At 62.7% G+C, this 52211-nt stretch carries 50 protein-coding genes; 18 read left to right on the top strand and 32 right to left on the bottom strand.

Annotation, left to right across the window (positions count from 1 at the left end; genetic code table 11):
- Positions 1-120: 120 nt before the first annotated feature.
- Positions 121-1755, top strand: a complete 1635-nt coding sequence (locus PQR08_RS34565) for an NAD(P)/FAD-dependent oxidoreductase (RefSeq protein WP_408163868.1) — start codon at positions 121-123, stop codon at positions 1753-1755.
- Between the two features lie 56 nt (positions 1756-1811).
- Here PQR08_RS34565 and PQR08_RS34560 read toward each other — a convergent pair whose 3' ends face one another.
- The 3 genes from PQR08_RS34560 to PQR08_RS34550 all read right to left on the bottom strand — a co-directional run bounded on the left by PQR08_RS34560 (position 1812) and on the right by PQR08_RS34550 (position 5869).
- Positions 1812-3353 (bottom strand): UxaA family hydrolase, encoded by a 1542-nt coding sequence (locus tag PQR08_RS34560; RefSeq protein ID WP_408163867.1) that lies wholly within the window; start codon positions 3351-3353, stop codon positions 1812-1814.
- Between the two features lie 10 nt (positions 3354-3363).
- Positions 3364-4650, bottom strand: a complete 1287-nt coding sequence (locus tag PQR08_RS34555; RefSeq protein ID WP_035509880.1) for an MFS transporter — start codon at positions 4648-4650, stop codon at positions 3364-3366.
- A gap of 94 nt (positions 4651-4744) precedes the next feature.
- Positions 4745-5869, bottom strand: a complete 1125-nt coding sequence (locus PQR08_RS34550) for a mannitol dehydrogenase family protein (protein ID WP_408163866.1) — start codon at positions 5867-5869, stop codon at positions 4745-4747.
- Between the two features lie 220 nt (positions 5870-6089).
- On the opposite strand from PQR08_RS34550, the gene PQR08_RS34545 reads away from it, so the two are divergent.
- Positions 6090-6788, top strand: coding sequence for a FadR/GntR family transcriptional regulator (locus PQR08_RS34545; protein ID WP_408163864.1), 699 nt, complete (start codon positions 6090-6092; stop codon positions 6786-6788).
- Between the two features lie 48 nt (positions 6789-6836).
- On the opposite strand, the gene PQR08_RS34540 is transcribed toward PQR08_RS34545, so the two are convergent.
- Positions 6837-7157 carry a hypothetical protein gene (locus tag PQR08_RS34540; protein WP_035509889.1) on the bottom strand — a complete coding sequence of 107 codons (321 nt, stop codon included), beginning with the start codon at positions 7155-7157 and terminating at the stop codon, positions 6837-6839.
- Positions 7158-7535: 378 nt separating this feature from the next.
- Between PQR08_RS34540 and PQR08_RS34535 the strand changes: the two genes are divergently transcribed.
- Positions 7536-8411 carry a class I SAM-dependent methyltransferase gene (locus PQR08_RS34535; protein ID WP_051627222.1) on the top strand — a complete coding sequence of 292 codons (876 nt, stop codon included), beginning with the start codon at positions 7536-7538 and terminating at the stop codon, positions 8409-8411.
- On the opposite strand, the gene PQR08_RS34530 is transcribed toward PQR08_RS34535, so the two are convergent.
- Both PQR08_RS34530 and PQR08_RS34525 read right to left on the bottom strand, forming a co-directional pair.
- On the bottom strand, positions 8412-8969 hold the full coding sequence (locus tag PQR08_RS34530) for a DUF1415 domain-containing protein (RefSeq protein ID WP_408163863.1): 558 nt from the start codon (positions 8967-8969) through the stop codon (positions 8412-8414).
- A complete protein-coding gene (locus PQR08_RS34525; protein ID WP_238295604.1) occupies positions 8962-9612 on the bottom strand; it encodes a TetR/AcrR family transcriptional regulator in 651 nt (216 codons plus the stop codon). Before PQR08_RS34525 ends, PQR08_RS34530 begins: the two co-directional genes overlap by 8 nt.
- A gap of 122 nt (positions 9613-9734) precedes the next feature.
- Between PQR08_RS34525 and PQR08_RS34520 the strand changes: the two genes are divergently transcribed.
- Complete coding sequence (locus PQR08_RS34520; RefSeq protein WP_187609494.1) at positions 9735-11018, top strand: MFS transporter; 1284 nt, start codon at positions 9735-9737, stop codon at positions 11016-11018.
- A gap of 103 nt (positions 11019-11121) precedes the next feature.
- A complete protein-coding gene (locus tag PQR08_RS34515; protein WP_250484197.1) occupies positions 11122-11718 on the top strand; it encodes a nitroreductase family protein in 597 nt (198 codons plus the stop codon).
- Between the two features lie 6 nt (positions 11719-11724).
- On the opposite strand, the gene PQR08_RS34510 is transcribed toward PQR08_RS34515, so the two are convergent.
- Entirely contained in the window at positions 11725-13212 is a 1488-nt protein-coding gene (locus PQR08_RS34510; RefSeq protein ID WP_408163860.1) for an MFS transporter, read from the bottom strand.
- A 204-nt stretch (positions 13213-13416) separates the two neighbouring features.
- On the opposite strand from PQR08_RS34510, the gene PQR08_RS34505 reads away from it, so the two are divergent.
- A complete protein-coding gene (locus PQR08_RS34505) occupies positions 13417-14667 on the top strand; it encodes an Hsp70 family protein (protein ID WP_408163874.1) in 1251 nt (416 codons plus the stop codon).
- A gap of 74 nt (positions 14668-14741) precedes the next feature.
- Here the strand turns inward: PQR08_RS34505 and PQR08_RS34500 are convergent, their stop codons facing one another.
- Positions 14742-14945 (bottom strand): cold-shock protein, encoded by a 204-nt coding sequence (locus PQR08_RS34500; RefSeq protein WP_007000074.1) that lies wholly within the window; start codon positions 14943-14945, stop codon positions 14742-14744.
- 403 nt (positions 14946-15348) lie between these two features.
- Here PQR08_RS34500 and PQR08_RS34495 point away from each other — a divergent pair, with 403 nt between their 5' ends.
- Positions 15349-16941, top strand: a complete 1593-nt coding sequence (locus PQR08_RS34495) for an APC family permease (protein WP_408163858.1) — start codon at positions 15349-15351, stop codon at positions 16939-16941.
- 72 nt (positions 16942-17013) lie between these two features.
- Here PQR08_RS34495 and PQR08_RS34490 read toward each other — a convergent pair whose 3' ends face one another.
- The 7 genes from PQR08_RS34490 to PQR08_RS34460 all read right to left on the bottom strand — a co-directional run bounded on the left by PQR08_RS34490 (position 17014) and on the right by PQR08_RS34460 (position 23224).
- Positions 17014-17799 (bottom strand): DODA-type extradiol aromatic ring-opening family dioxygenase, encoded by a 786-nt coding sequence (locus PQR08_RS34490; RefSeq protein ID WP_408163856.1) that lies wholly within the window; start codon positions 17797-17799, stop codon positions 17014-17016.
- A 95-nt stretch (positions 17800-17894) separates the two neighbouring features.
- On the bottom strand, positions 17895-18497 hold the full coding sequence (locus tag PQR08_RS34485) for a UbiX family flavin prenyltransferase (RefSeq protein ID WP_408163854.1): 603 nt from the start codon (positions 18495-18497) through the stop codon (positions 17895-17897).
- Positions 18498-18507: 10 nt separating this feature from the next.
- The gene (gene grxD, locus PQR08_RS34480; protein WP_035509911.1) at positions 18508-18819 is read right to left on the bottom strand and encodes a Grx4 family monothiol glutaredoxin; all 312 of its coding nucleotides are present in this window, start codon (positions 18817-18819) and stop codon (positions 18508-18510) included.
- Between the two features lie 84 nt (positions 18820-18903).
- On the bottom strand, positions 18904-19740 hold the full coding sequence (gene prmC / locus PQR08_RS34475) for a peptide chain release factor N(5)-glutamine methyltransferase (protein ID WP_408163852.1): 837 nt from the start codon (positions 19738-19740) through the stop codon (positions 18904-18906).
- Entirely contained in the window at positions 19737-20819 is a 1083-nt protein-coding gene (prfA, locus tag PQR08_RS34470; RefSeq protein WP_408163850.1) for a peptide chain release factor 1, read from the bottom strand. Before prfA ends, prmC begins: the two co-directional genes overlap by 4 nt.
- A gap of 100 nt (positions 20820-20919) precedes the next feature.
- On the bottom strand, positions 20920-22215 hold the full coding sequence (gene hemA, locus PQR08_RS34465; RefSeq protein ID WP_187609502.1) for a glutamyl-tRNA reductase: 1296 nt from the start codon (positions 22213-22215) through the stop codon (positions 20920-20922).
- A 190-nt stretch (positions 22216-22405) separates the two neighbouring features.
- Positions 22406-23224: a galactosyltransferase-related protein gene (locus PQR08_RS34460; protein ID WP_408163848.1), complete on the bottom strand. Its 819-nt coding sequence runs from the start codon at positions 23222-23224 to the stop codon at positions 22406-22408.
- A 407-nt stretch (positions 23225-23631) separates the two neighbouring features.
- On the opposite strand from PQR08_RS34460, the gene PQR08_RS34455 reads away from it, so the two are divergent.
- From PQR08_RS34455 to PQR08_RS34445, 3 genes are all read left to right on the top strand, one after another.
- Positions 23632-23904 (top strand): hypothetical protein, encoded by a 273-nt coding sequence (locus tag PQR08_RS34455; protein WP_408163847.1) that lies wholly within the window; start codon positions 23632-23634, stop codon positions 23902-23904.
- A gap of 127 nt (positions 23905-24031) precedes the next feature.
- Positions 24032-25819 (top strand): aminopeptidase P family protein, encoded by a 1788-nt coding sequence (locus PQR08_RS34450; RefSeq protein ID WP_408163872.1) that lies wholly within the window; start codon positions 24032-24034, stop codon positions 25817-25819.
- A gap of 24 nt (positions 25820-25843) precedes the next feature.
- Positions 25844-26467 (top strand): HAD family hydrolase, encoded by a 624-nt coding sequence (locus tag PQR08_RS34445; protein ID WP_408163845.1) that lies wholly within the window; start codon positions 25844-25846, stop codon positions 26465-26467.
- Between the two features lie 18 nt (positions 26468-26485).
- Here PQR08_RS34445 and PQR08_RS34440 read toward each other — a convergent pair whose 3' ends face one another.
- The 4 genes from PQR08_RS34440 to ychF all read right to left on the bottom strand — a co-directional run bounded on the left by PQR08_RS34440 (position 26486) and on the right by ychF (position 31122).
- Positions 26486-27613 carry a DUF748 domain-containing protein gene (locus PQR08_RS34440; protein ID WP_187609506.1) on the bottom strand — a complete coding sequence of 376 codons (1128 nt, stop codon included), beginning with the start codon at positions 27611-27613 and terminating at the stop codon, positions 26486-26488.
- A 148-nt stretch (positions 27614-27761) separates the two neighbouring features.
- A complete protein-coding gene (gene ettA / locus PQR08_RS34435; RefSeq protein ID WP_187609507.1) occupies positions 27762-29429 on the bottom strand; it encodes an energy-dependent translational throttle protein EttA in 1668 nt (555 codons plus the stop codon).
- A gap of 144 nt (positions 29430-29573) precedes the next feature.
- Complete coding sequence (locus PQR08_RS34430) at positions 29574-29894, bottom strand: DUF3761 domain-containing protein (RefSeq protein WP_408163843.1); 321 nt, start codon at positions 29892-29894, stop codon at positions 29574-29576.
- Positions 29895-30027: 133 nt separating this feature from the next.
- A complete protein-coding gene (gene ychF / locus PQR08_RS34425; RefSeq protein WP_187609508.1) occupies positions 30028-31122 on the bottom strand; it encodes a redox-regulated ATPase YchF in 1095 nt (364 codons plus the stop codon).
- Positions 31123-31322: 200 nt separating this feature from the next.
- On the opposite strand from ychF, the gene PQR08_RS34420 reads away from it, so the two are divergent.
- From PQR08_RS34420 to PQR08_RS34400, 5 genes are all read left to right on the top strand, one after another.
- On the top strand, positions 31323-32495 hold the full coding sequence (locus tag PQR08_RS34420; RefSeq protein WP_408163841.1) for a UbiH/UbiF family hydroxylase: 1173 nt from the start codon (positions 31323-31325) through the stop codon (positions 32493-32495).
- Positions 32496-32551: 56 nt separating this feature from the next.
- Entirely contained in the window at positions 32552-33283 is a 732-nt protein-coding gene (locus PQR08_RS34415; RefSeq protein WP_408163840.1) for a DsbC family protein, read from the top strand.
- Between the two features lie 159 nt (positions 33284-33442).
- A complete protein-coding gene (locus PQR08_RS34410; protein ID WP_408163870.1) occupies positions 33443-35242 on the top strand; it encodes a M61 family metallopeptidase in 1800 nt (599 codons plus the stop codon).
- A gap of 145 nt (positions 35243-35387) precedes the next feature.
- The gene (locus tag PQR08_RS34405) at positions 35388-35984 is read left to right on the top strand and encodes an FMN-dependent NADH-azoreductase (RefSeq protein ID WP_371880552.1); all 597 of its coding nucleotides are present in this window, start codon (positions 35388-35390) and stop codon (positions 35982-35984) included.
- Positions 35985-36113: 129 nt separating this feature from the next.
- A complete protein-coding gene (locus tag PQR08_RS34400; protein WP_239294545.1) occupies positions 36114-37442 on the top strand; it encodes an IS4 family transposase in 1329 nt (442 codons plus the stop codon).
- Between the two features lie 31 nt (positions 37443-37473).
- Here the strand turns inward: PQR08_RS34400 and PQR08_RS34395 are convergent, their stop codons facing one another.
- The 8 genes from PQR08_RS34395 to rpe form a co-directional block, all read right to left on the bottom strand.
- Positions 37474-38253 carry a uracil-DNA glycosylase gene (locus tag PQR08_RS34395; protein WP_408163838.1) on the bottom strand — a complete coding sequence of 260 codons (780 nt, stop codon included), beginning with the start codon at positions 38251-38253 and terminating at the stop codon, positions 37474-37476.
- Positions 38250-38897 (bottom strand): CYTH domain-containing protein, encoded by a 648-nt coding sequence (locus PQR08_RS34390; RefSeq protein WP_035510933.1) that lies wholly within the window; start codon positions 38895-38897, stop codon positions 38250-38252. Before PQR08_RS34390 ends, PQR08_RS34395 begins: the two co-directional genes overlap by 4 nt.
- 19 nt (positions 38898-38916) lie before the next feature.
- Positions 38917-39702: an indole-3-glycerol phosphate synthase TrpC gene (gene trpC, locus PQR08_RS34385; RefSeq protein ID WP_408163836.1), complete on the bottom strand. Its 786-nt coding sequence runs from the start codon at positions 39700-39702 to the stop codon at positions 38917-38919.
- Positions 39703-39713: 11 nt separating this feature from the next.
- Positions 39714-40748, bottom strand: a complete 1035-nt coding sequence (gene trpD, locus PQR08_RS34380) for an anthranilate phosphoribosyltransferase (protein ID WP_187609514.1) — start codon at positions 40746-40748, stop codon at positions 39714-39716.
- 4 nt (positions 40749-40752) lie between these two features.
- Positions 40753-41337, bottom strand: coding sequence for an aminodeoxychorismate/anthranilate synthase component II (locus PQR08_RS34375; protein ID WP_187609515.1), 585 nt, complete (start codon positions 41335-41337; stop codon positions 40753-40755).
- 12 nt (positions 41338-41349) lie between these two features.
- Complete coding sequence (gene trpE / locus PQR08_RS34370; protein ID WP_187609516.1) at positions 41350-42846, bottom strand: anthranilate synthase component I; 1497 nt, start codon at positions 42844-42846, stop codon at positions 41350-41352.
- 371 nt (positions 42847-43217) lie between these two features.
- Positions 43218-43958, bottom strand: coding sequence for a phosphoglycolate phosphatase (locus PQR08_RS34365; protein WP_250484184.1), 741 nt, complete (start codon positions 43956-43958; stop codon positions 43218-43220).
- Positions 43955-44650 (bottom strand): ribulose-phosphate 3-epimerase, encoded by a 696-nt coding sequence (gene rpe, locus PQR08_RS34360; RefSeq protein ID WP_187609518.1) that lies wholly within the window; start codon positions 44648-44650, stop codon positions 43955-43957. The genes PQR08_RS34365 and rpe overlap by 4 nt, the downstream gene beginning before the upstream one ends.
- A 231-nt stretch (positions 44651-44881) precedes the next feature.
- On the opposite strand from rpe, the gene apaG reads away from it, so the two are divergent.
- Entirely contained in the window at positions 44882-45256 is a 375-nt protein-coding gene (gene apaG / locus PQR08_RS34355; RefSeq protein WP_035510926.1) for a Co2+/Mg2+ efflux facilitator ApaG/CorD, read from the top strand.
- A gap of 24 nt (positions 45257-45280) precedes the next feature.
- Here apaG and PQR08_RS34350 read toward each other — a convergent pair whose 3' ends face one another.
- The gene (locus tag PQR08_RS34350) at positions 45281-45403 is read right to left on the bottom strand and encodes a hypothetical protein (protein WP_008344434.1); all 123 of its coding nucleotides are present in this window, start codon (positions 45401-45403) and stop codon (positions 45281-45283) included.
- Between the two features lie 25 nt (positions 45404-45428).
- On the opposite strand from PQR08_RS34350, the gene mltA reads away from it, so the two are divergent.
- On the top strand, positions 45429-46592 hold the full coding sequence (mltA, locus tag PQR08_RS34345) for an MltA domain-containing protein (protein WP_494410647.1): 1164 nt from the start codon (positions 45429-45431) through the stop codon (positions 46590-46592).
- 65 nt (positions 46593-46657) lie between these two features.
- Here the strand turns inward: mltA and paaK are convergent, their stop codons facing one another.
- The 4 genes from paaK to paaN form a co-directional block, all read right to left on the bottom strand.
- A complete protein-coding gene (paaK, locus tag PQR08_RS34340) occupies positions 46658-47962 on the bottom strand; it encodes a phenylacetate--CoA ligase PaaK (protein WP_408163830.1) in 1305 nt (434 codons plus the stop codon).
- Between the two features lie 69 nt (positions 47963-48031).
- Entirely contained in the window at positions 48032-48418 is a 387-nt protein-coding gene (gene paaI, locus PQR08_RS34335) for a hydroxyphenylacetyl-CoA thioesterase PaaI (RefSeq protein WP_408163869.1), read from the bottom strand.
- A gap of 64 nt (positions 48419-48482) precedes the next feature.
- The gene (paaG, locus tag PQR08_RS34330) at positions 48483-49274 is read right to left on the bottom strand and encodes a 2-(1,2-epoxy-1,2-dihydrophenyl)acetyl-CoA isomerase PaaG (protein ID WP_250484181.1); all 792 of its coding nucleotides are present in this window, start codon (positions 49272-49274) and stop codon (positions 48483-48485) included.
- Positions 49275-49428: 154 nt separating this feature from the next.
- Entirely contained in the window at positions 49429-51138 is a 1710-nt protein-coding gene (gene paaN / locus PQR08_RS34325; RefSeq protein WP_408163828.1) for a phenylacetic acid degradation protein PaaN, read from the bottom strand.
- 138 nt (positions 51139-51276) lie between these two features.
- On the opposite strand from paaN, the gene PQR08_RS34320 reads away from it, so the two are divergent.
- Positions 51277-52053 (top strand): enoyl-CoA hydratase, encoded by a 777-nt coding sequence (locus PQR08_RS34320; protein ID WP_408163826.1) that lies wholly within the window; start codon positions 51277-51279, stop codon positions 52051-52053.
- Positions 52054-52211 lie beyond the last annotated feature (158 nt).

The raw sequence follows: 52211 nt of genomic DNA, 5'->3' as shown, positions 1-52211 counted from the left end.
ATAAAGGTGGGGTTTTTGCGTTGGGCAACGCGCCGCGGAGAAAAGCAAAAGTCGCATCCCCAAGCGCTAAAATCCTTCTACGTATTTTCGAAAGGCACGGCCAGCGCCGTCGATGTCCCCATGCTACGTCTAAGCGAAATCAAGCTCCCGCTCGATCATCCCGAATCGGCTATCGAATCGGCGGTTCTCGCACGTCTTGCGGAAATCGGGGTGACGGCGAACGAGCTCATTCACTACCACGTATTTCGCCGTGCGCACGACGCCCGCAAGCGCTCCGACATCAAGCTCACCTACATCATCGATGTCGAACTGCAAGACGAAGCATCGGTATTGAAGCGTCTCGACGCGCATCCCCATCCGCATTGCAACGTTACGCCCGACATGGCGTATCGCTTCGTGGCGAAAGCGCCGGCGCATTCGACGTTGCCGCGTCCGGTCGTCATCGGCATGGGGCCTTGCGGGCTGTTTGCAGGCTTGGTCCTCGCGCAGATGGGCTTCCGCCCGATCATCCTCGAACGCGGCAAGGCCGTGCGCGAACGCACGAAAGACACGTGGGGCCTCTGGCGACGCAACGAGCTCAACCCGGAGTCGAATGTGCAGTTCGGGGAAGGCGGTGCCGGCACGTTTTCCGACGGCAAGCTCTACAGCCAGATCAAGGATCCCAAGCACTATGGTCGCAAAGTACTCGATGAATTCGTCAAAGCTGGCGCGCCGGAAGACATCCTGTACTTGAGCCGCCCGCACATCGGCACGTTCCGGCTCGTGAGCATGGTCGAGAAGATGCGCGCACAGATCCACCAGCTCGGCGGTGAAGTGCGATTCCAGCAGCGGGTCGAGGACATCGACATCGATAACGGAAAGGTGCGCGGCCTCAAGCTTTCGACCGGCGAAACGCTCCGCTGCGATCATGTCGTGCTCGCCGTGGGGCACAGCGCGCGCGACACCTTCGAGATGCTGCACGATCGCGGCGTGTACATGGAAGCCAAGCCATTCTCGCTGGGTTTTCGCATCGAACATCCGCAAGGCGTGATCGATAGAAGTCGCTTCGGCAAATTCGCCGGTCACGAAAAGCTGGGCGCGGCCGACTACAAAGTGGTCCACCATTGCAGCAACGGCCGCGCGGTGTACAGCTTCTGCATGTGCCCGGGCGGCACGGTCGTCGCGGCAGCGTCGGAGCCCGGGCGCGTCGTGACGAACGGCATGAGTCAGTATTCACGCAATGAGCGCAACGCGAATGCGGGCATCGTCGTGGGCATTACGCCGGATGACTTTCCGGGTGGTCCGCTTGCCGGCATCGCTTTTCAACGCAAGTGGGAAGAGCGGGCGTTCGAACTGGGCGGCGGCGACTATTCCGCGCCGGGGCAACTCGTCGGCGACTTCATCGCGGGGCGCGCGTCGACTTCGCTTGGTTCGGTCAATCCATCGTACAAGCCGGGCGTGAAGCCCACCGACCTGAGCACCGCGCTGCCCGATTACGTGATCGAAGCGATCCGCGAAGCCTTGCCCGAACTCGACAAAAAGATCAAAGGGTTCGCGATGCACGACGCCGTTTTGACCGGCGTCGAGACGCGTACGTCTTCGCCGATTCGCGTGCGTCGCAAGGACGATTATCAGAGCGTCAACGTCGACGGTCTGTACCCGGCGGGAGAGGGCGCAGGCTACGCTGGCGGTATTTACTCGGCGGCGATCGACGGCATCGAAGTCGCGGAAGCCGTCGCGTTGCAGATGATGGCGCAGCACGCGGCCGCGGTATAAAAAAAGAGCGCATCGGTCGATCCGCTGCGCTCTTCATAACTAAAACTGCGGCAAGCTCAGGTCACCACGCCCACTTGCCAGGGCACGAATTCACTCTGCCCATATCCGTGCAGTTCGCTCTTCGACGCCACGCCTGACGCGCAGTCGAGCATCATCTGGAAGATCTGTTCGCCGAGTTGCTCGATGGTCGCCGAACCGTCGATCACGCCGCCGCAGTTGATATCCATGTCCTCTTCCTGCCGCTCCCACAACGCCGTGTTCGTCGCGAGCTTCAGCGAAGGCGAGGGCGCGCATCCATAAGCAGAACCACGACCCGTCGTGAAGCAGATCAGATTCGCGCCCGACGCAACCTGCCCCGTCGCGGACATCGGATCGTATCCGGGCGAATCCATGAAGACGAAGCCCTTCGCATCGATACGCTGCGCGTATTCATATACTTCGACCAGGTTCGTCGTCCCGCCCTTCGCGACCGCGCCGAGCGACTTTTCGAGGATCGTCGTGAGACCGCCGACCTTGTTGCCGGCCGACGGATTGTTGTCCATCGCCGCGCCGTTGCGCGCGCAGTACTCTTCCCACCACTTGATGCGCGCGAGCAGCTTTTCGCCGACTTCGCGGCTCACCGCGCGGCGCGTTAGCAGATGCTCCGCGCCGTAGACTTCGGGCGTCTCGGAGAGAATCGCGGTGCCGCCGTGCGCGACGAGTTTGTCGACCGCGGCGCCCAATGCAGGGTTCGCCGAAATGCCTGAATAACCATCCGATCCACCGCACTGCAATCCGACGACCAAATTCGCTGCCGGAACCGGCTCGCGCTGCACGCGATTCGCATCGACGAGCATTTCCTCGATCATCGCGATACCGCGCTCGATCGTCTTTCGCGTGCCGCCGCTGTCCTGAATCGTGAAACTGCGCAGCTTGGCGCCGTCCTTCAGGCCACTCGATTCGAGCACGCCCGAAATCTGGTTCGTCTCGCAGCCCAATCCGACGAACAGCACGGAATGAAAATTCGGATGGATCGCGTAACCCGCAAGCGTGCGGCGCAGAATGCCGAGGCCTTCGCCCTGCATGTCGATGCCGCAACCGAGTCCGTGAGTGAGCGCGATCACGCCATCGACGTTCGGATAATCCGCGAGCGCTTCCGGATGCACATCGCGCCGGAAGTGATCGGCGATGGCGCGCGCGACCGTCGCCGAGCAGTTCACGCTCGTCAGCACGCCGACGAAATTGCGCGTCGCCACGCGGCCGTCCTCGCGGCGGATGCCCATGAATGTCGCGGGCTTGTCGACGAACGGCGTCGGATGCTGATCGACGCCGAACTCGTGCTCGCGCGCGAAATCGGCCATCGACAGATTATGCGTGTGCACGTGCTGTCCGCGCGAAATCGCCTCGCGCGCCACGCCGATGGTCTGGTTGTAGCGCTTCACGGGCGCGCCCGCGGCGATGTCGCGGGTCGCGATCTTGTGTCCCGGCGGAATCAGCCCCGCGACGACGAGATCCTCCGACGCGATGCGCGCGCCGGAGAGCAGCTGACGCGTCGCGATCACGACGTCGTCGTTCGGATGCAGCCGGATGACCGCATGGTCGGTGGATGTGGTGGACATGGTTTTGTTCTCAGACCGTGGAAGGTGCGCGGTTGTCGAGCCGCGCTTGCTCTTCTTCGGCGCGATTGAGCGGTTCGATCTTGCCGACGATTACAAGATAGCTGAATGCGCCGAGGAAGCAGAAGCCGCCCGCGACGCACAGCGGAATCACGAACGAACCCTTGGTGATCGCGAGCATCACGCCGGTGAAAGTCGTGATGACGATGCCAGCGAGGTTCGACGCGAAGTTCTGGATGCCGCCGATCGATGCGACGTGATCCGGCGTCGGCGCGACGTCGCTCGGCAGCGACCAGATGCTGGCGGCCGCGAAGGCGAGACTGGCGTAAGCGATGCCGAAGAACGCGAGCATCAGATAAATGTTGGTCACGAACGCGCACAGCGTAATGACCGACGAAAGCAGCATGCCGCCGACCATGCAGGTCTTGCGCGCGGCGGTGAGGCTCCAGCCGCGTTTGAAGAGCGCGTCCGACACCCAGCCGCCGAACCAGCCGCCCGGAATCGACATCAGCGCGGGAATCGTGCCGAGCGTGCCGAGCGATTTCAGCGAGAAGCCGTGCGCCTGCACGAGATAGCTCGGGAACCAGGTGATGAAGAAGTAGATGACGAAGTTCAGGCAGAAGAAGCCGAGCATCATGCCCCACAGCGTGCGGTACTTGAACAGCGACGCCCACGACACCTTGGTCTTCGGCGCGACCGGTTGCACCGGCGCGGCGTCCACCTCGCCCGTCAGGTCGCCCGTGGACTTGTTACGGTAGATCAGGAACCAGCCGAGAATCCACACGAAGCCGATCACGCCGGTGATAACGAACGACGCTTCCCAGCCGAACGAGCTGATGATGAGCGCGACCACGGGAATCGAGAGCGCCGAACCCACGCGCGAGCCGCTATCGAAGATGCTGGTCGCGAACGCGCGCTGCTCCTTCTTGAACCATTGCGACACGAGCTTCGCGCAGGACGGATACGCGCCCGCTTCGCCGATGCCCAGCATCAGACGGCAGCCGAACATGCCGACGACGCTCGTCGCGACGGCGGTAAGCGCCGTGAACACGGACCACCAGCCCACGGCGAGCGGCAACGCGATACGTGCGCCGACGCGATCGACGAACCAGCCGAAGGGCATCTGCATGAGCGCGTAGCTCCAGAAGAAGCCGCTCAGGATGAAGCCCATTTCAGCGGGGCCGATGCCGAGCGCTTTTTCGATCTGCGGCGCGGCGACCGCGAGGTTCGCGCGATCGATGTAATTGATGGCGATTGCCAGAAAAGCCAGAAATATCACTACCCAACGCATTTTGCGCATCGTTTGTCTCCTCAATGGGCGGCACTTCATGTGTTCCGGCCCGATCCGCGATGCCGGCGCGGTGAGCCGTAATTCGAAAGCTGGGTATCGGTCTTCAGGCGGATTCGAGCGCGTCGTGCAGACGCTTCTGATCGACGTCGAGATTCAATTCGCGCGCGAGCTCGATGACGGGCCGGAAGCGCCGGACTTTCTTCTCGTCGTGATTGCGCGCGATATCCGCGAGCCGATGCACGAGAAACGGATTCTCGAAGCGGTCGCGCACGCTCGACAAATATTCCGCCGCGACATCGAGCTTGCCGAGCGCCGCGAACACGGGCAGCACTTCGTCGCGCCACGTCGCTTCGAGCGGCTCGCGATATGCGGGATCGCGCATCGCGTCGAGCACGGTCATGTCGGGTGAGCCTTCGCGGGTGCGCCAGATTTCGGCGAGCATCGTGTGGCCGAGGTTCAGCATCAGCAGCTTCAGGCGTTCGTAGTGCGCGAGATCGTCGGTCACGACGATGTCCTCGTGCTCGCACGGCAGCACCATGCCGGCCTGCCGCTCGATCGCCCACAGCGCATACGGCTCCGCGATCGCGCCGACCGGCTGAATCGGCTCCGACACGATACGGTCCACGAGCGAATTCACCCACACGCAGTCTTTCGTGAGATAGCCGATGAACGCCTCGTCGACGTTCCAGCCGCGCGCGATTCCGATCACCAGATCGCGCAGCGTGTCGCCGTTGCGCGAAACCAGTTCGCAGGGCAAGAGCGTGATCGCTGCGGCGCCGGCCTGGTATCGCGCGTGGAGCAGCACCGCGAGCTTGGCTGCGAAGCCGCGCGGCGTGCGCTGGCCGTCGAGCAGATCGGCGGTGTCTTCGTCGAAGAGTGCGTAGCCGGCGTCCGCCGTGTTCGAGACGATCACTTTCACGTCGCGCTTCACGCGCTCGATCAGCAAAGGCCAGTCGTCGTTCGCGTGCAGCGCTTCGGTGATCGAATCGCATTCGACGGTCGAATCGATGGTCTCGTCGCTTCGACGGCCGCGAATGCGGACCGGATAACGGCCGGCCGCGCGCAACGCCTCGACGCGCGCGCGGCTGTCGGCGCTGGACGTAGTCTGAACGACGGTGATCTTGCCGAGCGCTTTCGCCGGATCGCGGCGCGCCGCCTCGCTGACGAAAAAGTCGACGTGCGCCTGCAGGAAACGGCTCGTGCCGAATTGAAGAATCGGATTGCTCATCGTCGGGAGCTGGGGAATTAGTCGAGTGGGAACGGTTCCAGATCGCCTTAAAAAAATTGGCCACCTGGCCTTACCGGATTGCATACTAGTGTCTTGAAACAGAATTGGTCAAGCCACTTGTAAGCGGTCTGAGAACGGCGAATGCCCGCCACGCGGTGCGTCGGCCCTTCCGCTGATTACAATCCACGTTTTCCCCGAGACGAAAAGCAGGAGCCAGCACGTGAGCGTGAAACCAGCCGAGACGCGACGCCTGTATCTACAGATCGCCGACAAGCTGCGCGGACTGATCGAGCAGCAGGATTTCGCCCCGAATGGCCGTCTGCCGTCGGAGCGCGAACTGGCGCTGACGCTCGGCGTATCGCGGCCATCCGTGCGCGAGGCGCTCGTCGCGCTCGAACTGGAAGGGCGCGTCGAGATACGCATGGGATCGGGCGTCTATATCGTCGCGACGCCCGCGAACAAGCCGTCGACGACCGAAGCGGAACTGGGCGAAAGCCCGATCGAGATCATGACCGCGCGCAGCGTGATCGAAGGCGCGATCGCGGCGAGCGTCGCGCCGTTCGCGAAACCAAAGGAGCTGAAGGCGCTGCGCACCGTGTACGAGACGATGGCCCGCGAAGTCGGGAACGGGCAAGTGCCGATGGCCGCCGATCGCGCGTTTCACATCGCGATCGCGCAGATGACGGGCAACGATGTGCTCGTGCGAACGGTCGGCAGTCTCTACGACGAACGGCACAGTCCGTTATCGTCGACGCTGCGTGGGCACTTCGAAGGGGAAGAAACGTGGGCGGCCGCGCTGGGCGAGCATCGGGAAATTCTGGAAGCGCTGGAGGCGCGCGACGCAATACAGGCGCAGGCCGCGATGCAGCGGCACATGCGTCAGTCAGCGGCGCGTCTGATGACTAAACGCAAAAGCTGACGCCGGCGCGCGCGGGAAGCGCGCACCGATGGCGAAAACGTGACCGCGTCAGCCAGGATAGGCTTCATCGACCTTCAGACCCGCCAGCTTGAAGATGACGCGCAGCGTTTGCGGCGCAATCTCCCGGCGTGAGGCGAGCGTAGTCAGGACGAAATCCATCACTTTGGCGTACTTCAGCATGGTCAGGCACGACTCGATGTCGGTGGAGCCGTCGCGCATCGACTCGGCGAGGCGCAACATTTCCACGGAAATCTCTCGGGCCATTTCCAGTTCGAGTTGCTGCTTTTCACTCCACGCGGGCATCGCGGTCAGTGCCGCGAGCATCTCCTGAAACTGCTTCTCTGCTTTCTTGTCGGGGATCGCATCCATCGCCGTCCTCTCATGTTCATGGCGCCGCGAGTCGCATTCGCCGCGCTGTGCGTTAGGTGTTACGTAACAAGGCCGGGCGCGGGTGACGACGCTTCGCGTGTCGAGACGCGGCCTGTTACCAGCTTGTTGCTTCTGCTGCTGCATCGGTACGCGGCCGAAAGGCCACGCTGTGTCGTCTTTTCCAATGGCCTCATTGCCGGACGATGCACAATCTGTTCCATGCAGCCTTGCTGCCACGCATTGGCCTTCTGCCGATGACTGGAACGAGAGCGTCTTCGCGCTTTTGAGTAAACTTCCTCTTTTGAGACAACAGAACCAGCGGTTAGCGCACATTCGGCGCGAACATGCTCCGCTTTTTTATTGATCGAACCTTTTACGATGACCAGGAAAGCCTCCGCGTCGGCTCCGGGCACACCCGACCCCTCCACCAAACACGAGATTCGTCCGGGCCAGTCGATCGAACTGCTGAAGGAACTCCATATCCTCACGCGCGACGGCAAGATGAACCAGGACAGCCGCCGCAAACTGAAACAGGTCTATCACCTCTATCAGTTCATCGAACCGCTTCTTGCCGACGTGCACGCGCGCCAAGGGGCCGTATCACTCGTCGACCACGGCGCGGGAAAATCCTATCTCGGGTTTATTCTCTACGATCTCTTCTTCAAGACTCTGCGCGATCGGTCACACATCTTTGGAATCGAGACGCGTGAGGAGCTGGTAAAAAAATCCGAGGAATTGGCGCAGCGCCTCGGGTTTACTGGGATGTCGTTTCTGAATCTGTCGGTGGCCGAATCAATCGATTCGGATCGTCTGCCCGATTCGATCGATATCGTCACCGCACTGCATGCGTGCAACACCGCCACCGACGACGCCATCCAGTTCGCTCTGCAGAAGAATGCGAAGTACATCGTCGTCGTGCCGTGCTGTCAAGCCGAGGTGGCTTCAGTGCTCCGAAAGAACAAGGGGCACGCGCTCTCGAAGAACGTGCTGACGGAAATGTGGCGGCATCCGCTGCATACGCGCGAATTTGGGAGCCAGATCACGAATGTGCTGCGCTGCCTGCAACTCGAATCGCACGGATATCAGGTGAGCGTGACGGAACTCGTCGGATGGGAACATTCGATGAAGAACGAGCTCATCGTCGCGCAGTTCAAGGACTTGCCGCGTGGCCGGCCTGCGCAAAGGCTTTCGGACGTGCTCGAAACGCTCGGGCTGGACGAACTGCGCGAGCGATTTTTTTCGCCCGCGCACTGATCAGGATTTGTCTTTCATCCACGCGTCGAAGCCGTCATGCCCCAGACGGCGCAGCGTTTCGATATTGCGCTCGTAGATGTCGGATGCATCGGGGAACGCGGCGACGGCGCGATCGATGCTCGCTTCGCGAATCAGATGGAACGTTGGATACGGCGCGCGATTCGTGTAGTTGTCGATATCGTCGGGCCCGGTGCCTTCGAACCGATAGTCCGGATGGAAGCTCGCAATCTGCAGTTCGCCCGCGAGTCCAAGCTGGACGAGCAGATTCTCGGCGAAATAGAGCGCGTCGTTGTAATCGGCGAAATCCGCGAACGCGTGTGGTGTGATGAAAAGCGTCGTGTCGATGACCTCGGGATCCGTATCGTGCAAAAGACGAAGCTCATCCGTCAGTTCTACGACGAGATCGTCCACGCCGCGCACCTCGCTCACCACGTAGCGAATCTGCTCTTTGACATGCACGCTCTTCGCGAACGGGCACAGATTGAGTCCGATCACCGCGCGGGTGAGCCAGTGTCGAGTCGCCGCGATCACCTCGTCGCGGGTGCTGCCGTCAGTCATGAGAATCCTGTTTGCGATACGCGGGACACGCTGCCGCGATCAGCGTGCGCGCGATGCGCGGCGCGGCGAGCAGCGGGCCCGAGCCGGGTCCGTACGTCTGGCTGGTCGCGTAAATACCGTCGACAAGCAACGCGAGCGATTCCGCCAGTTCAGCGGGATTATCCGCTTCGGCTGCCGTGCAAATCTCGACCAGACGCGTCATCAGGTAATTTTTGTTGCGCTCCACCGACTGCCGCGCGGGATGCGCCGGATCGCCGAATTCACACGCGATGTTGACGAACGGGCAGCCGCGATAATCCGGCGAGGACGCCCGTTTTACCAGATCCTCGAGCGCCTGAATCATCTGCTTTGCCGGTTCGTCGGGATGTTTCGCGACGCTCGCCTCGAAGCGCCGCCGAAAGCCCTCGTCCATGCGTTCCAGATACGCGACGACGAGTTCATCCTTCGACGCGAAACGCCGATACAAGCTCATTTTATTGACGCCCGCGCGTTCCACGACGGCATCGACGCCGATTGCGCGGATGCCGTCGCGATAAAACAGCTCCTGCGCGGCGTCGAGCAATTGCTCCTGCGCGGTCGCGCCGTCCGTGCGGACACTTCGGCGGGCGGGGGCTTTCGGCTGGTCGGCGGTCGATCGTGTCACAGTCGGTTCCTCGAAGAATTCTGCTGCATGCTTGACATGTTACCGATCGGTAACTAAGCTCGCAACTCTGATGTGACAGAGCGGTAACGTCGCAGGGCAAGAATCAACGTAACGGAGCAGCGATGAACTGGGTAGCGAGACGGCTGAACGGCCGGATACATTACGGCTGGGTCGCGGTGGGCGTCGTGTTTTTCGTGCTGCTCGCGGCAGCCGGTACGCGCGCGACGCCGAGTGTGATGATGTTGCCGCTCGAAAAGCAGTTCGGCTGGTCGCGCGGCACGATTTCGCTCGCGATTTCGATCAATCTCGCGCTTTACGGCCTCGCGGGCCCGTTCGCCGCGGCCGCGATGCAGCGCTTCGGCGTGCGCCCGACGGTGCTCGCCGCGATCGCGACACTCGCGGCGGGCGTCGGCATCTCGTCGATGATGACCGAACCGTGGCAAATGGTGCTCGTGTGGGGCGTGATGGTCGGCAGCGCGACGGGCGTCGCGGCGCTCACGCTGTCGGCGACGATCGTGAACCGCTGGTTCACCACGCATCGCGGTCTCGCAATGGGTATTCTTACCGCCAGCTCCGCGACCGGCCAGCTCGTATTCCTGCCGTTCCTCGCGTCGATTTCGGAGCGCTTCGGCTGGCGGCCGGTCGTGTTCGTCGTCGCGGCGGCGGCGGCGGTCGTGTTGCCGCTCGTCGCGTGGTTGCTGCCCGAGCGCCCGGCCGATCTCTCGCTGCGGCCCGTCGGCGAAGCGGCGAATGTGCCGCCCGCCGCGATCTCGCCGCCAAAAAATCCGATCAAGGTCGCATTCGGCACGCTCGCATCGGCCAGCAAAACGCGCGATTTCTGGCTGCTTTTCTTCAGCTTTTTCGTCTGCGGCGCGAGCACGAACGGTTATGTCGGCACGCACCTGATCGCGATGTGCTCCGATTACGGCATGACGCAAGTCCAGGGCGCGACGCTGCTCGCCGCGATGGGCATCTTCGATCTGTTCGGCACGACGCTCTCCGGCTGGCTTTCCGACCGCTTCAACGCCCGCTTGCTGCTGTTCTGGTACTACGGCCTGCGCGGACTGTCGCTGATTTATTTGCCCTACGCGTTCGGCATCGATTTCTTCGGCCTGCCGCTCTTCGCCGTCTTTTACGGTCTCGACTGGATCGCCACCGTGCCGCCGACCGTGCGCCTCGCCACCGATGTCTACGGCAAGGATTCGGCGCCGATCGTGTTCGGCTGGATCGTCGCGGGCCATCAGCTGGGGGCGGCGTTCGCGGCGCTCGGCGGCGGCATGCTGCGTTCGAGCCTCGGCAGCTACACCATCGCGACGATGATCTCCGGCGGCCTGTGCCTGGTCGCCGCCGTGACCGTTCTGCGCATCAATCGCGCGGGCCGGTCGGTGGGCGTCGCCGCGACCTGACGATCTGCACGCGCGCGCGAGCTTGTTTATCCTTGTGGCCTGACGGCGCGCATCTTTGCCGATTCGCGCCTTTTGCTTTTCATCACGCCAACGAGGACCGAACATGACCACGAAGCCCGCTCCGACCGATATCGACATCCACGAACTGATCGCCGGCCGTTGGAGCCCGCGCGCGTTTTCCAGCGCGCCCGTGGAGCGCGCGCAGTTGCATCGTCTGCTGGAAGCGGCGCGCTGGGCGCCGTCGTCGAATAATTTGCAGCCGTGGCGCTTTATCGTGTTCGACCGTCATCGCGACGAAGCCGCGTTCAAGCGCGCGTTCGACACCCTCATGCCCGGCAATCAGAAGTGGAACGTGAACGTGCCGCTGCTCGTCTGCGTGACGGCTTCGTCACTCACGCCGAAGGGCGACGCGAACCGCACCGCGACATACGACACCGGCGCAGCCGCGATGGCGCTCGTGCTCCAGGCGCACGCGCTCGGGCTGGCGACGCATCAGATGGGCGGTTTCGATCGCGACGCGTTCCGTCAGGCGCTTTCGATTCCGGCGGACGTGGAGATCATCGCGATGATCGCGATCGGTCATCACGGCGACGCGAGCCAGCTCGACGAAACGCTGCGCGAGCGCGAAGCGGCGCCGCGCGCGCGCAAGACGTTGGCGGAAACGGCCTTCGAAGGCGCGTGGGACAAGGCGTTCAAGTAATCGCGCTCAATGCTCGTCCGCCGCGGAAAGCGGACGAGCGACATCCTCGAGCGATCTGCGCTCCGCCGCGACGCCCCAGATGCCCGCGACGACCGCCGCCGCGATCATCAGCAGCGATCCAATCAGATAGCCCACGAATACGGCGCCGCGCTCGTGGGTATCGATCAACTGACCGAAAAGCGTCGGCCCGATGATGCCGCCGAGCGCCGTCCCGAACGCGTAGAACACCGCGATGGCGAGCGCGCGAATCTCCAGCGGAAACGTCTCGCTCACGGTCAGATACGCCGAACTCGCCGCCGCCGACGCAAAGAAGAAAATCACCATCCACGCGATGGTCTGCGTCGTCACGGTCAGCATCCCGCGCATGAACATCCAGCCGCTTATGGTCAGCAGCACGCCTGACATCGCATACGTGAACGCGATCATCTTGCGACGGCCGAGCACGTCGAAGAGCTTGCCGAGCAGAACCGGACCGAGGAAATTCCCCGCCGCGAACGGCAACACGTACCAGCCGATGTGATCGCCCGGCACGTGATAGAAGTCGGTCAGCACGAGCGCGTACGTGAAAAAGATCGCGTTGTAGAAAAACGCCTGCGCCGTCATCAACGTGAGTCCGACCAGCGATCGGCTGCGATGCGCGTTGAAAAGCGTATGCGCGACTTCGCGCAGCCGCGTCCCCTCGCGCGCGTGCAGGCGCAACGGCTTGATGGGCGTATCAGGAATCTCGACGCCGTGCTGCCGGAAATGCGCCTCGATTTCCTCGACGACTTCTTGCGCTTCCTTCTCGCGATTGTGCGTGATGAGCCAGCGTGGGCTTTCCGGCACCCACATCCGCATGAAAAGGATCGTGAGCCCGAGCACCGCGCCGATCAGAAAGCACGCGCGCCATCCCCAATCGGGCGGAAGCAGGCCGGGATCGAGCAGCACGATGGAACCCGCCGCGCCGATGCCCGCGCCAACCCAGAACGTGCCGTTGATCGCGAGGTCGGTCCAGCCGCGCAGGCGGGCAGGGGTGAATTCCTGAATTGTCGAATTGATCGCGGTGTATTCGCCGCCGATGCCCGCGCCGGTCAGAAATCGGAACAGCACGAAGGTCGCGAGATTCCACGAGAACGCGGTCGCGGCGGTGGCGGCGACGTAGAGAAAGAGCGTGATGAAGAACAGCTTGCGCCGGCCGAGCCGGTCCGTGAGCCAGCCGAAGCCGAGCGCGCCGAGCACCGCGCCCGCGATATACGCGCTGCCCGCGATGCCGACATCGGCATTCGAAAATTGCAGCGTGGGGCTCGACTTGAGCGCGCTCGCGACCGCGCCAGCGAGCGTCACTTCGAGTCCGTCGAGCAGCCACGTGATGCCGAGCGCAAGCACGATCAGCGTGTGAAAGCGGCCCCACGGCAGACGGTCGAGGCGCCCGGGCAAATCGGTTTCGATGATGGCCGGACGATCGCTGGCTTTATCGGTCAAACGGTTCTCCTGTGGCGCGGCGGCTTCGTTCATGCGTCGGAGGCGTGCTTTTCGCTGCGAGTCGGCACGCAAAAAAGCGAACAAATTGCCGCGAAGTGCGCAAGTTGCATTCCGCTTTTGTCGAATAAACCTGGTGGTTTAAAAATAGCCGAAATGCGGTTGATGCGTTGCGCGGAACGTGTTAAAAACGCCGTCCATGTTTGAATGCGACGTCCTCAACCGACGCCGCCGATGCCCATGACTTATTGCGCGATCGATTTCGGCACGTCGAATTCCGCCGTCGCTGTGCCTGACGGATTGTCGATCCGGCTGGCGCCCGTGGAAGGCGACGCGACCACGCTGCCCACCGCCGTTTTCTTCAACACCGACGAGAATAACCAGACCTACGGTCGCGCGGCGCTCGAAGCGTACATAGACGGTTTCGATGGCCGCCTGATGCGTTCGATGAAGAGCATTCTCGGCTCGCCGCTCGCGGACAACAGCACCGATCTCGGCGACGGTTCCGCAATTAAATACACCGACGTCATCACGCTCTTTCTGCAACATCTGAAGCAGAAGGCGCAGCTGCTCGCCGCCGAGCCGCTGACACGCGCGGTGCTCGGCCGCCCGGTCTTTTTCGTCGACGACGATCCGCGGGCCGATCACCTCGCACAGAAACAGCTCGAAGCCTGCGCGCATTCGATCGGCTTGCGCGAAATCCACTTCCAGTACGAGCCGATCGCCGCGGCGTTCGATTACGAAGCGGGCCTGACGAAAGAAGGGCTCGTGCTGGTCGCGGATATCGGCGGCGGTACGTCGGATTTCTCGCTCGTGCGCGTCGGCCCGGAGCGCGCGCGTCATCTGGAGCGCAAGGGCGATGTGCTCGCGCATCATGGCGTGCACGTCGCCGGCACGGATTTCGATCGCCGCGTGGAACTGGTCACCGTGCTGCGCGAACTCGGTTACCAGTCGCTCGATACCAAGGGACGCGAATTGCCGAGTCCCGTTTACTTCGATCTCGCGACCTGGCATCTGATCAACACGGTCTATACGCCGAAGCGCGTGAGCGAATTGCAGCTGATGCGCCATCTCTATACCGATGTGCGCCATCACGACCGGTTGATGCGCGTCGTGTATCGCCGGCTCGGTCACGCGCTGACGGCGCACGCCGAGGAAGCGAAGATCGACGTCGCGGCGGGCGGCACGACCGAAATCGACATGGAAGAGGTGGAAGAAGCGCTGCGCGTCGCGTTCGACGAGTCGCAACTGATCGCGGCCGGCGCCGACGAAACGCGGCGGATCGTCGAGGCGGCGCACGAAACGCTCATGCGGGCCGGCGTGGCTCCCGCCGACGTGAACGCCGTCTATTTCACAGGCGGTACGACGGGGCTGCGGTTTCTGTCGGAAGCGCTTTCGGCGGCATTTCCGGCCGCGCAGCCGGTGTTCGGCGATCGCCTCGCCAGCGTGGCGAAGGGGCTGGGCATCTATGCGCAGCGCATCTTCGCCTGAGGCCGCGTACAAACCTGCGCGAAAAAAGAAAAACCCCGCCGAGGCGGGGTTTTTTTACGAATTCCAGCGGTACGTTAGACCGGCTTGATGTTCGCTGCTTGCTTGCCCTTCGGGCCAGTCTTCACTTCGTAGGAAACCTTTTGGTTTTCCTGAAGCGTCTTGAAGCCTTCGATGCGGATTTCCGAGAAGTGTGCGAACAGATCTTCGCCGCCGCCATCCGGAGTGATGAAGCCAAAGCCCTTTGCGTCATTGAACCACTTGACGGTACCGGTTTCCATGTTACGTATTCCAAAAAATTGATGAATAAGGCCGAAGCCCAAGGGTGCGGAAAATCAAGGAAGGGGCAATGGGACCAACCGGAGTACCGTGATGGCGAACTCGAAAGAACCAATTCACTCGCCACTTGAAATCCTGCAAGAAGGTTTATACGGCGAAACGATTTCGCGGTCAATTAATATCCGACAACTCTGAAGGGCTTTTTTCGAGACAAGCTGGCAAAAATTACAGAACGTGTAATTCCGGGCCGGATCGTCCTTCGAAAACCCCACTTTGGGGCAATTACTTTCCAGTATGCACTGCATTCGAAAGGTGCAACCGTTAAACTACGCGCCTTTCTACGGTTGCACCCACATCGTCGAAGTGGGGGCGATGCGCGCGCGGCGCGAGACACTGGAGATAAAGTTGAAGAGTTCGATACAGAGAAATATCGGCCCGATGGCACTGTTGTTGACCGGCCTCGGATCCATCATCGGTTCAGGCTGGCTGTTCGGCGCGTGGAAAGCCGCCAAGATCGCCGGGCCGGCAGCGATCGCCGCATGGGTGATCGGCGCGGTCGTCATTCTGGCGATCGCGCTGACGTATGCCGAACTCGGCGCGATGTTTCCCGAGTCGGGCGGCATGGTGCGCTACGCGCGCTACTCGCACGGCGCGCTCGTCGGTTTCATCAGCGCGTGGGCGAACTGGATCGCGATTTTGTCCGTGATCCCGATCGAAGCCGAAGCGTCGATTCAATATATGAGCACCTGGCCGTACGACTGGGCGCATGCGCTCTTCGTTAGCGAGTCGCTTACGCCGATGGGCCTCGTGCTGTCGGCGCTGCTCGTGGTCGTCTACTTCATGCTGAACTACTGGGGCGTGAAAGTGTTCGCGCGTGCGAACTCCGCGATCACGATCTTCAAGTTCCTGATTCCGGGCGCCACCATCGCGGGACTGATCTTCACCGGATTTCATTCGGAGAATTTCGGCACGACGTCGAGCTTCGCGCCGTACGGGTGGCCCGCCGTGCTGACGGCGGTGGCGACGAGCGGCATCGTTTTCAGCTTCAACGGGTTTCAGAGCCCCGTGAACCTCGCCGGCGAGGCGCGAAATCCGGCGCGCAGCGTGCCATTCGCCGTGATCGGCTCGATTCTGCTCGCGCTCGTGATCTACGTGCTGCTGCAAATCGCGTATATCGGCGCGGTGAATCCCGCCGACGCGATGAAGGGCTGGTCGCACTTCAACTTCGCGTCGCCGTTTGCTGAACTGGCGCTCGCGCTGAACCTGAACTGGCTCGCATTCCTGCTTTATGTCGATGCGTTCATCAGCCCCAGCGGCACCGGCACGACCTACATGGCGACGACCACGCGCATGATCTATGCGATGCAGCGCAATAACACGATGCCGAAGATTTTTGGGATCGTGCATCCGTTCTACGGTGTGCCGCGCCCGGCGATGTGGTTCAACCTGATCGTCGCGTTCATCTTCCTGTTCTTCTTCCGCGGCTGGAATACGCTGGCGGCGGTGATTTCGGTCGCGACCGTGATCTCGTATCTCACCGGCCCGGTCAGCCTGATGGCGCTGCGCCGCTCGGCGACCGATCTCGATCGTCCGCTCAAGTTGCCGATGATGGGCGTGATCGCGCCGTTCGCGTTCGTGTGTGCGTCGCTCGTGCTGTTCTGGGCGAAGTGGCCGCTCACCGGCGAAATCATTCTGCTGATGGTGGTCGCGCTTCCCGTCTACTTCTACTTTCAGAGCAGGACGGGCTTTTCGGGCTGGGGACGCGATCTGAAGGCGGCGTGGTGGCTCGTGACCTATTTGCCGTCGATGGCGGTGATGTCGCTGATCGGCAGCAAGGATTTCGGCGGCAGCGGACTTCTGCCGTACGGCTGGGACATGGCTGCGGTCACCGTGCTCGCGCTGATCTTCTACTACTGGGGCGTGCACACGGGATATCGCACGAAGTATCTCGACGAGCGCGAAAGCCGCGACGACATTCTTCACGAAGTCGGCGCCTAAGGCTTCTCCGCTTCACGACGAAACCCGCCCGAGCAATCAGGCGGGTTTTTTCATTTCAGCGCAGATTCGAGATCAATCGTCGGTGAAGACGTAGTTGGTCATCGCGAGCGCGCGCTGGAACGTGCCGAGCGACTGGATGCCGAGCCGGTAATCATCCGCCGCCGCGCCGAGCGCGCTGAACACAGGCAGCAGATGTTCATCGGTCGGATGCATCAGTGCGGCGTGCGGCGCGCGAGCACGATAGTCGAGCAGGGCGTCGATATCGCGTGCAGCCATGCGGCTCTCGAACCAGTCGGTGAACTCTACGACGCGCGGATCGGCGTCTTCCGGTCGCGCGCTGAAATCGGCCATGCGCAGATTGTGCGTGATCTGACCGGAACCGATGATCATCACGCCGTCATCGCGCAAATCGCGCAACGCCCGGCCGATGCGAAAATGATGCGCGGCGTCGAGATGCGGCTGAATCGATAGCTGCGCAACCGGGACGTCGGCATCCGGAAACATCAGGAGCATGGGCACCCACGCGCCGTGATCGAGCCCGCGATCCGCGGTCGTCGCGGGCATGTCTTGCTTGCCGAGCAGCGCGGCGGCGTGTTTCGCCAGTTCGGGCGCGCCGGGCGCCGAATAGCGCAGTTCGTAGAGCGCGCGCGGAAAGCCATAGAAATCGTGGATCGTTTCCGGGCGTTCGGCCGTGCTGGCCACCGGCTGCGCGGTGCCCCAATGGGCGGACAACATCAGAATGGCGCGCGGGCGCGGCAGCGTTTGTCCGAGCGAAGCGAATTCGGCGGACGGCATTGACGGATCGATGGGCAACGTCGGTGCGCCGTGGGAAATGAAAACGGTGGGCAGTCGGCTCATGGCGGCAAATTCCTGTGGGGTCTTGACGTCAATGTAGGGCCGCGAGCCCTGTTGATAAACGGCTCGAATGGCAACGAATTGTGTCGCCGCCGTTGTTAATCCGATGCTTCGTCTCGCAGACCTCGCCAGGCGGGCGCGACCGGCTGACCGAAGCCGAACAGATCGATGACCCGCGCGACCGTGTGATCCACCATTTCGTCGATGGTCGCGGGTTTTTGATAGAACGCGGGCAAGGGCGGAAAGATCACGCCGCCCATCTCGGTGACGGCCGTCATGTTGCGCAGATGCGCGAGATTGAGCGGCGTCTCGCGCACGAGCAGCACGAGGCGGCGGCGCTCTTTCAGCACGACGTCGGCGGCGCGGGTGATGAGGTTGTCGGAAAGACCGTGCGCGATGCTTGCCAGCGTGCGCATCGAACACGGCGCGACGACCATGCCGCCGGTCGCGAAGGAACCCGATGCGATGGTTGCGCCGACATCGCGCACGCTATGGACGACATCGGCGAGCGCGTGAACGTCGGCCTTGTCGAGATCGAGTTCGTGCTGAATATTCAGCCAGCCGGCGCTGGAAACGAGCAAATGCGTTTCGACACCGCCTAGCTTGCGCAGCGTCTCTAACAGACGTACGCCGTAGATGGCGCCCGTTGCGCCGGTAATCGCGACGATAAGACGTCGTTTTTCGGCAGCGGGCGCGCTCACTTGCGCAAAGTCAGGCTGCGGCGAAAAGTTGCTGCAGTTCGCCCGATTGATACATCTCCATCATGATGTCCGAGCCGCCGATGAACTCGCCCTTCACGTAGAGCTGCGGAATGGTCGGCCAGTTAGAGAATTCCTTGATGCCCTGGCGGATCGCGTCGTCTTCGAGCACGTTCACGGTCATGATCTGATCGGCGCCGCATGCCTTCAGCACCTGGATCGCGCGGCCGGAGAAACCGCACATCGGGAATTGCGCCGTGCCCTTCATGAAAAGGACGACCGGGTTTTGATCGACGATCTGCTTGATGCGTTCTTGCGTGTCCATGGCGTTCCTGCGCTTTGAAGTCGGTGGAATGATGGTTGAAATGATAGCGGATTTCGGTTTCGAGGGCTGACGACGGCCAGACGCTCAGGCCGTGAAGAGACCGCCGGAGCAACGCTCGATGCCGGCGAGATCGCGCATCGAGCGGACGTTGGTGAAGCCGCGTGCCTTTAGCAGCTCGCGCACGGATTCCGCCTGATCGTAGCCGTGCTCCAGCCACAAGGCGCCGTTGGTCGTGAGCAGAAACGGCGCGGTCCCGATGATCGTGCGGATCGCGGACAAACCGTCGGCGTCGTCGGTTAGTGCACCGCGCGGTTCGAAGCGCAAGTCGCCTTGCGCGAGATGCGGATCGTCGCTCGCGATGTACGGCGGGTTGCTGACGATCGTCTCGAAGAGCAGCGACGGATCGATATTCGCGGCCCAGTCGCTTTCGACGAACGCGACCGGGCCGCCCGTGCGCGTCGCATCGAGCAGCGCGTGCGCGTTGCCGCGTGCGACGTCGAGCGCGGCGGTCGATCGGTCGACGGCCCATACGCGCGCGTCGGGCCGGGCATGAGCGATCGAAATCGCGATCGCACCGGTCCCGGTGCCGAGATCGAGCACGCGCGGGTTCGCCACATCGGCGATGGATTCGAGCGCGAGTTCCACGAGCAATTCGGTTTCCGGACGCGGGATCAGCACGTCCGGCGTCACGTCGAATTCGAGACCGAAGAATTCGCGCCTGCCGGTCAATTGCGCGATGGGCTCGCCGTTCAGACGCCGCTTTGCGAGCGCTTCGAAACGCGCAACCGCGTCCGGATCGAGCGATTCACGATCACGCGTGATGAGCTCGGTGCGCCGCCAGCCGAGCACGTGCATCAGCAGAATGCGCGCTTCGAGCAGCGGCAGTCCGGCAGTGCGCAGCAAATCGGCCGCTGTGCTCACTCGGTTTCCCCGAGCGCGGCGAGCAGCTCGGCCTGATGCTCGGAAACGAGCGAGGCGATCATTTCATCGAGATCGCCGTCCATGATGTATTCGAGCTTGTAGAGCGTCAGATTGATGCGGTGATCCGTCATGCGCCCTTGCGGGAAGTTGTACGTGCGGATGCGCTCCGAGCGGTCGCCCGAGCCGATCAGGCTCTTGCGCGTCGCCGCTTCCTTCGCGTGCTGCTCGTGATACTGCTTGTCCTTGATGCGCGCGGCGAGCACCTTCAACGCGCGATCCTTGTTCTTGTGCTGCGAGCGGTCGTCCTGACATTCGACGACGATGCCCGTCGGCAAGTGCGTGACGCGCACGGCGGAATCCGTCTTGTTGATATGCTGCCCGCCCGCCCCCGACGCGCGGAACGTGTCGATACGCAAATCGGCCAGATTGATGACGACTTCGCTGATTTCATCGGCTTCCGGCATCACCGCGACCGTGCACGCGGACGTGTGGATGCGCCCTTGCGTTTCCGTCGCCGGGACGCGCTGCACGCGATGCCCGCCCGATTCGAACTTGAGCCGCGAGTACGCGCCTTGTCCCGCGATGCGCACGATCACTTCCTTGTAGCCGCCGAGATCCGACACGCTCTCCGACATTGTTTCGGCGGTCCAGCGGTTGCGTTCCGCGTAACGAAGATACATGCGCAGCAAATCGCCCGCGAACAGCGCGGATTCGTCGCCGCCCGTGCCCGCGCGGATTTCGATGAAGATGTTGCGGTCGTCGTTCGGATCCTTCGGCAAGAGCATCGTCTGCAAGTCGCCTTCGATCTTCACCATGCGCTCGCGTGCCTCGCCGATTTCCTCTTCGGCGAAATCGCGCATCGACGGATCGGAGAGCAGTTCCTGCGCGGTGGCTTCGTCGGTCAGCGCCTGACGCCAGAGCGCGTATTGATCGACGATCGGGCTGATTTCCGCGTGCTCGCGCGTGAGCTTGCGATACTGGTCCATGTCGGCCGTCACGTCTTCGCGGCTCAACAATTCGTTGAGATCGACCTGCCGTTTTGCAAGCTGGTCGAGCTTGCTTTGCATGCTCGTTTTCATCGGGCGGAATCGGCGCGGTCAGCGCCAGGAATTACTGCGATCGGGGAGCGCCGCGCTAGCTAGCCGCGCGGAGCATTTGAGAATAGCAAAGAGAAGGCCGCTAACGTTCCGACGAATCGGACGACGGACCGTGGCGGTAGAAACCGCTCATCAGGTCGATGAGCTGGTCGCGCTCCTCACGGCTCGCGCGGTTGAGCGCGTGCGTCGGGCCGTGAATCAGCTTGTTCGTGAGCGATTGCGACAGCGCTTCGAGCACGGCGGCGGGATCGTCGCCGCGCGCGAGCATCTTGCGCGCGCGCTCGAGTTCGGCGCGGCGCAGCGTGTCCGCCTGCGTGTGCATGTGGCGGATGACCGGCACGATGCTGCGCGCATCGAGCCACTGCATGAAATTCGCGACACGCGTCTCGATGATCGCCTCGGCCTGCGCGACCGCCGCCTGACGCGACGCGTTGCCTTCGCGCACGATCGCGCCGAGATCGTCGACGGTGTAGAGGAAGACGTCGTGGAGATTGCCGACTTCCGGCTCGATATCGCGCGGCACGGCGAGATCGACCATGAATATCGGCCGATGGCGGCGCGCGCGCACGGCACGCTCGACCGCGCCGAGACCGATGATCGGCAGCGTCGACGCCGTGCACGACACGATGATGTCGAATTCGTGCATGCGCGCAGGCAGTTCGGAGAGCGGAATCGCGCGGCCATTGAAGCGTCCGGCGAGCTTTTCGCCGCGCTCCGCCGTGCGATTCGCGACAACCAGTTCGCGCGGATTCTGCGCGGCGAAGTGCGTCGCGCACAACTCGATCATTTCGCCCGCGCCGATGAACAGCACGCGCTGGCTCGAAATGTTCTCGAAGATGCGCTGCGCGAGACGCACGGCGGCGGCGGCCATCGATACCGACTGCGCGCCGATTTCCGTCGTCGTGCGCACTTCCTTCGCGACCGCGAACGTGCGCTGGAACAACTGGTTGAGATACGTGCCGAGCGCGCCGGCTTCGGACGCCGTACGCACGGCATCCTTCATTTGTCCGACGATCTGCGTCTCGCCGAGCACCATCGAATCGAGCCCCGATGCGACGCGAAACGCGTGGCGCACGGCTTCCGACTGCGGCAGCGCATAGACGTGCGGCGCGAGTTCGGGAACGGGGATGCTGTGATACTTCGAGAGCCACTGGATCGCGGCTTCGCGGGCGGCGGCGTCGTCAGTGGCGCAATAGAGTTCGGTGCGGTTGCAGGTCGAGAGGATGGCCGCTTCGGGCGATGCCTTCGCGAGCGGTCCCAGCCAGATGTCCTTCAGCGCGCCCAGCGCGGGCTTGAGCTGTTCGAGCGGAAACGCCACGCGTTCGCGCAGGGCGACAGGCGCAGTGTGGTGGTTGATTCCGATCGTGAGGAGCTGCATTGTATTGAGCTGATGCTTTGGGCCTAAGCCGATGGCCTTTCAGATAGCCCAATATTATAGCCTTTTGCGTATTTCTTCATTTATAGGTGGCATTTGGGGCGCGACCACGGTTAAATGCCGCCCACGCCCATACGGCGGGCGATGAACGTCCGCCGCAGGACGAGTGTGACAGAACGCCGCGGCGTGCGGCTCAGCGAAAATACTTTGCCAGTTCGGCCGCGCGCGCTTCGAGTTCTTCCATGGGGATATCGTCGGTGTGGAACGCCATCTGCCGGTTTCTGGCGGTGAGCTCCTCGTCAAACAACTGAGTGCGCGAGGCAGAGTCGTGATTGAGGTGAAACAGCGTCGCCTGGAGATTCGAGAACGAATGCCACCGCACGCCGAGTCGCGCGGCGCGGACGAATAATTCGTCGTCTTCTCCTCCCCAGCCGATGAAGCCGGGATTCAGCCCCCCGACGCGGATGAATTCCGCGCGCCTGAAGAAATTGATCGCACCAGGCGTACTGACGTACAGCAGACTCATTTCGTCCGGCAAATCACTTGCTAAAAACGGCGCGAATTCGTCGAAATTACCCGATTCGATAAACGATTGCCGGCGATTGCCAGAAACATTCAGTACGCGTGTGAAAGGACAAAGCACATCGCTGCCGTTATGGTCCATCAGCGCGTCCAACGCGCCTTTCATATAGTACGGGTTCGCGATCATATCGGCGTCATGCAGGTAGATAATCTCACTCTTTGCCATGAGCGCGCCGAGATTGACCAGTCGCGCCTTCGGGAAAGGGCCGGTATCGTGTATGAAAACATGTTTGATCTTCGAGTCGCCGAATTCGGACCAACTGAACGTGGGCGCGGCATCCGCCTCGATCAGCCAGATCTGATAGTCCGAGTAGGTACGGTTCAAGTGACGCAGGACGCCCCGCAGATTGTCTCGCCTCTCCTGGCTCGCGCCGCGGTACGTAATAATCAGTTCCAGGCCGCGCAGGGAAATCAGACTGGTTTCCGTCATGAGATAAATACCTTTTAGAATCGCAATTCCGTAGTGTCGATAATCGAAATGATTTAATTCGTAACTCGCGAGCACCACTCGAAGCCGAAGTCCGCTTTCAGTGCGGTTAATCGGAATATTCTGAAATTGATGCGAGCGCGATTTAATACAAATCATAGCATTCGGGCAAACCCAAAAAACTCGGAAAATTCACAGAGGCTTCTCAAGCGGAAGAGCGATCGTTTCATATTTCATGGGTCACACGAGACGCATCTGCAGCGCGCGTCCGGATGGATCCGGAGCCTTGCACAGGCATCGTCCGGCCCCTAAACTCAACCGCTGCGTCCGCCGTGAATTGTCCAAACCATGCCTGTTATTCGAAACGCTTCACTTGCCGCCAGATCGCTACCTGCGGAGCATTGCCGCTAATGGGCTGGATCGGACTGATTTTTCTCGGCGCGGTGATCGGCGCGGCGGGCTGGTGGCTGCATCCGCTGCGGCGCGCGGGACGCGGCGCGCGCGGTCCGGCGGGACGCATCTGGACGGCCATCGGCGCTGGCATACTGGCGACGGTCGTCGCGCGCATGCTGGGCAATATCGTCGACTTGTATCACGACGGCGATACGCTCGAATGGCTGGCGTGCGCCGTGTTTGCGCTCTTCGTCGTGACGATGACCGTCGGGCTGGCGGCGCGCCGCTGATCCAATTTTTCTGACGTGCGACGGGTGATCCTCGCCGCGCGCCGTGCTCTTCGCGCCCTACGCGGGCTTTCAAGCAGGTGACTTCATGAACGATCGCATTGCAGATTCAGCCATTCCAGAGCCCGCCATGTTCGCGAAACGCATCGAGGCGTTGCGCGGCCAGATGGCGTTCGAAAAGCTCGCCGCCGTGCTTATTCCGTCGGCCGATCCGCATCTTTCCGAATATCTGCCGGAGCGCTGGCAGGGACGTCAATGGCTCTCGGGCTTCACCGGATCGGTCGGCACGCTCGTAGTGACGGCGGATTTCGCGGGCGTCTGGGTCGACAGCCGCTACTGGACGCAGGCCGAAGCCCAACTCGCCGGCACCGGCATCGCGCTCATGAAGATGATGGGCGGCCAGCAGACCGCGCCGCACGTCGAATGGCTCGCGGAACACGTGCCTTCGGGCGCGACCGTCGCGGTCGATGGCACGGTGCTCGGCGTCGCGGCGGCGCGCGCGTTGTCCGAAGCGCTGACCGCGCGCGGCATCGTGTTGCGGACCGATCTCGATCTGCTCGACTCGGTGTGGCCCGCGCGTCCTGGTTTGCCGGAGGCGGCAGTCTACGAGCACGCCGCGCCGCATGCGAGCGTCTCCCGCGCGGAAAAACTCGCGCAAGTGCGCGCCACGATGCAGGCGAAAGGCGCGCAATGGCACTTCGTTTCCACGCTCGACGATCTCGCGTGGATCTTCAATCTGCGCGGCGGCGATGTGAGCTACAACCCGGTCTTCGTCGCGCACGCGCTGATCGGTCTCGATGACGCGACGATCTTCGTCGCCGATGGCAAGGTTCCTGCCGCGCTCGTCGCATCTCTCGCGCGCGACAACGTGCGCGTCGCGCCGTATCCCGCCGCGCCCGAATCGCTCGCTTCGTTGCCGGCGGGCGCGACACTCCTGATCGACCCGCGCCGCATCACGCACGGCTTGCTGGAGAAAGTGCCCGCGACGGTGACGATCGTCGAGGCTGTGAATCCGTCGACGTTCGCCAAATCGCGCAAGACCGCGGCGGAAGCGGAGCACATCCGAGCGACGATGGAACAGGACGGGGCCGCGCTCGCCGAATTCTTCGCGTGGTTCGAGGATGCGCTCGGCCGCGAACGCATCACGGAATTGACCATCGACGAGAAGCTGACCGCCGCCCGCGCGCGCCGTCCGGGTTTCGTCACGCTGAGTTTCGGCACGATCGCGGGCTTCAACGCCAACGGCGCGATGCCGCATTACCGCGCGACCGAAGCCTCGCACGCAGTGATCGAAGGCAACGGCCTGCTGCTGATCGATTCGGGCGGCCAGTATCTGAGCGGAACGACGGACATCACGCGCGTCGTGCCGATCGGCGAAATCAGCGCCGAGCACAAGCGCGATTTCACCGTCGTGCTGAAGGGCACGATGGCGCTTTCCCGCGCGCGCTTTCCACGCGGCATCCGTTCGCCGATGCTCGATTCGATCGCCCGCGCGCCGATCTGGGAAGCGGGCGCGGACTACGGTCACGGCACGGGACACGGCGTCGGCTACTTCCTGAACGTGCACGAAGGCCCGCAGGTGATCTCGCACTACGCGCCGGCCGAGTCGTGGACGGCGATGGAAGAGGGCATGATCACGTCGATCGAGCCAGGGATTTATCGGCCGGGCAAGTGGGGCATCCGCATCGAAAATCTCGTGATGAACCGCGCGGCCGCCAAGACCGAGTTCGGCGATTTCCTCGAATTCGAAACGCTGACGCTGTGCCCGATCGATACACGCTGCATCGACTTGTCGCTGTTGCGCGAAGACGAACGCGCGTGGCTCAACGCGTATCACGAGACGGTGCGCACGCGCGTGTCGCCGCATGTGTCGGGCAAAGCGCTGGCGTGGCTCGAAGCGCGGACGAAGGCGATCTGACGAACAGGACAGGAGCGCAGCGAGATGATCATCAAGGCAGTCGTGTTCGATTTCGGCGGCGTGCTGATCGACTGGAATCGCGAATATCTCTACAGGCATCTGATTCCGGACGATACCGAGCGCCGCTGGTTTCTCGATAACGTCTGCAAGATGGAATGGGTCGTGCAACAGGACGGCGGGCAGACGATCGAGGAAGGCACTGCCGAATTGATCGCGCTCTATCCCGAGCACGAAGCGCTGATCCGCGCGTTTTATGCGCGCTGGCCGGAAATGGTGTCGGGCGTGATGGAAGAGGGCGTCGCGCTCGTCGAACGGCTGGAGGCGGCGGGCGTGCCGCTCTTCGGCCTGACGAACTGGTCGGCGGAAACTTTTCCGTACGCGTGGGAGCGTTTCGACGTGCTGCGGAAGTTTCGTGAGATCGTGGTGTCGGGGCGTGTCGGTCTCGTAAAGCCCGATCCGCAGATTTTCGATTTGATGCGCATGGAAATCGAAAAGCAGTTGCCGGGCATTCGACCGGACGAGCTCGTGTTCATCGACGACAATCTGAAGAACGCGCAAGCCGCGACCGCGCTCGGCTGGCACGGCGTTCACTACACCGGCGCGCTGGATACGGAAACCAAGCTGCGCGCGCTGAATCTGCCGATCTGAAAACGCGAACGCAACGCGCTACTGCCCCAGCAGATTCTTCAGCGCGTTGCCGATTCCCCGCACCGTATCGCCCGCGCCCCGCGCGACGCCTTCCGCGCTCACGCCGAGGACTTTCGCGAAGCCCGCCGCAAGTTTCTTCGACAGACTCTCACTCAGCGAAAACTTCGGATCGCGCAAATCGCCGTCGAGCACGAAATCGAGCTTGATCTGCTCCTTGCGGTCCTTCAGCGCGGCGATCGCGGCTTTGGTCGGAATCGAGAGGAAGGTGTCGAGCGGATTGCCGGCGTCGCTGATCTGCAAGTGATTCAGCGTGAGCGTGCCGGGCGCGTGAATGCGGTAATCCTTCACGGTCGCATCGATCGACAAATCGATGGTGCCGCCCGTTACCGCCGCCTTTGCGCCGGCTTTCTTGAGCAGATACGGATCGAGCGTCGCGACATCGACGTTGCGCAATGTCACGCGCGTCTGAGAATCCTTGTTCGCGATGACCATCCAGCCCGCCCACGTCACATTGCCCGTATGCGACGGGCCTTTGATCGAACCGGTCATCGAAAGCTCGGTGCGGTCGGTGAGGGCGGGCAGATGAATGTGATCGACGGTGGCGCGCGCGTCGCCGATCAGCACGCGGTACGGCGGGTTCTGCACCGAGCCATCGAAGAACTCCATCGAACCACGCTCGAACGATACGCGATCGATGAGCTTTTCCTCGCGCGCATGTTCTTCACGCTCCTTGCTGTCGGGCGTGGCGTTGGCTTCCTGCGCGGTTTCCCTGAGCCCTGGCAGGATGCGCACGCGGCCATCGGCGGAACGGACGATCGACAGATAGTAGTTGTCGACGCTCACGCTGCGCAGATGAATCGGCTTCGTTATGAGCGAATGCATATCGACATCGAGCACGATGCGCTCGGCACGCATGGCGTCGCTCGCCGGCCAGTCTTTCGGGCCGCGCAGGCGCACGCGCGAGAGCGTCACGTGACCGAAGCCGACGTCGATTTCTTCCACCGAACCGTTCGGGCCGAGCGTCTCGATGATGCGCTCTTTGATCTGATGCACGGCGATCAGCCAGCCGCCGACCGCCACGACGGCGAGCGCCACGACGATTCCGATTGCCCAAAGCGCCCCCCGCCTCGCGCTCGATCCCGCCATCTTCGTGTGTCTCCCGTGTCGGCTTTTCGGAAAGTGCCGCTCGAAAATGAAAGTGGCGACTGCGTCCTACACAGTCGCCACTTTTATGCCTGACGTCGGTGCGCGCGCCCGCATTGGCGCGCGGTAAATCGTCAGATGTTTGACGCGCTCAACGCGTGATCGGCTTGTAGCGCAGACGCTTCGGCTTCGCGGCTTCTTCGCCGAGACGCGTGCGCTTGTCGGCTTCGTATTCCTGGTAGTTGCCGTCGAAGAACTCGACATGCGAATCGCCTTCGAACGCGAGAATGTGCGTCGCGATGCGGTCGAGGAACCAGCGATCGTGCGAGATCACCATCACCGAGCCGGCGAATTCAAGCAACGCGTCTTCGAGCGCGCGCAGCGTTTCGACGTCGAGGTCGTTCGACGGTTCGTCGAGCAGCAGCATGTTGCCGCCGGCGATGAGCGTCTTCGCCAGATGCAGGCGACCGCGTTCACCGCCCGACAGATTGCCGACGAGCTTCTGCTGATCGCCGCCCTTGAAGTTGAATCGGCCGATGTACGCGCGCGACGGCGTTTCGTACTTGCCGACCGTGAGCACGTCGGCGCCGCCGGAGATTTCCTCGAACACGGTTTTATCGGCGGCGAGCGCGTCGCGGCTTTGATCCACATAGGCGAGCTTGACGGTCGGTCCCTTGACGATCTCGCCCGAATCCGGCTGCTCCTTGCCGGTCAGCATGCGAAAGAGCGTTGACTTGCCGGCGCCGTTCGGCCCGATGATGCCGACGATCGCGCCCGCCGGAATCTTCATGCTGAGATTGTCGATGAGCAGACGATCGCCGTATGCCTTGCTGACGTTCTTGAACTCGATGACTTCATTGCCCAGTCGATCGCCGACCGGAATGAAGATTTCCTGCGTTTCGTTGCGCTTCTGATATTCCTGGCTGTTGAGTTCCTCGAAACGCGCGATACGCGCCTTCGATTTTGCCTGACGGCCCTTCGGGTTCTGGCGCACCCATTCGAGTTCCTTCTTGATCGCCTTCTGACGCGCGGATTCGCTCGCTTCTTCCTGCTTCAGGCGGTCTTCCTTCTGGTCGAGCCAGCTCGAATAGTTGCCCTTCCACGGAATGCCGTGGCCGCGGTCGAGTTCGAGAATCCATTCGGCGGCGTTATCGAGGAAGTAGCGATCGTGCGTCACCGCGACGACGGTGCCCGGATAGCGCGTGAGAAATTGCTCCAGCCATTCGACGGATTCGGCGTCGAGGTGGTTGGTGGGCTCGTCGAGCAGCAGCATGTCCGGCTTTTGCAGCAGCAGCTTGCACAGCGCGACGCGGCGCTTTTCGCCGCCCGACAGATGTTCGATCTTGGCGTCCCATGCCGGCAGGCGCAGCGCGTCGGCGGCGACTTCGAGCTGTTGTTCGGGGCTACCGCCATCGCTCGTCGAGAGAATCGCTTCGTACTTCGCCTGTTCGGCGGCGAGCGCGTCGAAGTCGGCGTCGGGCTCGGCGTAGGCGGCGTAGATTTCGTCGAGTTTCTTTTGCGCCTGGAAGACATCGCCGAGACCTTCCTCGACGGCCTGACGCACGGTCTGTTGCGGATCCAGTTGCGGTTCCTGCGGCAGATAACCGATGTTCAGGTTCGGCATCGGCGTGGCTTCGCCTTCGATGTCCTTATCGACGCCCGCCATGATCCTGATGAGCGTCGACTTGCCGGAACCGTTCAGGCCGAGCAGACCGATTTTCGCGCCGGGGAAGAACGAGAGGGAGATGTCTTTCAGGATCTGACGCTTCGGCGGGACGATCTTGCCGACGCGGTTCATGGTGAAGACGTATTGGGCCATGTTGTCCGTGATTGATTGAGGGTATGAAAGCGGCGCGTCCGAGTCGGCGCGCGAGGATGTCCGGTCGCGCGGTTTCGCGCGTTCCCGCCGCTGCGCCTGGCGCGGGCGGGATCAGATGGCATTGTACTTCGCGATGCGTTTCCGTCACTGCCAGCTCGCCACGCCGCCGTGGCGCGAGCATGTGCCGCTGTGATGTTGGCTGAAACTATACGAGCCGTCGCGGCATTGGGCCGTTGCGCCCGCGGGGACGGTGCCGGAGCGCGTGTGCGCGGGTGAATGGATGACGTTGCCGTCGTGGTTGACGTAGTGGCCGTGGTTGTCGAGGTCGGATTCGTCGGGTTGCGGCTGGTACTGATATTGATCGCCGCGATAGCCGAACGCGCCGGGTGTCCACACGACGCTCGCCGCGATCAGCGCGGTAACCGCGAACGCACGCAGCACGCGCATCGATGCGTGTCGCTTCATCTTCTTGTTCTCTCTCGTTGTTGTTGTTTATCGCGCATCGCTGCGCTGCCTCTCATCCGCGCAAGAAAAAAGCGGAGTCCCTTTATCGGGTACTCCGCTTCGCGAGGCAAGCAGCTGTGACTGTTCTTGACGCTTACACGTTGAACAGGAAGTTCATGACATCCCCGTCATGCACGACGTACTCCTTCCCTTCCGCCCGCATCTTCCCAGCTTCTTTAGCACCTTGCTCGCCCTTATAAGCGATGTAGTCATCGAACGAAATCGTCTGCGCGCGGATAAAGCCGCGTTCGAAATCCGTATGAATCGCCCCGGCGGCTTGCGGCGCCGTATCGCCGATATGAATCGTCCACGCGCGCACTTCCTTCACGCCCGCCGTGAAGTACGTGTGCAAACCAAGCAGCTTGAACCCCGCGCGAATCACGCGATTCAAGCCCGGCTCGTCCATGCCCATGTCAGCCAGGAATTCGATCTTGTCGGCATCTTCGAGATCGGCGATTTCCGCTTCGATCGCCGCGCACACCGCGACCACCGGCGCGTTCTCCGCTTCTGCGTGCTTGCGCACCGCGTCGAGATACGGGTTGTTCTCGAAACCGTCGTCCTTCACGTTCGCGACGTACATCGTCGGCTTCGACGTGATCAGGCACAGCGGCTTGATGGTCAACTGCTCTTCGTCGGTCAGCGAGAGACCACGCACCGGCTTCGCCTGATCCAGTTGCGCGCGCACCTTCTCGAGCACGGCGACGAGCTTCGCCGCTTCCTTGTCGTTGCCCGACTTCGCCGCCTTCGAATAACGCGTGAATGCCTTTTCGACCGTCGCCAGATCCGCGAGCGCGAGTTCGGTGTTGATGACTTCGATATCCGCGATCGGGTCGATCTTGCCCGCGACGTGGATCACGTTCTCGTCCTCGAAGCAGCGCACGACATGCGTGATCGCATCCGTCTCGCGGATGTTCGCGAGAAACTGGTTGCCGAGGCCTTCACCCTTCGACGCACCCGCGACGAGCCCCGCGATATCGACGAACTCGACCACCGCCGGCAGGATGCGCTCGGGCTTCACGATTTCGGCGAGCGCGTTCAGACGCGCGTCCGGCACTTCGACCACGCCGACATTCGGCTCGATCGTGCAGAACGGATAGTTCTCGGCGGCGATGCCCGCCTTGGTCAAAGCATTGAAAAGTGTGGACTTACCGACATTGGGCAAGCCGACGATGCCGCATTGGAGGCTCATGGGATCCTTCGAACTGGTGAGACGGCGCGGGCCGCGCGGGTTTCGTCAAAAATGGTGCGCAAAGAGCGGGCGAGAACCGCCCGCCACGCTGCGGCCGCGTCAGACGGCCGGGCAAACCGCTATTGTAACGCCGCGCTGGCACGCGCAAGCGCGGCCCTCGGCCCGCAAACCCGTTCGAACCCCACGGCTATAATGCCCGCATGACTCCGCATCCCCTCAGATTTCACGCTGTCGTCGTCGGCGGCGGGCTCGTCGGCAAGACGGCAGCGCTCGCGCTCGCGCAATCCGGCCTGCGCACCGCGCTTGTCGCGTCGCGTGCCCTCGGCCTGCCGCCGGGCGCGGCGTTCGATTCGCGCATCTACGCGCTGTCCTCGAGCTCGCAGGCGCTGCTGGAGCGGCTGCGCGTCTGGCAGGCGCTCGATCGCTCGCGTCTCGGTCCGGTGCTCGACATGCGTGTTTTCGGCGATGCTCACGCGGAACTGCACTTTTCGGCGTTCCAGGCGTCGGTGCCGCAGCTCGCGTGGATCGTGGAATCGTCGCTGATCGAACAGTCGCTCGATGCCGCGTTGCGCTTCCAGCCGAGCCTCTCGTGGTTCGAGTCGCGCGCACAGGGCATGACGATCGAAACCGACGCGGCGCATGTCGCGCTCGCGAGCGGCGAAATGCTCGAAACGGATCTGATCGTCGGCGCGGATGGCGCGCATTCCTGGGTGCGCGCGCAGATGGGCGCGAAGATGAATCGACGCGATTACCGGCAAACGGGTGTCGTCGCCAATTTCCGGGCAGAGCGGCCGCACGGCGAAACCGCGTATCAATGGTTCCGCGATACGGAAATCATTGCGCTGCTGCCGTTGCCCGGCGATCACGTTTCGCTCGTCTGGTCGGCGCGCACGGAGCACGCCGACGAACTGCTCGCGCTCGATCCCGCCCAACTCGCGGCCCAGGTCGAACAGGCGACGCAAAACATGCTCGGCACGCTCGATTGCGTGACGCCCGCACAGGGTTTTCCGCTCGGGCTGCAGACCGTCGACAAGCTGATCGCGCCGCGCGTCGCGCTCGTCGGCGATGCCGCGCATCTTATTCACCCGCTCGCGGGGCAGGGCATGAACCTCGGCCTGCGCGACGTGGCCGCGCTCGCGGATGTCATCGCGAATAAGGAGTCGTTCCGTGATCTCGGCGATCCGATTCTGCTGCGCCGCTACGAACGCGCGCGCCGCGAAGACATCCAGAAGCTCATGTTCGCGACCGACGGCCTGCAACGGCTCTTTTCCGTGCCGGGCACGCTCGCGCGCGCGGTCCGTAATACCGGCATGGCGTTCGTCGGCGCGCAGCCGCTCATCAAGCGCTGGCTGGTATCGGCGGCACTTGGTTGAAACAGTCCATTGATATTCCATTTGGCGCCACGCTCAAGCGACTCACAGGAAACCGCATGAAAACCACTTTTCGTATCGCCCTCGCGACGGCTGCCGCGCTCGCCGTGACGCTCAGCATCGGCTGTTCGGCACAGGCCGATGAAACCACCGACAAGATCAAGTCGACGCTCGAAGCGCGCATGGGCGACGCCACCATCAAGAGCATCCAGAAGACCCCCGTGCCGGGACTCTACGAAGTGAATCTCGGCTCGCAGATCGTCTATAGCGATGCGACCGGCAACTACGTGCTGATCGGCGATCTCGTCGATACGCGCAGCAGCCAGAACCTCACCGAGGCGCGCCTCGCGGAAACGAACAAGATCGACTTCGCGAAGCTGCCGTTCGAGAACGCGGTGAAGGTCGTGAAGGGCAACGGCAAGCGCAAGATCGCGGTGTTCTCCGATCCGAACTGTCCGTATTGCAAGCAGCTCGAATCGACGCTGAAATCGATCGACAACGTGACGGTCTACACCTTCCTGTACCCGGTGCTGTCGCCCGATTCGACGGCCAAATCGAAGTCGATCTGGTGCTCGCAGGATCGCGCGAACGCGTGGGAAGGCTGGATGCTCGACCGCAAGACGCCGACCATGGCGGCGTCGTGCGACACGACCGCCATCGACAAAAACCTGAAGCTCGGCCGCTCGATGAACGTCACCGGCACGCCGACCGTGTTTCTCGCCGATGGCCGGCGTCTGCCGGGCGCAGTGCCCGCCGACCGGCTCGAAAAGGAACTGTCAGCCACGCACTGATCGCGGCTCGAACGAAGAAGGGAGGCGCGTGATGCGCCTCCTGTGTTTTTACGGCCTTGCTTTTGCGAAAGCGCAGCGTAAAGAAGCAAGGCGCCGGGCGTGGCCAGGCGCGCCCAGAACAAGAACAAGGACATCGAGATGACTACGCTCACGCAAACGATGCAGCCCGTCCGCTACCGCATCGTTCCAAAAAATCCCGCCGCGCATCTCTTCGAAGTGACGCTCACCGTCGCAGAGCCGGATCCGGCCGGCCAGCGGTTCATGTTGCCGGTCTGGATTCCGGGCAGCTACATGATCCGCGAGTTCGCGCGCAACATCGTGACGCTGCAGGCGTTCAACGCGGCGGGTCGCAAGATCGCGATCGAAAAGACCGACAAGCACGCGTGGCAAGCCGCGCCGGTCGACGGACCGATCACGCTGCGCTACGAGGTCTACGCGTGGGACATGTCGGTGCGCGCGGCGCATCTGGACGACACGATCGGCTTCTTCAACGGGACGAGCACGTTCCTCGCCGTGGAAGGGCAGTCGGCGGCGCCGTGCATCGTCGATATCGAACCGCCGCCGGGCGGCGCGTATCGCAACTGGCGCGTCGCGACGGCGCTCGCCGAAGCGCGCGGCACGAAGCGCTACAGCTTCGGCAGCTACGAAGCGGCGAATTACGACGAACTCGTCGATCAACCCGTCACACTCGGTGAATTCGCGCTCGGCAGCTTTACCGCGCACGGCGTGAAGCACGACATCGTGATCTCGGGGCACGTCGTCAATCTCGACATGAACCGGCTCACCGCGGATCTGAAGCGCGTGTGCGAAGCGCAGATCGCGCTGTTCGAGCCGCGTACGAAGAAGGCGCCGGTGGACCGCTACGTGTTCATGACCGTCGCCGTCAGCGATGGTTACGGCGGGCTGGAGCATCGCGCATCGACGGCGCTGATCTGCAATCGCACCGATCTGCCGGTGCAGGGCCGCCCGGAAACGACCGAAGGCTATCGCACCTATCTCGGCCTGTGCAGCCACGAGTACTTCCATACGTGGAACGTGAAGCGCATCAAGCCGGCGGCGTTCGCGCCGTACGATCTGTCGCAGGAGAATTACACGACGCTGCTGTGGCTCTTCGAAGGCTTCACGTCCTACTACGACGATCTTTTGCTCGTGCGCAGCGGCCTCATTTCGGCGGGCGACTACTTCAATCTGCTCGGCAAGACGATCGGCGGCGTGCTGCGCGGCACGGGGCGGCTCAAGCAGTCCGTCGCGCAAAGCTCGTTCGATGCGTGGGTGAAGTACTACCGCGCCGACGAAAACGCGCCGAACGCGATCGTCAGCTATTACCAGAAGGGCTCGCTCGTCGCGCTGGCGTTCGATTTGTCGATTCGCGCGCAAACCGACAACCGCAAATCGCTCGACGATGTGATGCGCCTCCTGTGGCAGCGCTACGGGCGCGAGTTCTACAACGGCCGGGCGCGCGGCATTCTGGAGGAAGACGTCGAGGCGCTCTTCGCCGAAGCGACCGGCGCGGACCTGCGCTCGCTCTTCCGCGATGGCGTGCGCGGCACGCGCGATCTGCCGCTCGATGCGCTGTTCGAGCCGTTCGGCATCGCGATGACGCCCGATTTGCCGGGCAACGGCGCGTCGGTCAAACCTTCGCTCGGCGCGCGCGTGCGGGGCGGCGCGGATTGCACGCTCGCTGTCGTCCATGAAGGCAGCGCGGCGCAGAAAGCGGGATTGTCGGCGGGTGATGTGCTCGTCGCGATCGACGGACTGCGCGTCGCCGGCTCCAATCTCGACGCACTGTTGTCGCGCTATCTGCCGGGCGCGAAGGTGGACGTACACGCGTTCCGCCGCGACGAGCTGCGCCGCACCGAGGTCAAGCTCGACGGGCCGGAAATCGCGCGCTACGTGCTAACGGCCATCGACGGACGCGGCCCGTCGAAACAATGGCGCGAGCGCTGGCTGAAAGGCTGAGTCGGCAAAGTGTGGCGGATTGTTCTACCGATGCAACAATCCGTCATGACTGGATGGCTTTTTCTCGGGCGTCGAAAAACGAAGAATGCTTCCTAAGCCGGGCGCCGACGGTGCCCGAAACCCGATCAAGGAACAGGAAGCCATCATGACGACGATTCTGCAAATCAACTCCGCCGCCCGTTCGCAAGGTGCTCAATCGACGCTGCTCGCCGATGAACTGACCGCGAAGCTGCAACAAAGCAACCCGGGCGCAAAGTTGGTCGTGCGCAATCTGCTAGGCGACAGCCTGCCGCATCTCGACGACGCCACGCTCGGCGCGTTCTTCACGCCCGCCGATCAGCGCAGCGCGGAACAAACGGCGATCAACGCGAAGAGCGAAGCGCTGATCGCCGAGCTGCAAGCGGCGGATATCGTCGTGATCGCAGCGCCGCTGTACAACTTCGGTATCTCGTCGCAACTGAAGACGTATTTCGACTGGATCGCGCGTGCCGGCATCACGTTCACCTATACCGCGAACGGTCCGGAAGGCCTCGTGAAGGGCAAGAAGGTGTACGTTGTCTCGGCGCGTGGCGGCAAGTACGCGGGCACGCCGAACGATTCGCAGACGCCGTTCCTCACGACGTTCCTCGGTTTCCTCGGCATGACCGACGTGAGCTTCATCTACGCCGAAGGCCTGAACATGGGGCCGGAAGCGGCTGGCGCGGCGCTGGCGTCGGCGCGTGAGGCGATTGCTGCTGTTTAAGCGTCTCCGCTTCGATAAAAAAACCCCGCTGATGCGGTAATGCCGTTCAGTTAAGACTGGACGGCGTTTTTGTTTGTGCAGCGAGAATGGGTTGTAAACGAAGCGCCGGGCTGTTAACTTCTCGGTGCGATGCTTGCCAACCACCTCACGTACCTGATCGAAGCACAAGAGCCGGCCGATCTGCGACGGTTGGCCGAGCATCTGCCCTACGAGTGGGTCGAGCGTGCGGTCCAGGCGACTGGTACGGCGAGCATCCGGCGCCGGCGCTTACCGGCCGAACAGGTGGTGTGGCTGGTCATTGCGTTAGCGATGTACCGGCACTGGTCGATTAGCGAGGTACTCGACAGTCTCGATCTGGCCTTGCCCAACGAGGGCGCGCCGTTTGTCAGCAAGAGCGCTGCGACGCAGGCGCGCCAACGCGTTGGCGAAGCGCCGATGGCGTGGCTGTTTGAACAAACTGCACGAGCGTGGACCGCTCAGGACGCGGCTCACCATGCGTTCAAGGGGTTAAGTCTGTGGGCGATGGATGGCACCACACTGCGCACTCCAGACAGTCCGGCCAACCGCGAGCACTTTGGCGCGCAGGGATATGCCAGCGGCAAGGTAGCGAGTTATCCGCAGGTGCGCGCCGTGACGCTCACTGCGATCCCGACGCACCTGATCGCCGATATCAATTTCGGTCGCTACGACACCAACGAGATGGTGTACGCCAAGAGCCTGCTGGCGCAGATCCCGGAAGACTCGCTGACGGTATTCGACAAGGGCTTCCTGGCCGCAGAGATTTTGTGCGGCCTCACGATGAACGCGCACAATCGCCACTTCCTGATTCCCGCCAAAGCGAACACCCGCTGGGACGTGATCTCCGGAACCGCTGAGGATGCGACGGTACGCATGCGCGTGTCACCCCAGGCGCGCAAGAAATGCCCGGCTTTGCCCGAATCATGGAATGCGCGGGCGATCCGGGCCGTAGACGCGCGCGGACGCGAACGCGTACTGCTGACTTCGCTGATGGATCGCCGACGCTTCAAACCCGCTGATATCGTTGCCTGCTACGAGCGCCGCTGGCAGATCGAAACCAGTTACGCAGAGCTCAAGCAATCGATGCTGGGTTCAGAGTTGACCTTGCGCAGCCGCACCGTCGAAGGAGTCTATCAGGAGATATGGGGCGCATTGATCGCCTACAACCTGATTCGACGTGAGATCGCGAGCGCCGCGCGAGAAGCGAAACTTGCCCCGACTGATATCAGCTTCGTGCGAGCCCTCCACACGATCCAGCACGAGATGATGTGGGCGGCCCTCACGCCGGCGTTTGCAAAATTACCCGCCTGCCTTCAGCGTCTGCGCGAACGACTGAAGTCGCTTCCCAATGAAAAACGACCCGGGCGCGCATGCGACCGAGTCGTCAAATCCCGCCCCAAACGTTACTCCGTTCGGCATCTTAGAAAAGACCTTAACTGAACGGCATTACCGCTGATGCGGGGTTTTTTTTTCAGGCGAGCAATTCCGGCTCGGCGGGCAATCGCCAGTCGATCGCGTCGCGGCCGTGCTTCGTCAGGTATTCGTTCGCGAGCGCAAAATGCCCGCAGCCGAAAAATCCGCGATACGCCGACAGCGGCGAAGGGTGCGCCGACTCCAGCACGCAATGCGCTTTCCCCGTGCCTTCGATCAAGCCGCGCTTCGCCTGCGCGTGCGCGCCCCAAAGCATGAACACGAGCCCGTCGTGATGCTGCGCCATTTCGTGGATCAGCGTATCGGTGCATTGCTCCCAGCCGCGTTTCGCATGACTGCCGGCCTTATCGCGCTCGACGGTCAGCGACGTGTTGAGCAACAGCACGCCTTGCTTCGCCCATGAATCGAGACAGCCGTGCGTGGGCGCGGGAAAACCGAGACTCGCGTGAATCTCCTTGAAGATGTTGCGCAACGACGGCGGCGGACGCACCGGCGCGGGCACCGAGAACGCCAGGCCGTGCGCTTGCGGCGCGCCCTTGTCCTCGCCGTGATACGGGTCTTGTCCGAGAATCACGACCTTCACGTCGCCGGGACTCGTGAGACGCAGCGCGCGGAAGACATCGGCGGGATAAACCGTCTTGCCGGCGGCGCGCTCTGCATCGACGAATGCGCACAACGCTGCGTAATGCTTGCCGTCGATGAAAGGCTTCAGATGGCGGCGCCAGTCGGCGGGCAGCGCCTCGAACTGGCTTTCGAGCGTCGTAAAAGTCGATGCTGCCGCGGATTCGTTATCCGCGAAGAGGGAAGTCTGTTGGCTCATGCTCGGGCGTTGCGGGTTTTTTCGGGCTCGCGCAGGAGATATCCGCGCTGGGCCTTGCTGAGATCCTCGGGGACGATCTCGGGAAACGCGCCGCGTAGTTCCGCGGCGAGCATCGAAAGCGCGCCTTCTTCGCCGGATTTCAGTTCCAGCTCCAGCTCGCTGATGTCCGCGCGACGCGTCTCGCCGTCGACTTCGGCGGTGATCTGGCCGAGATCCAGCGCGACTTCGATCTGCGAACCCTCGCGCTCGATGTCCCACACGATGCGCCTGAAGTCGGTCTTGAAGAGCGCGATCAGATCGGGCGCGGCGCGTTCCAGCGCCTGGCGTGCCGCGTCGTTGTCGCAGGCGGCGATCAGCGCGTCGATTTCGAGCGCTTCGCCTTTCACGGGCAGTTCCCATTCGTGACGGTTGCTCAATCCCGCGACCGATTTGCCGAGCGTCTTGAACGTCTGCAGCCATTGCTCCGGCGTGCGGCGCAGGCGCAGCGCGGACTTCGCCTTCGCGAGCGCGCAGTCCGGCGTGTCGAAATAGACGTTGGCAAGCTCGATCGGCTTGCCCGCGCCGGTGCGTTCGTCGAAGAAGCGCGCGACGTCGTCGTGTTGCGACGGCGCGAGCGCCAGTTTGAGTTCCCGTTCGATGCCCATGCGGTTCCTGTCGATGAAATCAGAAGAACATGCGCGCGAGTTCCGCGCCGGGGTCGTCGGCGCGCATGAACGCTTCGCCGACGAGGAACGTATGCACACGCATCGCGCGCAACCGTTCGACATCGAGGCGCGACAGAATGCCCGATTCCGTCACGACGATGCGGTCATCCGGCACCGATTCCAGCATGCCGATGGTCGTGTCGATCGTCGTCTCGAACGTGCGCAGATTGCGGTTGTTGATGCCGATGAGCGGCGTCTTCAGCGTGAGCGCGTCACGCAGTTCGTCGGCGTCGTGCACTTCGACCAGCACCGCGAGCCCGAGCGAATGCGCGTAGGCTTCGAGATCCTGCATGTGCGAGAGTTCGAGCGCGGCGGCGATCAGCAGGATGCAGTCCGCGCCCATCGCGCGCGCTTCCATGATCTGATACGGATCGACGATGAAGTCCTTGCGCAGCACCGGCAGGCTGCACGCGGCGCGCGCTTCCTCCAGATACGCGACGCTGCCCTTGAAGAACTGCACGTCGGTGAGCACGGAAAGGCACGCGGCGCCGCCTTGCTCGTATGAGCGCGCGATGTCGGCGGGCACGAAGTTCTCGCGCAGCACGCCTTTCGACGGACTCGCTTTCTTGACTTCGGCAATGACCGCCGCCTGATTCGCCGCATGCTTCGCCCGCAACGCGCCGACGAAATCGCGCAGGTCGCGCGAACTGGCTTCGAGCTTCAGCTCTTCGAGCGGCGCGCTCTGTTCGGCGGCGCGAATTTCCTCGCGCTTGACCGCGATGATGCGTTCCAGAATGTCACTCATATTGGCTTCCGTTATTTCTTCGCGAACTGCTGCGTGAACTTCGCGAGCGTTTCGATTTTCTCGCGCGCCGCGCCGCTTTCGATCGCTTCGCGCGCGGCGGCCATGCCGACGGCGATCGAATCGACGATATCCGCAGCATAGAGCGCCGTGCCGGCATTCAATGTGACGATCTCGCGCGCGACGCCCGCCTTGTTGTTCAGCGCGCCGAGCAGCATGGCCTTCGATTCCTGCGCGTCCTGCACCTTCAACGAGCGATTCGACACCATCTGCAGGCCGAAATCCTCCGGATGAATCTCGTACTCGGTCACTTCACCGTTCTTCAGTTCGCCGACTTTCGTCGCGGCGCCGAGCGACACTTCGTCCATGCCGTCCTTGCCGTACACCACCAGCACGTGTTTCGCGCCGAGACGCTGCATCACACGCACCTGAATGCCGACGAGATCTTCGTGAAACACGCCCTGAAGCTGGTTCGGCGCGCCGGCCGGATTCGTCAGCGGCCCGAGAATATTGAAGATGGTCCGCACGCCGAGTTCGCGGCGCACGGGCGCGATGTTCTTCATCGCCGGATGATGGTTCGGCGCGAACATGAAGCCCATGCCGGTTTCGGCAATCGACGCGGCCACTTGTTCCGGTGTCAGATCGATGTTCACGCCGAGCGCTTCGAGCACGTCCGCGCTGCCCGATTTGCTCGACACGCCGCGGTTGCCGTGCTTCGCGACTTTCGCGCCCGCCGCGGCGGCCACGAACATCGACGCGGTGGAGATGTTGAAGGTGTGCGAGCCGTCGCCGCCCGTGCCGACGATATCGACGAAATTCGAGTTGTCCTCGACTTCGACGTGATTCGCGAACTCGCGCATCACGGTCGCGGCGGCTGCGATCTCGCCGATGGTTTCCTTCTTCACGCGCAAGCCGGTGATGATCGCGGCCGCCATGACGGGCGACATCTCGCCGCGCATGATCTGGCGCATGAGGTGCAGCATCTCGTCGTGAAAGATCTCGCGATGCTCGATCGTGCGTTGCAGCGCTTCCTGTGCGGTGATGGTCATATGCTTAGGCCCGCTTCCCGGACGAAGAGTGCTTCACGAAGTTTTCCAGCAGCGCGTGGCCGTGCTCGGAAAGAATGGATTCCGGATGGAACTGCACGCCTTCCACTTCGAGTTCCCTGTGGCGCACGCCCATGATTTCGCCGTCCGGCGTCCATGCGGACACTTCCAGACAGTCGGGCAAAGACTCGCGCTCAATTGCGAGCGAGTGATAGCGCGTCACGTTGAAGTGTTTGGGCAGGTCGGCGAACACGCCTTTACAGTCGGTCTCGATCTGGCTCACCTTGCCGTGCATGATGGTCTGCGCGCGCACGACGCGCCCGCCGAACGCCTCGCCGATCGCCTGATGGCCGAGGCATACGCCGAGAATCGGCAGCTTGCCGGAGAATTCGCGCAGCACGTCGAGCGTGATGCCCGCGTGTTGCGGATTGCTCGGCCCCGGCGAAAGGCAGATGCGCTCCGGGCTGAGCTTCGCGATTTCGTCGAGCGTGATTTCGTCGTTCCGATACGTGTGCACGTCCTCGCCGAGTTCGCCGAAGTACTGGACCAGGTTGTAGGTGAAGGAATCGTAGTTGTCGATCATCAGCAGCATGGTCTTGTCTCCTCAGAAGTCGCTGTCGAGGCCGTCTTGCACTTGCTCGGCGGCGCGGAGCACGGCGCGCGCCTTGTTCTCCGTTTCCTGCCATTCGGATTCGGGCACCGAATCGGCGACGACGCCCGCTGCCGCCTGAACGTAGAGATTGCCCTTGTGGATCAGGCCGGTACGAATCGCGATCGCGAGATCCATTTCGCCGCTGAACGACAGATAGCCGACTGCGCCGCCGTACAGACCGCGCTTGACCGGCTCCAGTTCGTCGATGAGTTCCATCGCGCGGACCTTCGGCGCGCCGGACAGCGTGCCGGCGGGGAAGGTCGCGCGCAGCACGTCGTAGTTGTTCATGCCGTCCTTGAGCTTGCCTTCGACCGAGCTCACGATGTGCTGCACGTGCGAATACTTCTCGATGATCATCTTGTCCGTCACGGAAACCGAGCCCGTCTGCGCAATTCGGCCGACGTCGTTGCGCGCGAGGTCGATCAGCATCACGTGTTCGGCGACTTCCTTCGGATCGTTCAGCAGTTCGGTGGCGAGTTCGGCATCGCGCTCGGGCGTGTTGCCCCGCGGACGCGTGCCTGCGAGCGGACGAATCGTCACGATGCGATCGTCCGCGCGTTTTTCCTGACGCACCAGAATTTCCGGCGACGCGCCGACCACATGCATTTCGCCGCCGAAGTTGTAGTAGTACATGTACGGCGACGGATTCAGCGAACGCAGCGCACGATACAGCGAAAGCGGGTTGTCGCGGAACGGCTTGATGAGGCGCTGGCCAACCTGCACCTGCATCAGTTCGCCGGCCGCGATGTATTCCTTCGCGCGGCGCACGGCGTTCAGATAGTCGTCCTTCTTGAACTCGCGGAAGGTCTCAGTGCGCACGCTCGCGGACGTCACCGGCGGTTGAACCGTCGTACGCAGACGCGCGCGCAGTTCGCGCAGACGATGCTTCGCTTTGGCATACGCTTCGGGCCGGGTCGGATCGGCGTAGACGATCAGATAGAGCTTGCCCGCGAGGTTGTCGATGACCGCGACTTCTTCGGTCAGCAGCAGTTGAATGTCGGGCAGGTTGAGATCGTCGGGCGGCGCGGTGTGCGCGAGCTTCTTCTCGATGTAGCGCACCGCGTCATAACCGAAGTAGCCGGCGAGACCGCCGCAGAAACGCGGCAGGCCCGGACGCGTCGCGACTTTGAAGCGCTTCTGATATTGCTCGATGAACGCGAGTGGATCGCCTTCATCCGTCTCGACGACGTTGCCGTCCGTGACGACTTGCGTCTTGCCGTTCTGCACGCTCACGGTCGTGCGGGCCGGCAGCCCGATGAACGAGTAGCGCCCGAAGCGCTCGCCGCCCACGACGGATTCCAGTAGGAACGAGTTCGCGCCGTTGCGCTCGGTCTGCGCGAGCTTGAGGTAGAGCGAGAGCGGCGTTTCGAGGTCGGCGAGGGCTTCGGCGATGAGCGGAATGCGGTTGTAGCCTTCGTTCGCCAGCGATTGGAATTCGAGTTCGGTCATGTTGCGATCCTTGAGCGACGCGCGCTTTCAGGGTGGCGCGGCATCGGGGAGTGCAGGGCGCTGCGGTCGGTCGAATCCCGTGATGATCGCATACGGCGACCCCGCCGCTTCGAATTGTCGAAGCGGAAAAGGCGACTCGCGCAGCACGACACAAGACGTGCCTGAGCGAGGCTCGATATACGACGAATCAGCGGGACGGCGCGGGAATGCGCAGCGAAACAAAAAACGGATGCTGAAGCGGATGAAGCGAATCGCGACATGGCTTCAGCGAACCTCGGGCGAGGTTAGCGCGACCAGCGACGCCAGGGCCAGGCTCCCCGGTCGATGCTGCTCAGACTCCGTTTTCTGTTGAGAAACATGAATGGATGGACTTATTCAGTGAGTGTGGCATCCGGCGGCGCCAAGGTGGCAGCGATCGCCAGCGCTGCGGTGCGCAGCGAGGAAACTATACCATCGGATTTCACCGATTGCACAGGTTTCCCATGGTTGTAGCCGTACGGAACGGTCAGGGTCGCGAGGCCGGCGGCGCGGCCTGCGAGCGCATCGTTCTCCGAATCGCCGACCGCTACGGTTTCTCGTGGCAGGACGTCCAGGCGTTCGCATGCGGTGAGCATCGGTAGTGGATCCGGCTTCTTCGCGGGCAGCGAATCGCCGCCGAGAATCACCTTGAAGAAATCCGCGATGCCGAAGTGCGCGAGCAACTCCACCGCGAACCGATGCGGCTTGTTGGTCACACACGCCAGCACGATACCGCTTTCGCGCATCGCTTCGAGGCCTTCTTTCACTTCCGGGAAGAGCGCCGAATGCTTGCCGTTGACCTTCGCGTATTCGCTTTGATAGATCGCGAGCGCGTCGTCGAATTGCGCGACCGCTTGCGAAGGCGACAGGCGCACCGCGAGCACGCTGCGAATCAGATTCTCCGAGCCCTTGCCGACGTAGCCAGTGACTTCATCGCGCGTGACCGGCTGTTCGACGCCGATGCGCGCAAGCATCGCGTTCAATGCGGCAACGAAATCGTCCGCTGTGTCGACCATCGTGCCGTCGAGGTCGATGATGGCCGCCCGGATCGGGCGGTTCACGAAAGGCGACTGCGCCGCCGCGATTTCACTCATGCCTTCGCTCCCGATTCGACCTTGGCCAGTTCCGCGCGCATCGCGTCGATGACCTGCTTGTAGTCGGGTTTGCCGAAAATGGCGGAGCCCGCGACGAACGAATCGGCGCCCGCCGTGGCGATTTCCGCGATGTTGTCGATCTTCACGCCGCCGTCGACTTCCAGATGGATCTCGCGGCCGGTGCGATCGCGATACGCATTGATGCGCGCACGCGCCTCGCGCACCTTGTTGAGCGCCTCGGGAATGAACGATTGCCCGCCGAATCCCGGATTCACCGACATGATCAGCACGAGATCGACCTTGTCCATCACGTGATCGAGGTAATTGAGCGGCGTCGCGGGATTGAACACGAGGCCCGCCTTGCAGCCGTGATCGCGGATCAGCGACAGCGTGCGGTCGATGTGATCCGAACCTTCCGGGTGAAAACTGATCACATTGGCGCCGGCTTTCGCGAAATCGGGCACGATGCGGTCGACCGGGCGCACCATCAGATGCACGTCGATGGGCACGTCCACGTGCGGCCGGATGGCTTCGCACACCAGCGGACCGATCGTCAGATTCGGCACGTAGTGGTTGTCCATGACGTCGAAGTGGATCCAGTCGGCGCCGGCGGCGACGACGTTGCGGACTTCTTCGCCAAGGCGGGAGAAGTCGGCGGAAAGGATGCTGGGAGCGATGTGGAATTGCGCCATGGACGTATGCGGGTAGCGGCCTAAAGCGGTGATTTTAACCCGCGTTTTCGTTCAAGTCCCTCGGCCGAATGGCCAACGGATGGCGTGCGAACCTGGGCTCGGGCGCCAATCGTGTTGCGGGCGCCGCTCGCATCAAGCAGAATGCCAGACCAATGGCGGCGCGTCCGCGCGCTTTTATCCGCGCTTTCGTCCGGCGACGCAGCGAGCAGTTGAACTGGAATTGGAGCGACGATGAGCCAGTACGAATTCAGCGTTTCCGTGGAGACGCGGTATTTGCCCGAGCAGTCCGACCCGGATAGCCGGCAGTACGCATTCGCCTACACGCTGACGATCCGCAACACCGGTCAGGTCGCGGCGCAATTGATTTCGCGACACTGGATCATCACCGACAGCAACGATCACGTGCAGGAAGTGAAGGGGCTCGGCGTCGTCGGACATCAGCCGCTTCTGCCTCCGGGCGAGCAGTTCGAGTACACGAGCTGGGCAGTGATCGCGACGCCGGTCGGCACGATGCGCGGCGAGTATTTCTGCGTGGCCGAAGATGGCGAGCGTTTCGAGGCGCCTGTAGCGGAATTTGCATTGCATATGCCGCGCACGCTCCATTGAGAAACCGGCGGCACGCGGCGCGTATCAGCGCCGTTTCGCCGGATCGTTCGAGCGGTTCTGGTTCTTCTTCTTGCCCGAAGCCGTCCACACGACGATGAAGATCAGCAAGGCGAGCGCCACGAGCGACTCGAGCGCAAAAATAAGCATTGGACATTCGTCGAACAGATCAAACATGGCGGTTCCCATCAAGAACGAGCATTGTATGCGTTTCGTGCGGCCGACCGCGCGAGCAGCGGCCTGGGCCGCATCGATTGCAACCGCTGTCCTGCTCGCCTCGTGCGGCGGCGGAAACTACGTGAAGCCGGGTCCGGGCACGGCGACCGGCACGCCGACCGTCCCCGGACAGCGCGCCGCATCGCGGCTCACGGCGGTGAGCTGGCAGCAGGTGCCGGGCTGGCAGGACGATTCGCTGATCGGCGCGACAGCCGCGCTTCGTCAGAATTGCAGCCGGCTCTCGCGGCAGGCCAACTGGCAGAAGGCGTGCTCGGCGGCGCTTCGGCTCGACGACCTCGATATGTCGGCGGCGCGCAGCTTCTTCGAAACCTATTTCACGCCCTTCCAGCTTGCCAACACCGACGGCACACTCGATGGTCTCGTGACCGGCTATTACGAGCCGCTGCTGCGCGGCTCGCGCACGCGTCACGGGCCGTATCAATACCCGCTGTATCGCTGGCCGTACCGCTACAAGCCCGGTTCCGCGTTGCCTGCGCGCGCGCAACTCGAACGTTCGGGTGTATTGAACGGCAACGAACTGGTGTGGGTCGACGATCAGATCGAAGTGTTCTTTCTGCAGGTGCAGGGTTCCGGACGCGTCACGATGGAAGACGGCAGCGTAATGCGCGTCGGCTTCGGTGGCACGAACAATCAGCCGTACCGATCGATCGGCAAGGAATTGCTCGATCGCGGCGAGTTCACGCCCGCGCAGGCGACGATGCAAGGCATCAAGGCCTGGGCGAAAGCGAACCCGGCGCGTGTCGACGCGCTGCTGGACGTGAATCCGCGCTTCGTGTTCTTCCGCGAAATGCCCGCGAACGAAACGATGCCCGCGAGTCTGGGCGATGGACCCGTTGGCGCGCTCGGCGTGCCCTTGACGCCGGAACGCTCGATCGCGGTCGATCCCTCTGCCATCCCGCTCGGCACGCCCGTCTTTCTTCAGACGACGCGTCCGCTCAGCAACCAGCCGATGAACCGTCTCGTGTTCGCGCAAGACACCGGCACGGCAATCAAGGGCGGTGTGCGCGCGGATTACTTCTGGGGTCTCGGCGACGATGCCGGCGATCTCGCCGGACGCATGAAGCAGGGCGGCAGGATGTGGCTGCTATTGCCGAACTCCTGATTCCCGCGTCCCCTCAGGGCGATAAAAAAAGCTCGCGGCTCTTATGGCTCGCGAGCTTTTTTACGTCATGACGTCATGTTGCGGCGATCGATCACGCGCCGCGCCTTTCCGACCGAACGTTCGATGCCGTTCACCGCGAGCACGTTCACCACTGCACTCACGCCGATCAGCGCCTTGATGTCGTAGGCGAGCGCGGCCCTCGCGCTGTCGAGCGCCACCGCGTCGGGCGCCGATTCCGGACAAGGCTCCACGTTCAGCGTGAAAACATCGAGCGGGCCTTCCTTGGTGAGCACGATCTGATAGTGCGGCGCGAGCACTGGACGCTTGAGCAGCAACTCTTCGATCTGCGTCGGGAAGACGTTCACGCCGCGCACGATCATCATGTCGTCGGAGCGACCGGTGATTTTCTCCATGCGACGCATCGTGCGAGCGGTGCCGGGCAAGAGGCGCGTCAGGTCGCGCGTGCGATAGCGGATGATCGGCAGCGCTTCTTTGGTGAGCGACGTGAACACGAGTTCACCAAATTCGCCATCGGGCAGCACTTCGCCGGTTTCCGGATCGATGATTTCGGGATAAAAGTGATCTTCCCAGATCGTCGGACCGTCCTTCGTCTCAGCGCATTCGGACGCCACGCCCGGCCCCATCACTTCCGAGAGCCCGTAAATGTCGACGGCGTCGATGCCCATGCGCGCCTCGATCGCGCGACGCATGTCGTTCGTCCACGGCTCCGCGCCGAAGATGCCGATGCGCAGCGAGCAAGTCGCCGGCTCGATGCCCTGGCGCTCGAGTTCATCGGCGATCGAGAGCATGTAGCTCGGCGTGACCATGATGATGTCAGGACGGAAGTCCTGAATCAGTTGCACCTGCTTTTCGGTCTGGCCACCGCCGAACGGGATCACCGTGAGGCCCGCGCGTTCCGCACCGTAATGCGCGCCGAGACCACCGGTGAAAAGTCCATAACCGTAGCTCACGTGAACCTTGTCGCCACGTCGTGCGCCGGCCGCGCGAATCGAGCGTGCGACGAGATTCGCCCAGTTGTCGAGATCCTGCGCCGTATAGCCTACGACTGTCGGCTTGCCCGTCGTGCCGGAGGACGCGTGAATGCGCGAAACACGCTCCTGAGGCACGGCGAACATGCCGAACGGATAGTTGTCGCGCAGATCCTTCTTGGTCGTGAAGGGGAACCGCGCGAGGTCCGAAAGCGAAGTGACGTCATCCGGATGCACGCCGGCTTCGTCGAACTTGCGCCGATAGACCGGCGAATTTTCGTAGGCGTGTTTGAGCGACCATTTGAGGCGCTCGAGTTGCAGCGCCGCGAGTTCGTCGCGGCTCGCCTTCTCGATGGGCTCGAGCGGCAGCGGTGTGGTCATTGCTGTCTCCTTGATGCTGACTGTGCGGCGCGGCTTTTCATGCCACGTCCGTTATATGGACGAGTCCCGTCACGCGGGGATCACGGTGCCTTTGATCTGCGCCGACTTGCCGCGAAACATCGCGACCGCTTCGCCTTCCCGATTCGTGACACGGATATCGTAGATTCCGGTCCGGCCGCTCAAGGTCTGCTCGATTGCCTCGGCAGTCAACCGATCACCGCCACGCACGGGACGGAGAAACTCGATCGAGCAACCTGCGGCGACCGTGCAGATGTTGTACGAATTGCAGGCGAAGGCGAACGCGGAGTCCGCCAGCGTGAACATCAGGCCGCCGTGGCAAATCGCATGGCCGTTGAGAAAATCGGGCCGCACGTCCATTTGCAATCGCGCATAGCCGGGCCGCACTTCGATCAGCTCGATGCCGAGTGCGCGCGTGCATGCGTCCGCTTCGTACATGGCGTTGGCCGTGGCTTCCGCGAGTTGTTGTGGCGTCACAGGTGTCTCCAAATTGATTCGGTTTTCACAGACCTTCGAAGCGCGGCGCGCGTTTCTCCTTGAACGCGGCGACACCCTCGATGTAATCGGGCGAAGCACCCAACTCGCGCTGCAGGTCGCGTTCGAGGTCGAGCTGCTGGTCGAAAGTCTTGTTCGCGCTCGCGCGGATCGCCTGTTTGATTGCGACGACCGCACGCGCTGGCTGTTGCGCGAGTTGCGCGGCCAGATGCGCTGCCGCTTGTTGCAACTCGGCGTCTTCGACGACGCGCCACACGATGCCCCAGGCCTCCGCTTTTTCCGCGCTGAGCTTTTCGCCGGTCAGTGCGAGACCGAGCGCGCGAGCCTCGCCTACGCGGCGCGGCAGGAGCCATGTTCCGCCCGAATCCGGCACGAGGCCGATCTTCACGAATGCCTGAATGAAGCTCGCCGATCGCGCCGCGACGACGAGGTCGCACGCCATCGCGAGATTCGCGCCCGCGCCCGCGGCCGTGCCGTTCACAGCGGCGATGACAGGCAGCGGCATGGCCTGCAGTCTTCGCACCAGCGGATTGAAGTACTCGTCGATCAGGTCACCGAGATCCGACATCGAACCGGGCGTGAAATCCAGATCCGCGAGATCCTGGCCCGCGCAAAATCCGCGGCCGGCGCCGGTAATGACCAGCGCGCGTGCGTTGGCCGCCTCGATTTCAGTGAGCGCCTGATTCAGTTCGCGATGCATCTCGCGTGTGAAGCTGTTCAGCTTGTCGGGTCGATTGAGCGTCAACGTCGCTACGCGCGTTTCGACATCGACGTGGAACAACACGGACTTCTCTGTCATTGCTTCTCCTCTGTCGCCGAATCTGGCCGCGGCGGCCGTGCTGACCGGTTTCCTTACATGCCGATACTAGCCGCGCGGCTCGCTGCTTTCCATTAGGCCGAATGGCATAAGCCGTTTGCACGGCGATTCGGCCTTTACCCGTCGGTAGTTTGGCTTATGCCGTTTGGCCGACTTCCGCTTGCGCGGCCTTCGGGGCAACATGAACTCGGCTCTGCACCACGCGGAAGCGGTTGGCGACGAAAGCGGCGTCGGAGAGCGCAGCGTTGGCTGCCGGATTCGCGCCCGTTCCGTGGAAGTCCGAGAACGCAGCCGTCTGATTGACGAACACGCCGCCCGTGAGGTTGATCGAGAGCGCGACTCCGCCTTCGATGGCTGCTTCATGTGCGGCTTCGATCACCTTGTCATCCGTGCTGTAGACCGACAACGTCAGCGCGCCGTGCGTGCGCGCGATCGAGCCGGCGAGTTCGAGCGATTGGGCGGTCGAGTCGGTGGCGACGATGAACGAGATCGGACCGAACCATTCCTTCGTGAACTTGGCTTCGTCCGTGCGCGCGTCGAGCGCAAGCACGAGCGGGGTGTGCACGCGCGCGTCGGGGAACGCCGGGTGCGCGAGTGATTGGCTGTCGAGCAGAACGTCGCCGAGTTTGCGCGCTTCGGTGACGCGTTCCACGACGCCTTCGTTCTGGATTGCGCCCATGAATTCGACCGCGCGTGCCGGATCGGATACCAGTTTTTCGACGGCGCTCGCGAGTGCTTTCGCGACGTCATCGAAGCTCAGTTGGCCGTCAGCAGTACGGATGCCATCGCGCGGCACGTAGATGTTCTGCGGCGCCGTGCACATCTGGCCGGAATAGAGGGCGAGCGAGAAGGCGATGTTGCGGGCGGCGGCCTTCATGTCGTCCACGGAGTCGATGACGATCTGATTCACGCCCGCCTTCTCCGTGTACACCTGCGCCTGATGCGCGTTTCGTTCGAGCCAGGTGCCGTTTTGCGTGCTGCCCGTGAAATCGATCAACTTGATTTCGGGACGCACGGCCAGTTCCTGAACCAGGGCGCCGTCGTTGGATTCGGTGGCGAGCAGGGTGACGACGTTCGGATCGAATCCCGCCTCGCGAAGCACTTCACGCGCGATTCGCACGGTGATTGCGAGCGGCAGGATTGCGCCGGGGTGCGGCTTGACAATGACGGTGTTGCCAGTCGCGAGATCGGCGAACATGCCGGGATAGCCGTTCCAGGTCGGGAAGGTGCAGCAGCCGAGCACGAGCCCCGTGCCGCGCGGGACGATGGAGAAGCGCTTTTGCATCGCGAGCGGCGGATTCTTGCCTTGCGGTTTTTCCCAATGCGCCTCGGCGGGAATGCGGCGCAACTGGTCCCACGCGTAGACGACTGCTTCGAGCGCGCGGTCTTGCGCGTGCGGGCCGCCTGCCTGGAAAGCCATCATGAACGCCTGGCCGGTCGTGTGCATCACGCTGTAGGCAATTTCGAAGCTGGCGCGGTTCAGACGCGACAGGATTTCGAGGCTCACGCCGACCCACGCTTGCGGGCCGGCGGCGCGCCATTTCGCTTGCGCGTCGGCCGCGGCGCGAATGAGCGCGTCAGGGTCGGCTTTCTGATAGCTGATGTCGAGCGAAAGGCCGAACGGCGAGCGCTCTTTGCCGATTGTCTCGCCAGTCGAAGGCTGATCGAGTTCGAAGGTCTTGCCGAAGTGGGCTTTGAACGCGGCCTCTCCATCGGCGTTGGCCGTTTCCCCGTACACTTTGGGGCTCGGCATCTCGGCAAACGGGCTCCAGTAGCCGCGCGTTTCGATGGCTGCGAGCGCTTTGTCGAGCGTCGCTTCGTGCTTCGTGAATAGCGGATGTGTCATGGTCGCGAGAAGAGAACGAGGGGAAGTTGCCGGGCCGAATAATTAACCGACCGGTTGGTTGGTAATGGTAGCATTATCGAGATGATGTGACGACGTCTTTTCATTAGGGCTTACCTGAGGATCCCAAGGAGGGAGCGAATGGCATACGAGAATCTGCTGGTCGAAACGCGCGGTCGGGTTGGGCTGATCACGCTGAACCGTCCGAAAGCGCTCAATGCGTTGAACGACGCGCTGATGGACGAACTGGGCACCGCCCTCAAGGCCTTCGACGCCGACGAGGACATCGGCGCGATCGTCCTGACGGGCAGCGAGAAGGCGTTCGCTGCCGGAGCCGACATCGGCATGATGGCCAGCTATTCCTATATGGATGTCTACAAGGGCGACTACATCACGCGCAATTGGGAAACGATCCGCACGATTCGCAAGCCGATCATCGCGGCGGTTGCGGGCTTCGCGCTCGGCGGCGGCTGTGAACTTGCGATGATGTGCGACATCGTCATCGCCGCCGATACGGCCAGGTTCGGGCAGCCCGAGATCAAGCTTGGTGTGATTCCCGGCGCGGGAGGTACTCAGCGCTTGCCGCGCGCGGTCTCCAAAGCGAAGGCGATGGATCTCTGCCTGACTGCCCGCATGATGGATGCGAACGAGGCTGAGCGTGCGGGGCTGGTGTCGCGTGTCGTCGGGGCCGATCGCCTTCTCGATGAGGCCGTCGAAGCCGCGACGATCATCGCCGGTTTCTCGCTTCCCGCCGTGATGATGGCCAAGGAGGCAGTCAACCGCGCTTACGAGACGACGCTTGCCGAAGGTGTGCATTTCGAAAGGCGCTTGTTCCATTCGCTGTTTGCCACCGAAGATCAGAAGGAAGGCATGGCGGCGTTTGTCGAGAAGCGAAAGCCGGTCTTCAAGCATCGGTGATCTTTTTCGAGAAAGCGCTTGCACTTCTCGATCTCGCTCACTAGAATTCCGTTCCTTCGCGATTCGTGAACGCGAAGGAAGCGGGAATAGGCGGTATCGGTGGTGCGCTTGGGATCGGTTGTAGAAGGTGCTGAGCGCGGTTGGCAAGAAGAGAAAAG

It is taken from the genome of Caballeronia jiangsuensis, from assembly GCF_046030135.1.
Lineage (GTDB): Bacteria > Pseudomonadota > Gammaproteobacteria > Burkholderiales > Burkholderiaceae > Caballeronia > Caballeronia jiangsuensis.
Note: the sequence above shows the minus strand (reverse complement) of the source record. Positions and strands in the feature narration are given on the sequence as shown.

What these genes read in the sequence shown, in the direction of transcription:
- PQR08_RS34565 (WP_408163868.1), top strand. Translation starts at nt 121, where the DNA reads ATGCTACGTCTAAGCGAAATCAAGCTCCCGCTCGATCATCCCGAATCG.
- PQR08_RS34560 (WP_408163867.1), bottom strand. Translation starts at nt 3,353, where the DNA reads ATGTCCACCACATCCACCGACCATGCGGTCATCCGGCTGCATCCGAAC.
- PQR08_RS34555 (WP_035509880.1), bottom strand. Translation starts at nt 4,650, where the DNA reads ATGCGCAAAATGCGTTGGGTAGTGATATTTCTGGCTTTTCTGGCAATC.
- PQR08_RS34550 (WP_408163866.1), bottom strand. Translation starts at nt 5,869, where the DNA reads ATGAGCAATCCGATTCTTCAATTCGGCACGAGCCGTTTCCTGCAGGCG.
- PQR08_RS34540 (WP_035509889.1), bottom strand. Translation starts at nt 7,157, where the DNA reads ATGGATGCGATCCCCGACAAGAAAGCAGAGAAGCAGTTTCAGGAGATG.
- PQR08_RS34535 (WP_051627222.1), top strand. Translation starts at nt 7,536, where the DNA reads ATGACCAGGAAAGCCTCCGCGTCGGCTCCGGGCACACCCGACCCCTCC.
- PQR08_RS34530 (WP_408163863.1), bottom strand. Translation starts at nt 8,969, where the DNA reads ATGACTGACGGCAGCACCCGCGACGAGGTGATCGCGGCGACTCGACAC.
- PQR08_RS34520 (WP_187609494.1), top strand. Translation starts at nt 9,735, where the DNA reads ATGAACTGGGTAGCGAGACGGCTGAACGGCCGGATACATTACGGCTGG.
- PQR08_RS34515 (WP_250484197.1), top strand. Translation starts at nt 11,122, where the DNA reads ATGACCACGAAGCCCGCTCCGACCGATATCGACATCCACGAACTGATC.
- PQR08_RS34510 (WP_408163860.1), bottom strand. Translation starts at nt 13,212, where the DNA reads ATGAACGAAGCCGCCGCGCCACAGGAGAACCGTTTGACCGATAAAGCC.
- PQR08_RS34505 (WP_408163874.1), top strand. Translation starts at nt 13,417, where the DNA reads ATGACTTATTGCGCGATCGATTTCGGCACGTCGAATTCCGCCGTCGCT.
- PQR08_RS34500 (WP_007000074.1), bottom strand. Translation starts at nt 14,945, where the DNA reads ATGGAAACCGGTACCGTCAAGTGGTTCAATGACGCAAAGGGCTTTGGC.
- PQR08_RS34490 (WP_408163856.1), bottom strand. Translation starts at nt 17,799, where the DNA reads ATGAGCCGACTGCCCACCGTTTTCATTTCCCACGGCGCACCGACGTTG.
- grxD (WP_035509911.1), bottom strand. Translation starts at nt 18,819, where the DNA reads ATGGACACGCAAGAACGCATCAAGCAGATCGTCGATCAAAACCCGGTC.
- prfA (WP_408163850.1), bottom strand. Translation starts at nt 20,819, where the DNA reads ATGAAAACGAGCATGCAAAGCAAGCTCGACCAGCTTGCAAAACGGCAG.
- hemA (WP_187609502.1), bottom strand. Translation starts at nt 22,215, where the DNA reads ATGCAGCTCCTCACGATCGGAATCAACCACCACACTGCGCCTGTCGCC.
- PQR08_RS34460 (WP_408163848.1), bottom strand. Translation starts at nt 23,224, where the DNA reads ATGACGGAAACCAGTCTGATTTCCCTGCGCGGCCTGGAACTGATTATT.
- PQR08_RS34455 (WP_408163847.1), top strand. Translation starts at nt 23,632, where the DNA reads ATGGGCTGGATCGGACTGATTTTTCTCGGCGCGGTGATCGGCGCGGCG.
- PQR08_RS34450 (WP_408163872.1), top strand. Translation starts at nt 24,032, where the DNA reads ATGTTCGCGAAACGCATCGAGGCGTTGCGCGGCCAGATGGCGTTCGAA.
- PQR08_RS34445 (WP_408163845.1), top strand. Translation starts at nt 25,844, where the DNA reads ATGATCATCAAGGCAGTCGTGTTCGATTTCGGCGGCGTGCTGATCGAC.
- PQR08_RS34440 (WP_187609506.1), bottom strand. Translation starts at nt 27,613, where the DNA reads ATGGCGGGATCGAGCGCGAGGCGGGGGGCGCTTTGGGCAATCGGAATC.
- ettA (WP_187609507.1), bottom strand. Translation starts at nt 29,429, where the DNA reads ATGGCCCAATACGTCTTCACCATGAACCGCGTCGGCAAGATCGTCCCG.
- PQR08_RS34430 (WP_408163843.1), bottom strand. Translation starts at nt 29,894, where the DNA reads ATGAAGCGACACGCATCGATGCGCGTGCTGCGTGCGTTCGCGGTTACC.
- ychF (WP_187609508.1), bottom strand. Translation starts at nt 31,122, where the DNA reads ATGAGCCTCCAATGCGGCATCGTCGGCTTGCCCAATGTCGGTAAGTCC.
- PQR08_RS34420 (WP_408163841.1), top strand. Translation starts at nt 31,323, where the DNA reads ATGACTCCGCATCCCCTCAGATTTCACGCTGTCGTCGTCGGCGGCGGG.
- PQR08_RS34415 (WP_408163840.1), top strand. Translation starts at nt 32,552, where the DNA reads ATGAAAACCACTTTTCGTATCGCCCTCGCGACGGCTGCCGCGCTCGCC.
- PQR08_RS34410 (WP_408163870.1), top strand. Translation starts at nt 33,443, where the DNA reads ATGCAGCCCGTCCGCTACCGCATCGTTCCAAAAAATCCCGCCGCGCAT.
- PQR08_RS34405 (WP_371880552.1), top strand. Translation starts at nt 35,388, where the DNA reads ATGACGACGATTCTGCAAATCAACTCCGCCGCCCGTTCGCAAGGTGCT.
- PQR08_RS34400 (WP_239294545.1), top strand. Translation starts at nt 36,114, where the DNA reads ATGCTTGCCAACCACCTCACGTACCTGATCGAAGCACAAGAGCCGGCC.
- PQR08_RS34395 (WP_408163838.1), bottom strand. Translation starts at nt 38,253, where the DNA reads ATGAGCCAACAGACTTCCCTCTTCGCGGATAACGAATCCGCGGCAGCA.
- PQR08_RS34390 (WP_035510933.1), bottom strand. Translation starts at nt 38,897, where the DNA reads ATGGGCATCGAACGGGAACTCAAACTGGCGCTCGCGCCGTCGCAACAC.
- trpC (WP_408163836.1), bottom strand. Translation starts at nt 39,702, where the DNA reads ATGAGTGACATTCTGGAACGCATCATCGCGGTCAAGCGCGAGGAAATT.
- trpD (WP_187609514.1), bottom strand. Translation starts at nt 40,748, where the DNA reads ATGACCATCACCGCACAGGAAGCGCTGCAACGCACGATCGAGCATCGC.
- PQR08_RS34375 (WP_187609515.1), bottom strand. Translation starts at nt 41,337, where the DNA reads ATGCTGCTGATGATCGACAACTACGATTCCTTCACCTACAACCTGGTC.
- trpE (WP_187609516.1), bottom strand. Translation starts at nt 42,846, where the DNA reads ATGACCGAACTCGAATTCCAATCGCTGGCGAACGAAGGCTACAACCGC.
- PQR08_RS34365 (WP_250484184.1), bottom strand. Translation starts at nt 43,958, where the DNA reads ATGAGTGAAATCGCGGCGGCGCAGTCGCCTTTCGTGAACCGCCCGATC.
- rpe (WP_187609518.1), bottom strand. Translation starts at nt 44,650, where the DNA reads ATGGCGCAATTCCACATCGCTCCCAGCATCCTTTCCGCCGACTTCTCC.
- apaG (WP_035510926.1), top strand. Translation starts at nt 44,882, where the DNA reads ATGAGCCAGTACGAATTCAGCGTTTCCGTGGAGACGCGGTATTTGCCC.
- PQR08_RS34350 (WP_008344434.1), bottom strand. Translation starts at nt 45,403, where the DNA reads ATGCTTATTTTTGCGCTCGAGTCGCTCGTGGCGCTCGCCTTGCTGATC.
- mltA (WP_494410647.1), top strand. Translation starts at nt 45,429, where the DNA reads ATGGCGGTTCCCATCAAGAACGAGCATTGTATGCGTTTCGTGCGGCCG.
- paaK (WP_408163830.1), bottom strand. Translation starts at nt 47,962, where the DNA reads ATGACCACACCGCTGCCGCTCGAGCCCATCGAGAAGGCGAGCCGCGAC.
- paaI (WP_408163869.1), bottom strand. Translation starts at nt 48,418, where the DNA reads ATGTACGAAGCGGACGCATGCACGCGCGCACTCGGCATCGAGCTGATC.
- paaG (WP_250484181.1), bottom strand. Translation starts at nt 49,274, where the DNA reads ATGACAGAGAAGTCCGTGTTGTTCCACGTCGATGTCGAAACGCGCGTA.
- paaN (WP_408163828.1), bottom strand. Translation starts at nt 51,138, where the DNA reads ATGACACATCCGCTATTCACGAAGCACGAAGCGACGCTCGACAAAGCG.
- PQR08_RS34320 (WP_408163826.1), top strand. Translation starts at nt 51,277, where the DNA reads ATGGCATACGAGAATCTGCTGGTCGAAACGCGCGGTCGGGTTGGGCTG.